General features: G+C 38.7%; 63 protein-coding genes and 2 pseudogenes (2 of these 65 running past the window's edge). 49 read left to right on the top strand and 16 right to left on the bottom strand.

The annotated features are described in order from the left end of the window. The 13 genes from CEF19_RS06550 to CEF19_RS06490 all read left to right on the top strand — a co-directional run. Positions 1–79, top strand: the 3' portion of a protein-coding gene (locus CEF19_RS06550; RefSeq protein ID WP_100405348.1) for a methionine ABC transporter ATP-binding protein. Its footprint begins 947 nt before the window's first position; only the last 79 of its 1,026 coding nucleotides appear in the window; the start codon falls outside the window, past its left edge; the stop codon is at positions 77–79. Then, positions 72–743 (top strand): methionine ABC transporter permease, encoded by a 672-nt coding sequence (locus CEF19_RS06545; RefSeq protein WP_100405347.1) that lies wholly within the window; start codon positions 72–74, stop codon positions 741–743. The genes CEF19_RS06550 and CEF19_RS06545 overlap by 8 nt, the downstream gene beginning before the upstream one ends. 11 nt (positions 744–754) lie before the next feature. Next, positions 755–1,621, top strand: coding sequence for a MetQ/NlpA family ABC transporter substrate-binding protein (locus CEF19_RS06540; protein WP_100405346.1), 867 nt, complete (start codon positions 755–757; stop codon positions 1,619–1,621). A 127-nt stretch (positions 1,622–1,748) separates the two neighbouring features. Further along, a complete protein-coding gene (locus CEF19_RS06535; RefSeq protein ID WP_100405345.1) occupies positions 1,749–2,126 on the top strand; it encodes a carboxymuconolactone decarboxylase family protein in 378 nt (125 codons plus the stop codon). A gap of 392 nt (positions 2,127–2,518) precedes the next feature. Then, positions 2,519–3,304: a Fe-S cluster assembly ATPase SufC gene (gene sufC, locus CEF19_RS06530; RefSeq protein ID WP_100405344.1), complete on the top strand. Its 786-nt coding sequence runs from the start codon at positions 2,519–2,521 to the stop codon at positions 3,302–3,304. Between the two features lie 52 nt (positions 3,305–3,356). Further along, positions 3,357–4,664, top strand: coding sequence for a Fe-S cluster assembly protein SufD (gene sufD, locus CEF19_RS06525; protein WP_100405343.1), 1,308 nt, complete (start codon positions 3,357–3,359; stop codon positions 4,662–4,664). After that, positions 4,664–5,884 (top strand): cysteine desulfurase, encoded by a 1,221-nt coding sequence (locus tag CEF19_RS06520; RefSeq protein ID WP_100405342.1) that lies wholly within the window; start codon positions 4,664–4,666, stop codon positions 5,882–5,884. Before sufD ends, CEF19_RS06520 begins: the two co-directional genes overlap by 1 nt. Beyond that, complete coding sequence (sufU, locus tag CEF19_RS06515) at positions 5,874–6,323, top strand: Fe-S cluster assembly sulfur transfer protein SufU (RefSeq protein ID WP_100405341.1); 450 nt, start codon at positions 5,874–5,876, stop codon at positions 6,321–6,323. The genes CEF19_RS06520 and sufU overlap by 11 nt, the downstream gene beginning before the upstream one ends. Positions 6,324–6,349: 26 nt before the next feature. Next, a complete protein-coding gene (gene sufB, locus CEF19_RS06510) occupies positions 6,350–7,747 on the top strand; it encodes a Fe-S cluster assembly protein SufB (protein ID WP_100405340.1) in 1,398 nt (465 codons plus the stop codon). 130 nt (positions 7,748–7,877) lie between these two features. Beyond that, entirely contained in the window at positions 7,878–8,717 is an 840-nt protein-coding gene (locus CEF19_RS06505; RefSeq protein ID WP_100405339.1) for a DUF72 domain-containing protein, read from the top strand. A gap of 257 nt (positions 8,718–8,974) precedes the next feature. Beyond that, entirely contained in the window at positions 8,975–10,342 is a 1,368-nt protein-coding gene (locus CEF19_RS06500; RefSeq protein ID WP_100405338.1) for a bifunctional metallophosphatase/5'-nucleotidase, read from the top strand. Between the two features lie 76 nt (positions 10,343–10,418). Next, positions 10,419–10,727 carry a YunC family protein gene (locus tag CEF19_RS06495; RefSeq protein ID WP_100405337.1) on the top strand — a complete coding sequence of 103 codons (309 nt, stop codon included), beginning with the start codon at positions 10,419–10,421 and terminating at the stop codon, positions 10,725–10,727. Positions 10,728–10,896: 169 nt separating this feature from the next. Continuing rightward, complete coding sequence (locus CEF19_RS06490) at positions 10,897–12,000, top strand: HD-GYP domain-containing protein (RefSeq protein WP_100405336.1); 1,104 nt, start codon at positions 10,897–10,899, stop codon at positions 11,998–12,000. Between the two features lie 98 nt (positions 12,001–12,098). On the opposite strand, the gene CEF19_RS06485 is transcribed toward CEF19_RS06490, so the two are convergent. From CEF19_RS06485 to CEF19_RS06470, 4 genes are all read right to left on the bottom strand, one after another. Beyond that, positions 12,099–12,920 carry a phosphoenolpyruvate hydrolase family protein gene (locus tag CEF19_RS06485; protein ID WP_100405335.1) on the bottom strand — a complete coding sequence of 274 codons (822 nt, stop codon included), beginning with the start codon at positions 12,918–12,920 and terminating at the stop codon, positions 12,099–12,101. Next, entirely contained in the window at positions 12,910–14,154 is a 1,245-nt protein-coding gene (locus tag CEF19_RS06480) for a Tm-1-like ATP-binding domain-containing protein (RefSeq protein ID WP_100405334.1), read from the bottom strand. The genes CEF19_RS06485 and CEF19_RS06480 overlap by 11 nt, the downstream gene beginning before the upstream one ends. Before the next feature lie 31 nt (positions 14,155–14,185). Further along, positions 14,186–14,542, bottom strand: coding sequence for a cupin domain-containing protein (locus tag CEF19_RS06475; RefSeq protein WP_100405333.1), 357 nt, complete (start codon positions 14,540–14,542; stop codon positions 14,186–14,188). Between the two features lie 184 nt (positions 14,543–14,726). Next, positions 14,727–15,278 carry a helix-turn-helix domain-containing protein gene (locus CEF19_RS06470; protein WP_100405332.1) on the bottom strand — a complete coding sequence of 184 codons (552 nt, stop codon included), beginning with the start codon at positions 15,276–15,278 and terminating at the stop codon, positions 14,727–14,729. Positions 15,279–15,762: 484 nt separating this feature from the next. Here CEF19_RS06470 and CEF19_RS06465 point away from each other — a divergent pair, with 484 nt between their 5' ends. The 9 genes from CEF19_RS06465 to CEF19_RS06425 all read left to right on the top strand — a co-directional run bounded on the left by CEF19_RS06465 (position 15,763) and on the right by CEF19_RS06425 (position 25,029). After that, positions 15,763–16,515: a sugar phosphate isomerase/epimerase family protein gene (locus tag CEF19_RS06465; RefSeq protein WP_100405331.1), complete on the top strand. Its 753-nt coding sequence runs from the start codon at positions 15,763–15,765 to the stop codon at positions 16,513–16,515. Positions 16,516–16,595: 80 nt separating this feature from the next. Then, positions 16,596–17,630, top strand: a complete 1,035-nt coding sequence (locus tag CEF19_RS06460) for a Gfo/Idh/MocA family protein (protein ID WP_100405330.1) — start codon at positions 16,596–16,598, stop codon at positions 17,628–17,630. A gap of 16 nt (positions 17,631–17,646) precedes the next feature. Beyond that, on the top strand, positions 17,647–19,011 hold the full coding sequence (locus tag CEF19_RS06455; protein WP_227521930.1) for an ABC transporter substrate-binding protein: 1,365 nt from the start codon (positions 17,647–17,649) through the stop codon (positions 19,009–19,011). Between the two features lie 91 nt (positions 19,012–19,102). Next, a complete protein-coding gene (locus tag CEF19_RS06450; RefSeq protein WP_100405329.1) occupies positions 19,103–20,044 on the top strand; it encodes a carbohydrate ABC transporter permease in 942 nt (313 codons plus the stop codon). 2 nt (positions 20,045–20,046) lie between these two features. Beyond that, positions 20,047–20,889 carry a carbohydrate ABC transporter permease gene (locus CEF19_RS06445; protein ID WP_100405328.1) on the top strand — a complete coding sequence of 281 codons (843 nt, stop codon included), beginning with the start codon at positions 20,047–20,049 and terminating at the stop codon, positions 20,887–20,889. A gap of 220 nt (positions 20,890–21,109) precedes the next feature. After that, positions 21,110–21,904, top strand: coding sequence for a thymidylate synthase (locus CEF19_RS06440; protein WP_100405327.1), 795 nt, complete (start codon positions 21,110–21,112; stop codon positions 21,902–21,904). Continuing rightward, complete coding sequence (locus tag CEF19_RS06435; protein WP_100405326.1) at positions 21,901–22,386, top strand: dihydrofolate reductase; 486 nt, start codon at positions 21,901–21,903, stop codon at positions 22,384–22,386. The genes CEF19_RS06440 and CEF19_RS06435 overlap by 4 nt, the downstream gene beginning before the upstream one ends. A gap of 128 nt (positions 22,387–22,514) precedes the next feature. Beyond that, on the top strand, positions 22,515–23,285 hold the full coding sequence (gene yunB / locus CEF19_RS06430) for a sporulation protein YunB (RefSeq protein ID WP_100405325.1): 771 nt from the start codon (positions 22,515–22,517) through the stop codon (positions 23,283–23,285). A gap of 139 nt (positions 23,286–23,424) precedes the next feature. Beyond that, entirely contained in the window at positions 23,425–25,029 is a 1,605-nt protein-coding gene (locus CEF19_RS06425; protein ID WP_100405324.1) for a Na+/H+ antiporter NhaC family protein, read from the top strand. A gap of 44 nt (positions 25,030–25,073) precedes the next feature. On the opposite strand, the gene CEF19_RS06420 is transcribed toward CEF19_RS06425, so the two are convergent. After that, positions 25,074–26,081: a M23 family metallopeptidase gene (locus CEF19_RS06420; protein ID WP_100405323.1), complete on the bottom strand. Its 1,008-nt coding sequence runs from the start codon at positions 26,079–26,081 to the stop codon at positions 25,074–25,076. A 188-nt stretch (positions 26,082–26,269) separates the two neighbouring features. Here CEF19_RS06420 and lipA point away from each other — a divergent pair, with 188 nt between their 5' ends. Further along, the gene (gene lipA / locus CEF19_RS06415; RefSeq protein WP_100405322.1) at positions 26,270–27,181 is read left to right on the top strand and encodes a lipoyl synthase; all 912 of its coding nucleotides are present in this window, start codon (positions 26,270–26,272) and stop codon (positions 27,179–27,181) included. Between the two features lie 44 nt (positions 27,182–27,225). Here the strand turns inward: lipA and CEF19_RS06410 are convergent, their stop codons facing one another. Further along, on the bottom strand, positions 27,226–27,855 hold the full coding sequence (locus CEF19_RS06410; protein WP_100405321.1) for a YhcN/YlaJ family sporulation lipoprotein: 630 nt from the start codon (positions 27,853–27,855) through the stop codon (positions 27,226–27,228). A gap of 139 nt (positions 27,856–27,994) precedes the next feature. Between CEF19_RS06410 and CEF19_RS06405 the strand changes: the two genes are divergently transcribed. Then, complete coding sequence (locus tag CEF19_RS06405) at positions 27,995–28,297, top strand: YutD family protein (RefSeq protein WP_100405320.1); 303 nt, start codon at positions 27,995–27,997, stop codon at positions 28,295–28,297. Positions 28,298–28,394: 97 nt separating this feature from the next. On the opposite strand, the gene CEF19_RS06400 is transcribed toward CEF19_RS06405, so the two are convergent. Further along, positions 28,395–28,661: a DUF3055 domain-containing protein gene (locus tag CEF19_RS06400; protein WP_100405319.1), complete on the bottom strand. Its 267-nt coding sequence runs from the start codon at positions 28,659–28,661 to the stop codon at positions 28,395–28,397. A 105-nt stretch (positions 28,662–28,766) separates the two neighbouring features. Here CEF19_RS06400 and CEF19_RS06395 point away from each other — a divergent pair, with 105 nt between their 5' ends. The 3 genes from CEF19_RS06395 (at position 28,767) to CEF19_RS06385 (ending at position 30,702) form a co-directional block, all read left to right on the top strand. After that, positions 28,767–29,219, top strand: a complete 453-nt coding sequence (locus CEF19_RS06395) for a DUF86 domain-containing protein (protein ID WP_100405318.1) — start codon at positions 28,767–28,769, stop codon at positions 29,217–29,219. 63 nt (positions 29,220–29,282) lie between these two features. After that, the gene (locus CEF19_RS06390; protein ID WP_227521929.1) at positions 29,283–29,912 is read left to right on the top strand and encodes a helix-turn-helix transcriptional regulator; all 630 of its coding nucleotides are present in this window, start codon (positions 29,283–29,285) and stop codon (positions 29,910–29,912) included. Positions 29,913–29,931: 19 nt separating this feature from the next. Then, complete coding sequence (locus CEF19_RS06385) at positions 29,932–30,702, top strand: TIGR01457 family HAD-type hydrolase (RefSeq protein WP_100405316.1); 771 nt, start codon at positions 29,932–29,934, stop codon at positions 30,700–30,702. Between the two features lie 223 nt (positions 30,703–30,925). Here CEF19_RS06385 and CEF19_RS06380 read toward each other — a convergent pair whose 3' ends face one another. Next, a complete protein-coding gene (locus CEF19_RS06380) occupies positions 30,926–31,423 on the bottom strand; it encodes a phosphatidylglycerophosphatase A family protein (RefSeq protein ID WP_100405315.1) in 498 nt (165 codons plus the stop codon). Positions 31,424–31,564: 141 nt separating this feature from the next. Between CEF19_RS06380 and yutH the strand changes: the two genes are divergently transcribed. The 5 genes from yutH (at position 31,565) to CEF19_RS06355 (ending at position 36,510) form a co-directional block, all read left to right on the top strand. Beyond that, entirely contained in the window at positions 31,565–32,593 is a 1,029-nt protein-coding gene (yutH, locus tag CEF19_RS06375; RefSeq protein ID WP_100405314.1) for a spore coat putative kinase YutH, read from the top strand. A 353-nt stretch (positions 32,594–32,946) separates the two neighbouring features. Further along, positions 32,947–34,242 (top strand): homoserine dehydrogenase, encoded by a 1,296-nt coding sequence (locus tag CEF19_RS06370; protein ID WP_100405313.1) that lies wholly within the window; start codon positions 32,947–32,949, stop codon positions 34,240–34,242. Positions 34,243–34,244: 2 nt separating this feature from the next. After that, on the top strand, positions 34,245–35,309 hold the full coding sequence (thrC, locus tag CEF19_RS06365) for a threonine synthase (protein ID WP_100405312.1): 1,065 nt from the start codon (positions 34,245–34,247) through the stop codon (positions 35,307–35,309). Next, positions 35,306–36,226, top strand: coding sequence for a homoserine kinase (thrB, locus tag CEF19_RS06360; protein ID WP_100405311.1), 921 nt, complete (start codon positions 35,306–35,308; stop codon positions 36,224–36,226). The genes thrC and thrB overlap by 4 nt, the downstream gene beginning before the upstream one ends. Before the next feature lie 53 nt (positions 36,227–36,279). Beyond that, the gene (locus tag CEF19_RS06355; RefSeq protein ID WP_100405310.1) at positions 36,280–36,510 is read left to right on the top strand and encodes a transcriptional regulator SplA domain-containing protein; all 231 of its coding nucleotides are present in this window, start codon (positions 36,280–36,282) and stop codon (positions 36,508–36,510) included. A 330-nt stretch (positions 36,511–36,840) separates the two neighbouring features. On the opposite strand, the pseudogene CEF19_RS06350 reads toward CEF19_RS06355, so the two are convergent. Further along, positions 36,841–37,074: pseudogene (locus CEF19_RS06350) on the bottom strand (NifU family protein); the annotation flags it as partial. A 202-nt stretch (positions 37,075–37,276) separates the two neighbouring features. Here CEF19_RS06350 and CEF19_RS06345 point away from each other — a divergent pair. Both CEF19_RS06345 and CEF19_RS06340 read left to right on the top strand, forming a co-directional pair. Continuing rightward, entirely contained in the window at positions 37,277–37,585 is a 309-nt protein-coding gene (locus tag CEF19_RS06345) for a YuzD family protein (RefSeq protein WP_100405308.1), read from the top strand. A gap of 31 nt (positions 37,586–37,616) precedes the next feature. Further along, positions 37,617–38,555: an AEC family transporter gene (locus CEF19_RS06340; RefSeq protein ID WP_100405307.1), complete on the top strand. Its 939-nt coding sequence runs from the start codon at positions 37,617–37,619 to the stop codon at positions 38,553–38,555. Between the two features lie 78 nt (positions 38,556–38,633). Here the strand turns inward: CEF19_RS06340 and CEF19_RS06335 are convergent, their stop codons facing one another. Next, entirely contained in the window at positions 38,634–39,701 is a 1,068-nt protein-coding gene (locus tag CEF19_RS06335) for an NAD(P)/FAD-dependent oxidoreductase (protein WP_319830092.1), read from the bottom strand. A 459-nt stretch (positions 39,702–40,160) separates the two neighbouring features. Continuing rightward, positions 40,161–40,271 (bottom strand): annotated as a pseudogene (locus CEF19_RS24090) (TetR/AcrR family transcriptional regulator); the annotation flags it as partial. A 203-nt stretch (positions 40,272–40,474) separates the two neighbouring features. Between CEF19_RS24090 and CEF19_RS06330 the strand changes: the two are divergent. From CEF19_RS06330 to dapF, 3 genes are all read left to right on the top strand, one after another. Further along, positions 40,475–40,711 carry a YuzB family protein gene (locus CEF19_RS06330; RefSeq protein WP_100405305.1) on the top strand — a complete coding sequence of 79 codons (237 nt, stop codon included), beginning with the start codon at positions 40,475–40,477 and terminating at the stop codon, positions 40,709–40,711. A 65-nt stretch (positions 40,712–40,776) separates the two neighbouring features. Next, positions 40,777–41,016 (top strand): hypothetical protein, encoded by a 240-nt coding sequence (locus tag CEF19_RS06325; protein ID WP_100405304.1) that lies wholly within the window; start codon positions 40,777–40,779, stop codon positions 41,014–41,016. Positions 41,017–41,022: 6 nt separating this feature from the next. Next, on the top strand, positions 41,023–41,880 hold the full coding sequence (gene dapF / locus CEF19_RS06320; protein ID WP_157801071.1) for a diaminopimelate epimerase: 858 nt from the start codon (positions 41,023–41,025) through the stop codon (positions 41,878–41,880). Between the two features lie 116 nt (positions 41,881–41,996). On the opposite strand, the gene mqnE is transcribed toward dapF, so the two are convergent. Further along, complete coding sequence (gene mqnE / locus CEF19_RS06315; RefSeq protein WP_100405302.1) at positions 41,997–43,091, bottom strand: aminofutalosine synthase MqnE; 1,095 nt, start codon at positions 43,089–43,091, stop codon at positions 41,997–41,999. A 325-nt stretch (positions 43,092–43,416) separates the two neighbouring features. Between mqnE and CEF19_RS06310 the strand changes: the two genes are divergently transcribed. Together CEF19_RS06310 and CEF19_RS06305 are read left to right on the top strand one after the other, a co-directional pair. After that, positions 43,417–43,617: an aspartyl-phosphate phosphatase Spo0E family protein gene (locus CEF19_RS06310; RefSeq protein WP_100405301.1), complete on the top strand. Its 201-nt coding sequence runs from the start codon at positions 43,417–43,419 to the stop codon at positions 43,615–43,617. A gap of 83 nt (positions 43,618–43,700) precedes the next feature. After that, positions 43,701–44,054: a HesB/IscA family protein gene (locus CEF19_RS06305; RefSeq protein ID WP_100405300.1), complete on the top strand. Its 354-nt coding sequence runs from the start codon at positions 43,701–43,703 to the stop codon at positions 44,052–44,054. 72 nt (positions 44,055–44,126) lie between these two features. Here CEF19_RS06305 and CEF19_RS06300 read toward each other — a convergent pair whose 3' ends face one another. After that, complete coding sequence (locus CEF19_RS06300; RefSeq protein ID WP_100405299.1) at positions 44,127–45,119, bottom strand: NAD(P)/FAD-dependent oxidoreductase; 993 nt, start codon at positions 45,117–45,119, stop codon at positions 44,127–44,129. Positions 45,120–45,486: 367 nt separating this feature from the next. On the opposite strand from CEF19_RS06300, the gene CEF19_RS06295 reads away from it, so the two are divergent. The 3 genes from CEF19_RS06295 to CEF19_RS06285 all read left to right on the top strand — a co-directional run bounded on the left by CEF19_RS06295 (position 45,487) and on the right by CEF19_RS06285 (position 48,179). Next, entirely contained in the window at positions 45,487–46,692 is a 1,206-nt protein-coding gene (locus CEF19_RS06295; protein WP_100405298.1) for an NAD(P)/FAD-dependent oxidoreductase, read from the top strand. A gap of 181 nt (positions 46,693–46,873) precedes the next feature. Then, positions 46,874–47,191 carry a YuiB family protein gene (locus tag CEF19_RS06290; RefSeq protein ID WP_100405297.1) on the top strand — a complete coding sequence of 106 codons (318 nt, stop codon included), beginning with the start codon at positions 46,874–46,876 and terminating at the stop codon, positions 47,189–47,191. A 283-nt stretch (positions 47,192–47,474) separates the two neighbouring features. Beyond that, positions 47,475–48,179, top strand: coding sequence for a 3D domain-containing protein (locus CEF19_RS06285; RefSeq protein WP_100405296.1), 705 nt, complete (start codon positions 47,475–47,477; stop codon positions 48,177–48,179). Positions 48,180–48,251: 72 nt separating this feature from the next. Here CEF19_RS06285 and CEF19_RS06280 read toward each other — a convergent pair whose 3' ends face one another. Then, entirely contained in the window at positions 48,252–48,728 is a 477-nt protein-coding gene (locus CEF19_RS06280) for a divergent PAP2 family protein (protein WP_100405295.1), read from the bottom strand. A gap of 123 nt (positions 48,729–48,851) precedes the next feature. Between CEF19_RS06280 and CEF19_RS06275 the strand changes: the two genes are divergently transcribed. The 7 genes from CEF19_RS06275 to CEF19_RS06245 all read left to right on the top strand — a co-directional run bounded on the left by CEF19_RS06275 (position 48,852) and on the right by CEF19_RS06245 (position 56,710). Next, positions 48,852–50,345, top strand: coding sequence for a leucyl aminopeptidase (locus CEF19_RS06275; protein ID WP_100405294.1), 1,494 nt, complete (start codon positions 48,852–48,854; stop codon positions 50,343–50,345). Between the two features lie 319 nt (positions 50,346–50,664). Next, positions 50,665–51,201, top strand: coding sequence for a TRAP transporter small permease (locus CEF19_RS06270; protein WP_100405293.1), 537 nt, complete (start codon positions 50,665–50,667; stop codon positions 51,199–51,201). 27 nt (positions 51,202–51,228) lie between these two features. Next, the gene (locus CEF19_RS06265) at positions 51,229–52,506 is read left to right on the top strand and encodes a TRAP transporter large permease (RefSeq protein WP_100405292.1); all 1,278 of its coding nucleotides are present in this window, start codon (positions 51,229–51,231) and stop codon (positions 52,504–52,506) included. Between the two features lie 35 nt (positions 52,507–52,541). Then, positions 52,542–53,651 carry a TRAP transporter substrate-binding protein DctP gene (gene dctP, locus CEF19_RS06260; protein ID WP_100405291.1) on the top strand — a complete coding sequence of 370 codons (1,110 nt, stop codon included), beginning with the start codon at positions 52,542–52,544 and terminating at the stop codon, positions 53,649–53,651. A 418-nt stretch (positions 53,652–54,069) separates the two neighbouring features. Next, positions 54,070–55,389, top strand: coding sequence for a Na+/H+ antiporter family protein (locus CEF19_RS06255; protein ID WP_100405290.1), 1,320 nt, complete (start codon positions 54,070–54,072; stop codon positions 55,387–55,389). 106 nt (positions 55,390–55,495) lie between these two features. After that, positions 55,496–56,110, top strand: coding sequence for a hypothetical protein (locus CEF19_RS06250; protein ID WP_100405289.1), 615 nt, complete (start codon positions 55,496–55,498; stop codon positions 56,108–56,110). A gap of 165 nt (positions 56,111–56,275) precedes the next feature. Beyond that, the gene (locus tag CEF19_RS06245) at positions 56,276–56,710 is read left to right on the top strand and encodes an RDD family protein (protein WP_100405288.1); all 435 of its coding nucleotides are present in this window, start codon (positions 56,276–56,278) and stop codon (positions 56,708–56,710) included. 130 nt (positions 56,711–56,840) lie between these two features. On the opposite strand, the gene CEF19_RS06240 is transcribed toward CEF19_RS06245, so the two are convergent. Together CEF19_RS06240 and CEF19_RS06235 are read right to left on the bottom strand one after the other, a co-directional pair. Further along, positions 56,841–57,113 carry an HU family DNA-binding protein gene (locus CEF19_RS06240; protein WP_100405287.1) on the bottom strand — a complete coding sequence of 91 codons (273 nt, stop codon included), beginning with the start codon at positions 57,111–57,113 and terminating at the stop codon, positions 56,841–56,843. Positions 57,114–57,185: 72 nt separating this feature from the next. Next, positions 57,186–57,445, bottom strand: the end of a protein-coding gene (locus CEF19_RS06235; protein ID WP_100405286.1) for a YihY/virulence factor BrkB family protein. 571 nt of this gene lie beyond the right edge of the window; only the last 260 of its 831 coding nucleotides appear in the window; its start codon lies off the right edge, out of view — the gene reads right to left on this strand; its stop codon occupies positions 57,186–57,188.

Raw genomic sequence — 57,445 nt, 5'->3', positions numbered from 1 at the left:
TGAGAAAAAGGAAATCGAAAAGGCAATTTTCTTTATCCGCACTAAACAGGTGGATGTGGAGGTGATTTCCATTGATTGAGAACATTTTTCCAAATGTACGTTGGGATATGGTATGGGAAGCGACCGTTGAAACGATTTACATGTCGGCCATTTCAGTATTCGCAACAGCTATATTAGGTGTTATGTTAGGTATGATTCTTTATGTTACAGCTAAGGGGAACTTACTCGAAAACCGAGTTGTCTACCTCGTAACCTCGGCCTACGTTAATATCTTTCGCTCCATACCGTTTATTATTCTTATTATATTACTTATCCCAATCACAACCATTTTGGTCGGTTCAATGCTTGGTGCTGAGGCTGCGTTACCTGCATTAATAATTGGAGCCTCTCCTTTTTATGCAAGAATGGTTGAGATTGCCTTACGGGAAATTGATAGAGGGGTCATTGAAGCATCACTTGCAATGGGAGCAACGAAGTGGCAGATTATGACAAAGGTTCTTCTGCCAGAGGCAAGGCCAGCCTTGATTTCAGGAATTACCGTGACGGCTATTGCGATTGTAAGTTACACGGCAATGGCAGGAGCAGTTGGAGCTGGAGGACTAGGAGATTTAGCGTTCATTGAGGGCTTTAGGAGAAATCGTGAGGATGTTACGTTTGTAGCTACAGTCACAATTCTCTTGATTGTTTTTGTCATTCAATGGATAGGGGACTTTTTTACACATAAAACTGATAAAAGAATATAGGGGGACTAAAGATGAAAGCATTTATTCGTTTGATGGGAACTGCAGTGTTATCGTTAGCACTTGTAGCATGTGGAGGCCAAGAAGAAGAAGCGGCAAATGATACAGAAGCTGATGGTGGTACCACCGATATAGAAATCGATGAAACGTCAACAATTGTGGTTGGTGCGACGAGTGTTCCACATGCTGAAATATTAGAACAAGCAGTAAATCCGTTAAAAGAGCAAGATATTGAACTTGTTATTGAAGAAATTCAAGAGTACGCTCTTTTAAATCGTGCTTTATCAGAAGGTAATTTGGACGCGAATTACTTCCAACATGAGCCTTACCTACTGCAGGAAACTGAAGAGTTCGGTTATGATTTGGTAAATGTCGGTGGGGTTCACATTGAGCCAATTGGTGTTTATTCACAAAAGCATGATAGTTTAGAGGAACTTCCGGACGGTGCAGAAATCCTAATGAGTAGCTCTATTACAGATCACGGTCGTATTTTGAAGATGCTTGAAGAGCAAGGACTTATTACGTTAAAAGAAGGAACAGGAGATAATGCGGCACTTGAGGATATTGAAGAAAATCGAAAAGACCTTCAGTTTAATGCTCGTATTGAACCATCACTTTTAGCTCAAGCCTATTTAAATGGCGAGGGAGATGCTGTGCTTATCAATTCAAACTATGCTATTGATAATGGTATTGACCCAATGAAGGATTCAATTGCTATGGAAGCGGGAGAAAATAATCCGTATGCGAACTTGCTTGTTGTTCGTAGTGGCGACGAGAACAATGACACGGTACAAGCATTGCTGGATGTGTTACGTTCAGAGGAAATTCAATCCTTTATTATTGAACAATATAACGGGGCAGTTATACCAGTAACAGAATAATGACTAAGAGGGTATCTTAAAGGAACAAAAACCTTAAGATACCCTTTATTTATTATCTAGAGGATTGAATGAAAAACCAACAGAAACAGATACTATACGTGTCAAAACTTGAAGGGGGACACACAAAATGAATGAACAAGAAATGAATCCAATTGAAATGGCATTACAGGAATACAAGCAAGGACTTGGAGACTTCACAAAGAAAATGCCGAAAATCGCAAAAAAATATAACGCATTCACAGAAGAATGCTTTGCTGAAGGAAAGCTATCACAAAAAGAAAAGCAAATGATCGCTTTAGGAGTTAGTGTCTTTTCTCAAGATGAGTATTGTATTATTTATCATACTAAGGGTTGTCTTGACCAAGGGTGTTCCGAAGAAGAAATTCTTGAAACCGTCGGTGTAACTGCAGCATTTGGAGGCGGAGCAGCAATGAGTCAGGCAGTGACGCTTGTACAAGAAGCTATTACAGAGCTTGGTTCAAGCAATCAGAACATACAGCAATAGGAGATTAATGGTATGATACAAGATATCGTCCGGATTTAAGAAGCGGAGTGATGCTTAAATGTGTCACTCTGCTTCTTCGATGTATAATCCTACGATCAAATGGGCGATCGTGGCGAGTATAGCAAGGCTTTTAAACGATTCAGTAATTAGCTTAACTCTTAGAGGTTGCCCAAAAGGGTATAAGCAGCCCTTTTTGAACACCCTCTAAAAGGGACGAAATAAGTCTTTTCGCTTACTTCCATAAAAAAGGCATGTTTTCTTTACGAGCTCCGTGCCTTGAACTTAAGTTGGATTTGTTATAAGATTGTAATGAGAATAGATTGAGAATAATTCAATTTAAAATAAGAATACTTGCCTATTTAAAAAAGCAGGATAATTTGGAGGTCATAATTATGTCAGCACCATTCTTAAAAATTGAGAATTTACATGTTTCTATCGAAGGAAAGGAGATTCTAAAAGATTTTAACCTAGAGGTTAGCGGTGGAGAAATTCACGCAATCATGGGACCGAACGGAACGGGGAAATCTACTCTATCTTCAGCTATTATGGGTCATCCAAAGTATGAAATTACAAGTGGTACCGTTACCCTTGACGGAAAAGATGTTCGTGAAATGGAAGTAGATGAAAGAGCTCAAGCAGGATTATTCCTGGCTATGCAATATCCTAGTGAGATCAGTGGAATTACAAACTCAGACTTCTTACGTGCAGCTATTAATGCAAAGCGGGAAGAGGGCGACGAAATCTCATTAATGAAGTTTATTCGTAAACTAGATGAGAAGATGGAACTTTTAGAAATGGACCAATCATTTGCTCATCGTTATTTGAACGAAGGATTCTCAGGTGGCGAAAAGAAACGGAATGAAATTCTTCAGCTACTTATGCTTGACCCTAAAATTGCCATCCTTGATGAGATTGATTCCGGTTTAGACATTGATGCTCTTAAAGTTGTTTCAGAGGGTATAAATGCAATGCGTTCACCAGAATTTGGCTGTTTAATTATTACCCATTATCAACGTCTCTTGAATTATATTAAGCCTGATAAGGTTCATGTTATGATGCAAGGTCGTATCGTTAAATCCGGTGGGGCTGAGTTAGCGGAGCGTCTTGAAGCAGAAGGTTATGACTGGATTAAAGAAGAGCTTGGGATTGAAGACGAGCGTGTAAACCTTGAAGCTTAAATAGTGTGAAAGTAAAAAGGACGTAAGAATTAACAATAAAGGGTGGGTATGTATGTCAGTGGACACGAAAGTAACGTTCGATTCAGAACAGATTCAATCATTTTCGAGTGGACGAAATGAGCCGCAATGGCTATTAGACATTCGACTAAAAGGCTTGGAGCTTGTTGATACGTTAGCACTTCCGAGACCAGAAAAAACAAAGATTGACAAGTGGAATTTCACTCAATTTACTAACTTTTCAGCAGAGGTTGCACCTGTTAATAGTATAGATTTACTTCCAGAAGGAATCCGGTCATTAGTTGGTGATGAAACTCCTGAGCAAAGCTTACTTGTTCAACAAGATACATCAGCAGTGTATGCGAAGCTTGGCGAAGAGTTAAAAGAGAAAGGTGTTATTTTTACTGATTTAGCTACCGCTGTTAAAGAGCATGCTGATTTAGTGAAAAAGTATCTTTTTGGTGAAGCGGTAAACGTTGAGGAAAACAAACTCACTGCGTTGCATGCTGCATTACTAAATGGTGGAGTGTTCATCTATGTTCCTCGTAATGTTGATGTTGCTGTACCGTTACAAGCGGTTTTCTCTATTGATACAGTCGAAACAGGCTTTTTCAATCATGTTATTGTCGTAGCAGAGGAAAATAGTTCAGTGACTTATGTAGAAAACTATGTATCTGCAAGTGGACAATCTGCTGTAGCGAACATTATTGCAGAAGTATACGCAGCTGCGGGTGCAAAGGTAGCATTTGGAGCGGTCGATAACTTAGCAAGTGATGTGATAACTTATGTGGTTCGACGTGCACATGTAGAACGAGATGCTCGTGTTGAATGGGCGCTTGGACAAATGAATGATGGAAATACGGTATCTGAGAATACTACACATCTAATTGGTGATGGTTCTTGGGCAGATACAAAAACGGTGACGATTGGTCGTGGGGTGCAAAAGCAAAACTTCACCACACAAATCTTCCATCATGGTAAGCACTCAGAAGGCTATATTTTAAAGCATGGGGTAATGCGTGATTCAGCAACGGCAATTTTTAACGGAATTACAAAAATTGAGCACGGGGCGACGAAATCAAATGGTGAGCAAACAGAGCGTATCCTTATGTTAAATGAAAAAGCACGTGGCGATGCCAATCCAATCCTACTTATTGATGAAGATGATGTTACTGCAGGGCATGCAGCATCTGTTGGACGTATTGACCCGCTACAAATGTTTTATTTAATGAGTAGAGGGATTTCTCGTAAAGAAGCAGAACGCCTTGTTATTCACGGTTTCTTAGCTCCTGTTGTTAACCAGCTTCCAATTGAATCAGTGAAAGAACAATTACGTGAAGCGATTGAAAGGAAAGTTAAATAATGAATGCCAAAGAGATTAAAGAGTTGTTTCCTATCTTAAATCAAGAAGTGAACGGGAATCCGCTCGTCTATTTGGACAGTGCAGCTACTTCACAGAAACCGGCTGCTGTCATTGAAAAGATTGATGATTACTATCGTCGTTACAACTCGAATGTTCATCGTGGGGTTCATACTTTAGGAACCATTGCAACAGATGGATATGAAGGTGCACGGGAGAAGGTTCGCTCTTTTATCGGGGCAGCATCTACGGAAGAAATAATTTTCACCCGTGGAACGACGACTGCTCTGAACTTAGTGGCGGCAAGCTATGGTGAAGCTAACTTATCGGAAGGCGATGAAATTGTGATTACCCCGATGGAACATCATAGCAACATCATACCTTGGCAGCAGATCGCTAAGAAAACCGGTGCTACTTTAAAATATATTCCTTTGCAGGCGGACGGCACGCTTGATTTAGCAGATGTGGAAGAAACAATTACAGAAAATACAAAAATGGTTTCGGTCATGCATGTGTCAAACGTGTTAGGTACAGTAAACCCTGTGAAGGAAATCGCAGCAATTGCCCATAAGCATGGAGCAGTGATGGTTGTCGATGGCGCTCAGAGTGCACCTCATATGAAAGTTGATGTTCAAGAGCTTGATTGCGATTTCTTTGCTTTCTCTGCTCATAAGATGGTAGGTCCGACTGGTATTGGTGCACTTTACGGAAAAAAACAATTGCTAAATCGTATGGAACCAATTGAATTTGGTGGCGAGATGATTGATTTCGTTGGACTACAGGATTCGACGTGGAAAGAGCTACCTTGGAAATTTGAAGGAGGTACTCCAATTATCGCCGGCGCAATTGGACTCGGTGCAGCAATTGATTTTCTTACTGATATCGGTCTTGACGAAATTGAAAAGCATGAGCATGAAGTTGTCGGCTACGCAATGGAACGACTTTCTGAAATTGAAGGTTTAACCATTTTTGGTCCAAAAAAACGAGCTGGTGTGATTACATTTAATTTAGATGATGTCCATCCACATGATGTTGCAACAGTTCTTGATGCTGAAGGCATCGCCGTTCGAGCAGGTCATCATTGCGCTCAACCATTAATGAAATGGTTAAATGTTACTGCAACGGCACGAGCTAGCTTCTACTTGTATAATACGAAGGAAGATGTAGACACATTAGTGGCTGGACTAGTAAAAACAAAGGAGTACTTTGGAGATGTCTTCTAATAACCTTGATACACTATATCGACAAGTGATCATGGATCATTATAAAAACCCACGAAATCGTGGAGAATTCGAAGGAGACACGTTGACTGTTAATATGAATAATCCAACGTGTGGGGATAGAATTCAAATTCAAATGAAGCTTGAGGATGGTAAAGTGGCTGCTGCAAAGTTTGTCGGAGAAGGTTGCTCAATTAGTTTAGCTTCTGCTTCAATGATGACACAGGCTGTAAAAGGGTTGACCCCCGATGAAGCCAACGCCATGTCAGAAATTTTCTCGAGTATGATGTTAGGAAAAGAGTATGACGAAGACCGATTTGATTTAGGAGATATTGAAGCTTTGCAAGGAGTTTCAAAATTTCCGGCACGGATTAAATGTGCAACGTTAGCGTGGAAGGCCATGGAAAAAGGGCTGCATGACCACGAAAATAAACCAGAGTAAGTATAATCTTAAGGAGGGTTTCGACAATGGCTAAAAAAATGCCAGATATCGGTGAGTATCAATATGGTTTTTCGGATCGGGATGTTTCGATTTTTCGTTCGAAGCGTGGTTTAACACCTGAGATCGTTGAAGAAATCTCGCGCATGAAGGAAGAGCCACAGTGGATGTTAGACTTCCGCTTAAAGTCTCTTGAGATATTTTATAAAATGCCTATGCCACAATGGGGTGGCGACATGTCTGAACTGAATTTTGATGAAATCACATATTATGTTAAACCATCAGAGAAATCAGAGAAGTCATGGGATGAAGTGCCAGAGGAAATCAAGAACACTTTTGATAAATTAGGTATTCCAGAAGCCGAACAAAAATACTTGGCTGGTGTTTCAGCACAGTATGAATCTGAGGTAGTTTACCACAGCATGAAGGAAGAGTTAACAGAGCAAGGTATTCTTTTTACAGATACGGATAATGCTCTTAAAGAGCATGAGGAAATTTTTAGAGAACATTTCGGTAAAACTATTCCACCAACTGATAATAAGTTTGCAGCTTTGAACTCAGCAGTATGGTCAGGTGGATCGTTCATTTATGTACCAAAAGGAGTCAAGTCGGAAACACCACTTCAAGCGTATTTCCGAATTAACTCAGAAAATATGGGACAGTTTGAAAGAACCCTTATTATTGCTGACGAAGAAAGTTCAGTGCATTATGTTGAAGGATGTACAGCGCCTGTTTACTCAACAAATTCACTTCATAGTGCGGTTGTTGAGATTATTGTTAAAAAGAACGCCTATTGCCGTTACACAACCATTCAAAACTGGGCACCAAATATTTTTAACCTTGTTACAAAACGTGCAGTTGCTGATGCTGGTGCAACAATGGAATGGGTTGATGGTAATATTGGTTCGAAGTTAACGATGAAGTATCCAGCTGTAATTATGAGAGGTGAAGGAGCAAAAGGGACGATCCTTTCAATTGCCATTGCTGGTAAAGGTCAACACCAAGACGCTGGTGCGAAAGTTACGCATTTAGCACCAAATTGTTCGTCTACTATTGTCTCTAAATCGATCTCTAAGCACGGTGGTAAAGTAACGTACCGTGGAATTTGTCACTTTGGTCGTCGCTCAGATGGATCTAAGTCAAAAATTGAGTGTGATACACTAATTATGGATAATGAATCAACGTCTGATACCATTCCATATAATGAGATTTTGAATAACAATATCACGCTTGAGCATGAAGCAACGGTGTCAAAGGTTTCAGAAGAGCAACTCTTCTATCTTATGAGCCGTGGGATTTCAGAACAAGAAGCAACAGAAATGATTGTTATGGGCTTCATTGAGCCATTTACAAAAGAACTTCCAATGGAATATGCAGTTGAGATGAATCGTCTTATCAAGTTTGAGATGGAAGGTTCAATCGGTTAATAGTACAATGAAAAGCGAATCCAAAAGGGTTCGCTTTTCATTCATCATTATACTCAGGTTTGACTCAGTCAATCGGACATACTGAATCAAACCTGAATATAGTACATATTTAAGTAAAAAGGTGACTACATTGATTTATATAGGATTAGCTGGCTGGGGAGACCATCCTTCTTTATATAAGGGAACAGGGACTAAAAAAGGGCTCGATGTTTATTCAAGCTATTTCCCAATTGTTGAACTTGATTCTTCTTTCTATGCAATTCAGCCGAAAAGAAATATGGAAAAATGGGTGAGAGAAACACCAGATTCTTTTCAATTTATAGTGAAAGCTTTCCAAGGGATGACAACGCATCAGCAGACTACTGGGTTTGAATCAAAAGAGGAGATGTTTGATGCTTTTCTTGATTCAATTCAGCCCATGGAAAAAGCTGATAAATTAGGAATGGTTCTTTGTCAGTTTCCACCTTGGTTTGATTGTAAAAAGGAAAATGTACAATATTTGCGTTATATGAGAGAAAGGTTAAGTGAAATCCCGTTGGCTTTAGAATTTCGTCATCAATCATGGTTCTTACCAGAAGTTTGCGAAAGGACCCTTTCATTTATGAATGATGAGGAGTGGATTCATAGCATCTGTGATGAGCCCCAAGCAGGAATGGGATCGGTACCAATTATATTGAAGGCAACAAATCCAAAAAAGACGTTAATTCGTTTTCATGGTCGCAATCTTTACGGTTGGAATGACCCGGGGGATGGTCGGTGGAGAGAAGTTCGCTATTTGTATCGTTATAACAGCGAGGAACTGAAGGAATGGCAAGTTAGATTATCAACCTTAAATAAAGAATCAGAAGACATCTACATTATTTTTAACAATAATTCAGGCGGAGACGCTGCTGAAAATGCCTTGGAGTTTATTTCAATGCTAGAAATTGACTACAAAGGACTAAACCCCCGCCAACTCGACTTATTTTAGTGAAGAGGTGGTCTTCCTCTTCACGCAGAGGATACGTATTATCATCCTCTCAAGGTTTGAGAAAATAAGAAGAGGTGGTCATCCTCTCAGGGTTTGGGGAATGGGAAGCTTCACGCAGAGAATGCACCTTTTAAGATTTCAGGGAAATAAAAAGGATTAAAGTTCCATTCATTTTATTTATATACTTTAATTATCATTGCTGTTCTGATCATTTAATCGATGAATGTTGGTTTAGAACGAAGGGGAATTGAATTGTCATGAAAACGGAGCGAATTAGGATATTTCATACAAATGATGTTCACAGTTGTTTTGATTATTGGCCAAAGATTGTAGGCTACGTAAACAAACATCGTGATGAACAAACACTCTTTTTTGATATTGGCGATCATGCAGATCGCTCGCATCCCATTACAGAGGCTACCGAAGGCAAGGGAAATGTGTCTCTTTTAAACGAAGCTGGGGTTGATTTTGCAACAATTGGAAATAATGAGGGGATTACATTTTCAAAGGAACAGCTTTGTTCTTTATATGAACAGGCTACATTTCAGGTACTAGTAGCTAACTTGTTTCATCAAGATGGAACAAGACCTAAGTGGGCTGCACCTTATCATGTTCATCAGATGGAAAGCGGCCTTAAAATTGCTATTATTGGTTTAACTGCCCCGTTCACAAGGTTTTATCAACAATTAGGATGGACGATTGAGCCCCCTATTGAGCTTTTAAGAGAAATAATGGAGGAAATTAACGGGAAATCTGATGTTGTTATATTGTTATCCCATCTAGGACTAGCCCGAGATGAAGAGATTGCCGAGACAATCGAAGGGATTGACCTAATATTAGGTGCTCATACACATGATGTTCTTCATCAAGGAAAGCACATTCGTGAGACAATGATTGCCCAAGCTGGAAAATTAGGTGCATACTTAGGTGAAATTACTTTTGACTATGATCATCAGCAAAAATCAATCATTTGGGAATCCGTACAGCTCATCGATTTCCAAACTGACACTTCCCCAGAAAATCCTAAAACAAGCGCATTAATAAAAACGCTTCAAGATGTAGCAGAAAAGACGTTGGCCGAGCCGGTGGCTGTTATACCAAAAACGTTTCCGGTATCATGGGAAGAGGAAACAGAAGCAGCTAGATTACTTTGTGATGCTGTAACTGAGTGGTGTGGGGAAGAGATTGGGATGATGAATTCAGGGGTATTGCTTGAATCAATCCGTGCGGGTATTTTGACAAGAGGTGATATTCATCGAATGTGCCCTCACCCGATTAATCCATGCGTAGTTAAATTAACTGGTAAAGACCTCTATCAAACGATTAAACGGTCACTTACGAATGAAATGAAAACCCTGCAACTACGAGGCTTCGGATTTCGAGGTAAAGTACTTGGACATATGTTGTATAGTGGGATTACTATTGCTGATCGAGATGACGCTCTTGATATTTTAATTCTCGGCGAGAAACTGGAAGAGGATCGTGAGTATAAAATTGCGACCCTTGATATGTACACATTTGGACACCTTTATCCCTGCGTCTCTGACTCGTCTTATAAGGCTTATTTCATGCCTGAGTTTTTACGGGATATCTTATCTTGGAAACTTAAGCAAAAGTGGTCATAATATCATTCACGACTTATGGAAATTGCTCATACGCTATATAGAGAAAGACTGAGCTAACATAAGGAGCGTGAAACGAATGATTGAAATGAACCCGATTAAAATTGAGGGTGAAACGTTTATCGCCGTAACGTTAAAGCTACCAAAAACAAATTTTATGGCTGTGATGAATGATATTGGCTATATTATGTGTGGGGCGCTGGATGTGGGATTATTAAATGCGAAGCTGAAAGAGCGTAAGATTGTAGCGGGTCGAGCAGTTGGAGTTCGTACCATTGATCAGTTATTAGATGCTCCTCTCGAGTCAGTTACCATTGAAGCAGAGGAACTTGGAATTTCACCTGGGATGAAGGGTAAAGATGCTTTACTTAAAATGAAGTATAAATAATAATAACTAAAAAATCTCAGCGTCGAACATTGGCTCTGAGGTTTTTTAGTTCTCTGATCAGTGAAATTTGTCGGATTTTAATAGTTTTTGTTGCAGATTCGAGGTTTTGTTGTAAACTAAGTATGATGAATACTAACTATGATTAATGCTAACTAAGAGGGAGAGCCAAATGAGATTAGTTGCTACTAAGTCAGTAGAACCAGGTGTGAAACTTGGTAAACCGATTTATAATGATAACGGACAAACTCTCTTATTTGAAGGAGCGGTTTTGTCAGAAAGAGTACTTGCTCGTTTAATAAACCTCGACATTGCGTTCATTTATATCCATGATGAACGTACAGAAGATATTATCGCTGAGGATGTTATCTCGGTCCAAACAAAACAAACAGCCCTTAAATCTATAAAAATGGAATTTGAATCAATTGCAAAAGATGCTAAATTAAAAAAGTCAGTAAATGGAGATTATTTAAGTCGAAGTTTTTCACTCGTTATTGAATCGATTCTAAAGGATATTAAAAGTAATCCAGACACCTTAGCCTTGCTATCAGATGTTTATGTCTACGATAGTTATATTTTTACGCACTCTTTAAATGTCACGGTCTATGCGTTAGCTTTGGCAGTTGAGCTTAATTTTACTGATAAACAGCTCTTGGAAATTGGAGTAGGTGCTTTATTACATGATATTGGAAAAATGGTTATTCCAATGGAGATTTTGGCTAAGCCAGGTCGCTTAACAGAAGAAGAGTTTAAAGAAGTGAAAAAGCATCCGAAGGCGGGCTTTGACCTTTTAAGGAATTTACCGAATATTTCTCTTCTGTCTGCGCATTGCGCCCTTCAACATCATGAGCGCTTAAATGGTGGTGGGTATCCTCAAGGTTTAGAGGCTGAGGAGATACATCCTTATGGTAAAATACTTGGGATTGCGGATGTTTTTGATGCGGTCACCTCCCATCGTGTTTATCGTCGTCCGATGCTTCCGCATGAAGGCTTAGAGCTACTGTACGCTGGAGTAGGGACACAATTTGACAAAACGCTAGTTGAAGCATTTAGTAGAGCGATTGCCGTGTATCCAGTTGGATTAACGCTTACGCTTAATGATGGAAGGGTAGCTATTGTCATTAAGCAAAATAAACAGTTAAGTTCCAGACCAGTCGTCCGGGTCATTTCTGACGGAAAGACTAATCTAGAAACACCGTATGACTTAGATCTTATGAAGGAAATTAATGTTACCATAATAGAGACAGAATCAACATTAGCAAGAGCAGAAGTTTAGTTGAAATAAATCAAAAGAAAGGTTAGCCAGAATTCATCCGGATAACCTAAATAGTAGATATTAATTTGTTGCTCCCTAAATTTTAGACCAGAAAGTGTTTAGATGGATTTGAATGCTTTAACTTGATTAGCAATTGCATTTTCTGTAGGGAGGCGCTCGATACTAGAGGCACCGAAAAATCCAGCCACACCTGTTGTGTTTTTCAATACATAGGCTGCATCTTCTGGTTCAGAAATCGGTCCACCATGACAAAGAACAATGATATCTGGCTTAACCGATTTTCCAGCATCGTGTATTCTTTGGACAAGAGAAGTTGCTTCATCTAAGGTGAGTGCAGTACTTGCACCAATGCTACCTTTTGTTGTTAAACCTACATGAGCAACTAATATATCTGCTCCTGCTTTTGCCATCTCAATAGCATCTTCTTCATTGAACACATAAGGGGTTGTTAATAAATCTAATTTATTGGCTTTCCGAATCATTTCGACCTCTTTGTTATAACCCATGCCGGTCTCTTCTAAGTTCTGACGGAAGACCCCATCGCAAAGGCCTACCGTAGGGAAGTTTTGGACTCCGGAGAAGCCTAAACGTTTTAAGTCTGCTAAAAATATATCCATTAACCGGAAAGGATCGGTTCCACAAACTCCAGCAAGAACAGGAGTATGGTTGACTATTGGTAGCACTTCGTTTCCCATCTCTACTACGATTTGATTTGCATCGCCATATGGCATAAGACCTGCTAATGAACCTCGACCTGCCATTCTATATCTTCCAGAGTTATAAATAATGATTAAATCAATACCACCAGCTTCTGCACTTTTTGCGGAGATTCCGGTACCAGCGCCTCCGCCTATTATGGGTGTTGATTCCTTGATTTGCTTGTGAAGTGTTTCTAAAATTTCTTTCCGACTAATGGACATGTTTATCCTCCTTTAGATTGCCTTCTAACAGCCTTAAAAAGGTTTGTGTCATGATAGTAGCAACAGATGGGTGATTAATGTCTTCATCAAGTTCAATTAGAGGGATATCCTTCCTTAAAGTTAGTTTAATTCCTTTTAATAATGCTTCTCTATGTTCTGGGCCATTAAATTCATTACCAGGAGTATCGAGGAGAGAAACACCTCCTTTTGGGAACATAACTGTAACTGGAGAATTTGAGAGACTTAGCTTTTCTCCTAGCCGCTTCCCTAAAGTTTCATTTTCTTCTATAGTAGTTCTCATTAATGTAGTTGTTGGGTTATGTTGATAAAATTGTCGATCGGAGTATGTTTCTGGCACTGTCTCTGGAGAACCGAAGTTAACCATATCTAAGGCACCCACTGAAACTACTTGTGGAATACCAGCTTCCCCAGCCGCTAATAGACGATCAGGCCCTGCACTAAAAACTCCACCGACTAATTCATCTGCTAGTTCAGTAGTTGTTACATCAATTACTCCCTTAATAAAACCTGATTTAATAAGTTCTTCCATGGCTAAACCGCCAGCCCCTGTTGCATGAAAGACAAGCACATCATATCCCAAATCCCTTAACTGTTCTCGAATTAGGTTACAACAGGGGGTAGTGACCCCGAACATTGTAATGCCAATCATTGTTTTAGAGGTATTATAGTTGTAAGAATTAGAGATGTTTTTAACCATTCCAACTAAGGCATAAGCAGCATTACTTAAAATTCTACTAGACAATTGATTAATTCCGGCTATGTCAATAACGGAATACATCATAGTAATATCCTTTACTCCGACATATGGTCGTGTATTTCCTGAAGCGACAGTAGATACAAGAACTTTCGGTATTCCTATCGTGAGCGATTGCATAGCGTTCGCAGCAACTGTAGTACCTGCTGTACCTCCCATACCGAAGACACCATCAATTTGAATTTCTTTGGATAATTTTTCGATAATGAGTTTTGCACCCATTGTCATAATAGAAATGGCTTTTCCTCGGTCATTATTTAACTTTAGTGTTTGAAGGTCACTGCCTGCAGCGAGAGCAACGTCATTAGAACTAATATCTGGGTCGAAAAATGGAGCGTCAAGTACACTCGTATCTATAACGAGGGTTTGAATATTATTTTTATTGAAAATATTCTTTACGAACAAATACTCCTCACCTTTCGTATCTAGAGCACCTATTAAAACGACTTTGCCACCCATCGTCTAACTCCTCTCAAATGATAAAGATATTTTATTCCCCAATTGTCTGTCTATCGGGTGATGAATACATAATAAGCATTCTACACGGTTCCCAACTAGTGACTTTAGCGTCATGTAGAACATTTCTAGGAATTCTAAGCATCATTCCGGGTTTTAGGTGAAATGATTCATCTCCTAAGGAATGTTCACATTCACCTGATAATACAAAAATTAGTTCTTCACAATTAGGATGATAATGTCGGGGGTTTGATTTTCCAGCTTCAATATAAACCATACCGAAAGTCATTTCACTATCAGCATCTATGTGATTACCGCAGAGCCACTGAATTTTACCCCAATCCATATCTGAAACGTATTTTTCATTGTTTAAATCAGTAATAGTAGCCATAAAATCCTCCTTAGGGTTTAGTTTGGTTTGGTTCTGTTTTTATTTTAATTCAACTATGTTGAATAAAACAAGTGTTTTTTTATTTTAGATAAACTTATTTAATAAAATTCAAATTAAATTTCAAAAAACAAAACCTATTCGACCCTACGGAATGAAGGATGAATAGGTTTTGTTAAGTCTATGGTTAACTACTAAATATAGCTAAATATCTAACTTCTTCTGATAAAGGAGTTAAGGTATGTTCTTCTAATGATGTGAAGTAAATTGAGTCTCCTGGTCCTAATGTATATTCGGTATTTCCTACTTTGTATTTCATCTGACCTTCCAAGACAAATAGGAATTCTTCTCCCTTATGAGAAAGGACATGTTTTTTAACTTCTCCTTTTTTTGCTATGAAATAGTAGGGTTGCATAATTTTATCTTGTCGCCCCGCTGCAAAAGCATAAAAAGAGTAGCCTTTTTCAGTTTTAATCCAGCGCTGACTATCTTTATAGGTAGATTCTAGCGTACAAATTGTTCCGCTCTCTTCATTATCGTCAAGTAGATTAGATACGGAAACTCCTAGTGCCTCAGCTATTTTCATTAATGTAGCAATTGGAGGAGTTGTCACACCGTTTTCGATTTTTGATAGAAGACTTTTTGTGAACCCACAATAGGAAGACACTTCTTCTAGTGTTCTATTTTGTTGTTTTCGGATAAAGCGTATTTTAGTACCTAATTTTTTTCCTATTTGCATATATATGTTCCTTTCTATTATCTTTATTTATTATTATACATGGAAGAAACAAAAAGAAAAGATATTGTGTATCTATATTCAAATAAGTTGAATTAATAGCGAGTTTTACGTTATTTCATATTGATTTTAGTATATATTATCCATTTGCTTTAATGTAAAAATATTACCTTTTATTAGGAGTATTGTTTTTGATTCGATTTTACTACCTTGTGTCTATTTAGAATGCGAGGTTTTTTAAAGGATTTAACAACAGAATAACGAAAATTCACTTTATTAGTAAGATAGAAAGGGAGAGAGAAGTGTTAATATATCAGTTTATGAACAAGTAACTCGAATTATAGCTAAATAAAGTTTAATTTAATTAAAAAAATATATTGATAATTCAACATTGTTGAATTAGAATAAAATTACAGAAAGCGGGAGGTGAGTATTCGATATATTTTGTTAATACTAACTAAGTGTATGAAAAGGGGTCGATCTTTTAATGAAATTTGCCTTCTCAAGACCAACTGCTACAAAGGAGCAACGAGAAACGTTATTCCTGAATTATCGTTCGGTAGGATATGATGGCCTTCAATTAAAATACGGACAATATGCACCTTACCTTAACAATCCAGGCTCTTTTATAGAGGAATGGGGTAACCAAGAAGGGGTAGCATCAGCATTGATTGCTGGCGGTAAATTAGACGAGCATAATCATCAAGAAATGAAATCCATCCTAGCATTCGCACAAACAGTAGGGGTAGAAAGGATTGTTTTCTGTCATGGTATTCCCCGTAATGAAATAGTCGAGGACGATTTAAAAAAATTTGCTTCCCAGCTTTCTGAATTAGGGAAGGAAGCCTACGAACAATTTGGAGTTCAACTCTCTCTTCATCATCATCATAATCAACCGGTCATGTATAGGAGTGACTTTGATGTGTTTTTTGATAATGTGAGAGGCGATTCAGTTAATTTAACTGTGGATACCGCCCACCTTTATGCATCAGGAATTCGAGATATAGCTGAAGTGATTTACTCGTTTAAAGACAGGATTGATAACTTCCATATGAAAGATTTTGCTGACGGAGATTGGAAAGTTCTTGGTGAAGGAATCATTGATTTTAAACCGATTTTCAAAGCAATTCAGACAATTGAGTATGATGGTTGGATTTCTGCAGACGAAGAAAGTGGAAGTGGTATTTTACAAGGTATGCGAGATTGCTATCGTTATATGAAGGAAGGCCTCATAAATTAGACTAGTATAATTATTGAAAAAACTCATTTCAGAAAATTAGATAAAGTGAAAATATTATTCCTGAAGATGGAGGTTTTATAATGGAAACAAAACGTTATCGTGTAGGATTTGTAGGTGCTGGGCATGTAACCAAAATGCATCTAGACGGTTTAATGAAAAATAAAGAACGAGCTGAAGTTGTTGCAATTTGTGATCCTAATGAAGATATTTTAAAAGAAAGAGCAAATATGTACCATATTGAGCAAAGATATACCGAGTTAACTGAATTTATCGATAATAGTAACATTGATGTTGCGGTTGTTTGTACGCCATCAATTATTCGAAAGGATGTTATCTTTCCATTAATCGAGGCCGGCATACCGATATTTTGTGAAAAACCTTTCACAGAAACATTAAAAGAAGCACAAGAAATTACCGACAAAGCAAAAAAACATGGAGTTCAAATAAGTATAAATCAAAACTTTAGAAAACATTATCCATTTGACTTTGTCCGAAATTTAATTGCTGACGAAGAAATCGGTAGCGTTTCATCCGTCAAGTTTCAAGACTATTATTTTCGACAAGATCAAGGATGGAGAACGCAGTGTGAAAGAAATTCCCTGTCAGTTATGGGTGTCCATTGGCTAGACGGGTTTAGATGGATTTTAAACAGTGAGGCTAAAAGCTTAGTTTGTCAGACGTATTCTTCTCCGGCGATTAATTGCAAAGGTGATACTGATTCCTCAGTCCAAATTTTGTTTCAAAATGGTGTAACTGTGTCTTATTCACAAAGTTTATCTTCTCCTTTCCGAAGAACAGAACTGATTGTTGTAGGGGAAACAGGGACTCTCGTTGCGGACTATACGAATATCTCGTTATATCAACAGGATTCTAAAGAACCTGTAAAAGTATGGGAAAACCCCACGGGCGGGCAAGACTTAAAACCTGATTCGGCGTTTGGAGGGCTTAATGAATTGCTAATGGCTATCGAAAACTATGAAAACGCTTCAAATAGCTCTGAGGATAATTTAAGAACGATTTCACTACTAGAGGCTTCTTATCGATCTGCGGCAGAACAAAGAATTGTTACTTTTAATTCAGATGGGATTTTAGAAGAAAAGTTTGTGAAAAATTAAGCATAGGAGGGGAAATATGAAAAATAATCTTCCGAAATTAATAATGGGTCTTTTAATGATTGGATTATTACTCTTAGTTGGCTGTAGTGACAAGAGTAGTAATTCTTCAGAACAACAATCTGAAGGTAGCGGAGATAGCACGAAGCAGCAAGAAGTCACATCTAATGAACCAACAACACTTTCTTTATGGACATTTGCTGCGTATCATCAAGACCACTTTGCTCATATGCTCGATAGATGGAATGAAGAGCATCCAGATGAGCCAATTAATTTAGAAATGACGAACTACCCTTTTGAGGAGATGCATAACAAACTTCTGATTGCACTTCAATCGGGTGTAGGTGCTCCTGATCTAGCGAATATTGAGATTAAAAAATGGTCGAGTTTTCTTCAAGGGTCTGAAGAAGATATTGAGTTAGTTCCATTAAATGACATTGTTGAACCGATTCTTGATAAAGCAGTTACGGCACGTTTTACGAACTATAGCAAAGACGGAACTTATTATGGCTTACCAACACAGGTTGCTGCAACTGTCACTTATTACAATAAACAAATAATGGATGAAGCAGGAATTGATCCTTTAACAATTGAAACGTGGGATGAATTTGTTGAGGCGGGGAAAGTAGTAAAAGAGAAAACAGGTAAGCCTATGACGACAATCGAAGCACCTGGAGCATGGTCTTTCTGGCCACTAATTTCTCAACGGGGCTCTGACTTAATCGGCGATGATGGCAGTGTCATCATCGATAACGAGATTAATACTGAAGTATTGCAGTTTGTTTCAGATATGGTTCATGTTCATGAAATTGCTATACCAGCGCCAGGGGGTGACCATTCAGCAGAAGAGTACTTTGGCTTCTTTGCGGACAATGGTGCAGCTTCAGTTGTTATGCCAGCTTGGTATATGAGTCGTTTTAGGGATTATATGCCCAATATGGCCGGAAATATTGTCATAACGCCAATGCCTGCTTGGGAAAAGGGTGGATCAAGATCTGCTGGTATGGGGGGAACGGGAACAGCGATTACAAAACAATCGAAAAATGTAGATTTAGCGAAACGCTTTATGGAATTTGCAAAATTGTCTGAGGAGGGCAATATCGCCTTATGGACGAAACTCGGTTCTGAGCCGCCAAGATGGGATGTTTGGGATGCTCCTGAAATGAGTGAAGATAATGAATTTACTAGATTATTTGGAAATGAGATTTTTGAAATGTTGTCGACGATTCGGGAAGATATTAATCCAGTAAATATCACAGATGATACTACTAGAGCAGTGGATCAGGTTCAAAACCAATTGATGTATCAAGTGATAAGAGAAGGCGCAGATGTAAAAGAGACGATTAAGGCTGTAGCGGATGATGTACGAAGAACACAAAAATAAAAAATTGAATGTACTAATTTATAGTGAACCCAAGAGAATTCACGAGGATAAGAATCTCGTGAGTTCTCCAAATTATATAAGGGGTGAACACATGAATCTTGAAAAACAGCAAGTGTCAAATGTTTTGCCCACGATACAAAAAAGAAAAAAAATAACGAAGTTTTTTTATTCACCAAAGTTTGCTCCCTATTTTTTTGTTTTTCCCTTTGTTGCTGCTTTTCTAATATTCTTTTTGTATCCAATTATTAGTACAATAATTATGAGTTTTCAGGAGATTAATATTTCAAACAGCAGATTTATCGCCTTTAAAAATTACGAGGGATTAAACACTCCACAGTTTTATAAAGCACTTTCTAATAGTGCCCAGTTTACTTTTTGGACAATCGTTATTTTGATTCCATTTCCTCTAATCACGGCTGTTTTTTTACATTCAAAATTAACGCATCTTAGAAACTTTTTTAAATCTGCTTTATTTATTCCTGCACTAACTTCTGTTGTTGTAGGTGGTGTAATTTTTCGTATTTTATTTGCCGAGTCAGAGACAGGCTTCTTAAATTCAATTATCATGACACTCGGTTTTTCTCCGCAGGAATGGAGAATGCAATCGAACACGGCGATGTTTTTAATGGTTGCCTTAGCTAGCTGGCGTTGGATGGGTGTTAATATCCTTTATTTTTTAGCGGGGTTACAAAGCATACCGAAAGACCTTTATGAATCAGCAGAAATCGATGGGGCAAGTACGTTAAAGAAGTTTTTCCATATCACTCTACCATTTTTGAAACCAGTAAGTATTTATGTCCTAACAGTCACGATTTACAGCGGTTTTTCGATGTTCACGGAAAGTTATGTGTTTTGGAGAACAGGTTCACCAAATGACATTGGTTTAACCATTGTTGGTTACTTGTTTCAAGAAGGTTTTTCTTATGGAAATTTAGGGTTTGGTTCTGCAATTGGAATGGCGTTGCTCTTTATCGTATTAGTTGTAAACATCATTCAGCTAAAATTCTTCGGATTGTTTAGAAAGGAGGGCTAAGCATGAAAAAGAAAAACAGGATGGCATCCATGTTTCTTGTAAGTTACTTTATCATTGTATGTCTCATTGTGCTCTTCCCATTTTATGCTCTGTTACTTGCTGCCTTTAAACCAACAGCGGATCTGATGCGTTATGGAGTCGATTTAAATCTTAACTGGGAATCGATGAGTCTTAATAATTTTAGAACGTTGTTTGCTTCATCAACAGGAGATTTGTATTTTCACTGGTATAAAAACAGTATCATTGTAACGGTTCTTTATACGTTCTTTTCATTATTGTTTTCCTCCCTCGTAGGGTATGGCTTTGGAGTATATGACTTTAAAGGTAAAAATATATTATTTGTTTTAGTACTAGTTGTTATGATGATACCTACTGAGATTCTTATTTTACCCCTTTATAGAATGATTATAAATTTAGGGATAATTGATACGTATACAGGAGTTATCGCTCCGTTTGCCATTGCACCAATAGCGATATTCTTTTTTAGGCAGTTTGCCTCAGGGTTACCGCGTGAGCTGATGGATGCAGGTAGAATAGATGGTTGTTCTGAATATGGCTTGTACTTTAGAATTATGATGCCATTAATGCTTCCAGCATTTGGAGCAATGGCAATATTACAAGGTATGCGAAGCTGGAATGACTTATTATGGCCATTAATTGTGTTAAGAACTGAAACAAATTTCACATTACCAATTGGCTTAACCGCATTAATTAGTCCTTATGAAGACAACCTTGATATCTTAATAGCAGGTTCGATTATGACGATTATACCGATGATGCTCCTATTTCTTTTCTTCCAAAGATATTTTGTAGCAGGGTTAACAGCTGGGGGGGTTAAAGGATAATGAAAAGTTCTAAGACTGTTCTTCAATAATGTTGAACAGTCTTTTTGTATGGAATAAATTCATTTACCTCGTTGAGAATCTTAAATTTGGGAATTGAAAAATATGCATTTCTAGATTTGTTTAATTATCTATGAAATAATAGAATAAAAAGCATTATAATTTTGTTGCTTTCAGATAATAACATTGGTGAATTTCCCAATGAAAAAGGAGTAATCAATGAATGAAACAATACTTAGATTTATGTAAGCATGTATTAAATGGCGGCACGGAGAAAGCAGATCGAACGGGGACGGGGACAATTAGTACATTCGGTTATCAAATGAGATTTAACCTGCAAGAGGGGTTTCCGGTAGTTACGACGAAAAAACTTCATCTTCGTTCGATTATTCATGAATTACTATGGTTTTTAAAAGGAGAGACCAATGTCCGGTATCTTCAAGAACATAATGTTCGCATTTGGAACGAATGGGCAGATGAAGATGGTGAACTTGGGCCTATTTATGGAAAACAGTGGCGCTCATGGGAGGGGGCCAATGGGAAAACCGTTGACCAAATATCAGAGGTTATTCAACAAATTAAGGACAACCCTGACTCACGCCGATTAATCGTAAGTGCTTGGAATGCAGCGGAAATTGATGAGATGGCTTTAGCTCCATGTCACTGTTTTTTTCAGTTTTATGTAAATGATGGGAAACTTTCTTGTCAGTTATATCAACGTAGTGCAGATATTTTTCTCGGGGTACCATTTAATATTGCTTCCTATGCTTTGTTAACCATGATGGTTGCACAGGTGACTGATTTGGAACTTGGCGAATTTGTCCATACATTGGGGGATGCTCATATTTATTCAAATCATATTGACCAAGTGAATTTACAGCTGACTCGGGAGCCACGTTCTCTGCCTACAATGAATATCAACAAGGACGTGAAATCAATTTTCGATTTTACGATTGAAGATTTCACCTTAGAGAATTACGACCCTCATCCCCATATAAAAGGTGAGGTGGCAGTATGATTTCATTTATTGTCGCCATGGATAAGCAGCGAGCGATTGGAAAAGATAACGATTTACCATGGCATCTTCCTGCTGATTTGGCTCATTTTAAACGAATCACTACTAACCACACGATTGTGATGGGACGTAAAACATATGAATCAATAGGGCGACCATTACCAAAGCGTAGAAATATCATATTAACGAGAAACGAATCGTTTCACGCTCCTGGATGCGAAGTTGTTCATACTGTAGATGAAGTAAAAGCAATGATTTCTGCTGAGGAGGAATGCTTTGTCATCGGTGGGGCAGAGGTATTTAAATTAATGTGGAATGATGTTAGGCGTTTATATGTCACGAACATTCACGAAACGTTTGGGGGAGACACCTTTTTCCCGGAAATTTCTGAAGAGGAGTGGACGCTCGTTTCTAAGGAAGCTGGTATTATTGATGAACGAAATCGCTACCCGCATGACTTTTGTATGTATGAGAGAAAAAATTAGGGTTGTTTAGAGGAGATCTTTAGTAATTAAATTGCTTCAAGAAAAGGCTGCTGACAGCTTTTCTTGAAAATTAAGGTCAAACTGTCTACCCCCTTTGCATAGACTGAAAGCGAAGGGGGTTTTTCATCATGAGCTTCCGGAAAAAAATACGACCCCGTAAAGGTCCGCTACCGTTCCGGTATGTGTTGCTTTTATCTTTTATTATTTTTGTCATTTTAACAATACAAGGGTTATGGATTATTGAAAAGGGAATACGCCCAACCTTAGTTGAAATTGCTACAACAGAAACTAGAGTCATTGCAACAAAGGCAATTAACGACGCAGTTAATAAAAAAATAACGGGTGATCTTAGTCAAGAAGATTTATTTATTTTAACAGAGGATGCAGATGGGAATGTAAAAACTGTCCAGTTTAATACGCAAATTTATAATCGTGTGTTGTCGGAAGCAACAAACCGTGTACAACGCCATCTGAAAGCGATTGAACAAGGAGAGGTATTTGATATTTCCATTACAGACGAAGATTTAGGGATAGATGGTGAACCGAGTGCGGATGGAGGAATTATTTATACTGTTCCTCTTGGGCAAGCAACGAATAATGCCCTTCTTGCTCAATTAGGTCCTCAAATCCCCGTTCGCTTTTCAGCGATTGGTGATGTGAAGACAGATTATAATTATGAAGTAAAAAACACAGGGATTAACAACACGAATATCAGTGTTAATTTTGACGTTATTGTTGATGTTAAAATTGTCATTCCATTTGCAACAAATACAGAAGCGGTAAAGACTACAATTCCTATCGGCTTTTTAAATATTCAAGGTCCTGTTCCGGATGTTTATGCAGAGGGGGGAATGATTATCCCCTCAGATACTCCAACATCTTCGAGTGGTTCTAATTAACATTGTCATTAAGTGTCGAACATGATATAGTAGTCTAGCCAAATAACGATAAAAGGCAGTAATGTAGCCCATTATTGTCTTTTTCTATGTATGTTAGGATGGTAAGATTAGCTCTTTTTAGAAAGGAAATATATGACGTATGGAGACATCAATTCTTTCTTTAGTACCGCCGATTTTAGCGCTCGTTATGGTTATAGTGACGAGACGAGTCATTCCCTCACTTGGGGTTGGAATACTTATTGGGGCGCTACTTCTAGATAGCTTTCAGCCGATCAAGGCATTTGCAAATATTTATGGGATTGTGATGGCGATTTTCTTTGATTATGGTGAAGTTGGTTCTGTTACGTTTACCGAGGTTACGAGAGCGATTATTGCATCAGGTTTTGCGATCAATACGTGGGAATTATTTATTATTTTGTTTCTATTATTGCTTGGGATGATAGCGGCGTTAATAACGTTCTCTGGCGGAAGTCGAGCCTTTGGTGAATGGGCAATTAAGCGGGTGAAAACGAGACGTGGCGCGCAAATGTTAACGATCGTACTCGGTATTGTTGTGTTTATCGATGACTATTTCAATAGCTTGACGGTTGGTAACGTAAGTCGTCCTTTAACGGATCGACATCGTGTTTCGAGAGCTAAATTAGCTTATCTTGTTGATTCAACTGCTGCTCCTATTTGTGTGATAGCGCCAGTTTCAAGCTGGGGTGCTTATATTATCGCAATTATTGCGGGGATTTTAACCACACATGGAGTGACAGAGTATGAGGCATTGACAGCTTTTATGTTGATGATTCCAATGAATATTTATGCGGTAGTGGCCTTAATTCTTGTTTTAGCGGTGGCTTACTTCAATATAAATATTGGTTCAATGAAAACTCATGAGATGCGTGCCCTAGAAAGTGGTGACTTAGTTGACCTTGCAAGCGGTCCTCCTCCGGGAGAACATAGCGAGTTGCTGACGAGTAATAAAGGAACTGTTGGTGATTTAATATGGCCAATAGTGGCATTGGTAATATCAACCATATATTTTATGATACTTACAGGGTTACAAGCAGTGGATGGACAAGCATCCCTACTTGCGATATTTGAGAATACAGATGTTGCTACGTCACTTGTCTATGGAGGAGTTGTGGGTTTAATCGTTACTCTTCTTTTAAATGGACTAAAGGGAAACCTAAAAGGGATATTTAAGTCAATGGGTGAAGGCATGAAGTCCATGCTTCCAGCGATTTATATTTTACTGGCAGCCTGGACGATTATTTCGATTATTAGTCAGCTTGGTACAGGTGAGTATCTTGCTTCATTAATTACAGAATGGAACATCCCCTTGATGTACTTACCCGCCGCTTTATTTTTAATTGCTGGCTTCGCAGCCTTTTCGACGGGGACGTCTTGGGGTACTTTTGGTCTTTTGCTTCCCATTGCAGGAGAAATGGCAGCTGTATTAGATATAACATTGCTGCTGCCGATGCTTGCTGCGGTCCTTGCAGGTTCGATATTTGGTGATCATTGTTCACCTATTTCAGATACCACGATTCTCTCTTCAACGGGTGCAGGTAGTCATCATATTGACCATGTTGTCACACAGCTGCCATACGCGATAATCGGAGCCGTTATTACTTTTGTGTCATATCTTATATTAGGAATGACAGCAAGTGTGGTCGTTGCATTATTTACGGCTTTCGTTTTACTTTTAGTAGTCATTTTATTCTTGAAAAAGAGTAGTAATGCTTTGATTAAATGAGTAAAGGCATACCAGAGGGATATCACCTGGTATGCCTTTTTAACTTATTTTCTTTTTTTTCGGTCTTGGAAGGCTTTTCTCTCCCATTGTTTTAACGAAGGATATGGATCAAACGACCATTCTGTATGTCCGTTGTCTCTGTACATCCCGTAGTGAAGATGAGGTGGGAATTTTCCTTGTGTTCCAGGTTTGCCGTAGCCAGAGCTTCCACAATAGCCTATAACATCCCCAGGAGCAACGATAAGCCCTTCTTCAATTCCTTTTTCAAACCCACTTAGGTGAGCGTAGTAATGGTAAACATTATTTAAGTCCCGAATCCCGATTCTCCAACCGCCATACATGTTCCAACCTTTTATTTCAACGACTCCGTAGGCTGTCGCACGAATCGGAACATTGTAGCCCGCGAAGATATCGGTTCCTTCATGAATACGACGACCACCCCAACCACGTCTGTCTCCCCATGTGTTTCTATAGCTATAATTGTAATTGAGAGGCATCGGAAATGCGTGATCGTTTAAATCCAAGCGCTCAAACTTTTCATATACTTTTGCATGGCCATGTATAATATTAACGGATTTTTCACGCTGATAATATTCCCACAAGGCAATTCGAAAATCCTGCTCGTCATATCCATACTTTTCTAAATGCCTTGCAAAAGTATAGAGAACGTCCTCATCATCATTACTATTAGCAATTCCATCTCCATTTCCATCGAGCCCAACACCATCAAACATACTTATCGACAAAGGGTTCATATCATCAAAATCTGGATTTAAGGGACCTGCCCACTGACTAGGCGAGTAGAAAATTGAAATCATTCCTTCTTCTGTTGGCCGGTCTCGAATGGCTTTGCGTAGCCCGCGCTCATATGTATCAGCTGCGGCCAAATAATACCAAGGAACGTTCGTTAAGGTTTCCGTCTTTTTATATAGAGCCAGCCTTTTTTCATAAATTTCCTCCGCGCTCATGTCATCTTTTTCCGATCCAAATGACTGTATAGGAGTCGTTAAAAAAGAAAAGAGGAGGACAATAATTAGAAATGTTTGCTTCATGCTCTCAATCAACTCCTTAAAATGTACTTCTATCTATAGTCTGTAATAAAAACGTAAAATAATCGGTGTGAATCATTGGAAATTTTGAGCGGTAGCTTGGTGATTTTATAGAAAACATGATAAAGTAAGGGATAAGAGTAAAGTAATGAACCTTTCCTTTGATTGGGAAAGTGGATGGAGTGATATATGTGGCTAAAAAGGAAGAACATCTCCGCAAGCCGGATTGGTTAAAAATTAAACTCAATACGAATGAGTCTTATACTGGCTTAAAGAAAATGATGCGTGAGAAAAAATTACATACGGTCTGTGAAGAAGCGCGTTGTCCAAATATTCATGAATGCTGGGCAGTTCGAAAAACGGCTACGTTTATGATTCTAGGAGACATTTGTACGAGAGCGTGTCGATTCTGTGCGGTTAAAACCGGTTTGCCAACAGAGCTCGACTTAGAAGAACCAGAACGCGTAGCGGAGTCAGTGGAAACGATGGGTCTAAAGCATGTTGTAATTACAGCGGTAGCCCGAGATGATCTGAAGGATGGTGGAGCTGCAGTCTTTGCTGAGACGGTACGTGCAATAAGACGTCGTAATCCTTTCTGTACAATTGAAGTATTGCCATCTGATATGCTTGGGAGCTTAGATAGCCTGCATACGCTTATGGATGCAAGACCGAACATTATGAACCATAATATTGAGACTGTCCGTCGGTTAACCCCAAGAGTTCGTGCACGTGCGACATATGAACGTACATTGGAATTTTTAGCGAGAGCAAAGGAAAGACATCCTGATATTCCAACGAAATCCAGCTTAATGATCGGCTTAGGTGAGACGAAAGAGGAAATCATTGAAACGATGGATGAACTTCGCGCAAGTGATGTGAATATTATGACGATTGGTCAATATTTACAACCAACAAAGAAGCATCTTAAAGTCCAAAAGTATTACCATCCAGATGAATTTGCAGAACTGAAAGAAATCGCTTTGGGTAAAGGGTTCAGTCACTGTGAAGCGGGGCCACTTGTTCGGTCTTCATACCATGCAGATGAACAAGTAAATGAAGCGCAAGTTCGCGAAGAAGCAAAAAAAGTAGCTGAGTTAAAATAAGAGGAAAAGGAGTTGCGTAATGCACTCCTTTTCTTAGATCAGGACTAATGCTGACGAAGTTGACGTTGCTTTTCATTCATTATTTCCTGATTATCATCTGCTTCATCGTCATACCAGCCTTGTGGAGATTGTGTCATTTCTTGGATCATTTGTTCAATTGTTCGTTCATAGGCTGGACTTGTTGGTGTCACATCCTCAAAGCGTTCAAGTTCATCGAATAAACGGTATTCATCTGTAATGAAGACGTGGTAGTAACCTGGTGTAATGGAGACGGCTGTTCGTTTTACTTGGTCAGCGACAAGTGCTCGGTTATCATCATCGCTTTGATAAGCAACAAGTACATATTCGTCTGTTATCAATGTAGCGGCTTCTTCAACAGTTGGATTCGTTAAGACAAGACGAGTAATCCCATCCGCTAATTGAGAACGGTCAATGACTGGGTATTCTTTATTGTTAGTCGCTTGAACTTGTTGTTTTTGAAAACGACTGAAGCCATAATGATTATATTCAGCAAGTTCATCTTCTTGTGCGATTTGGTAATAACTACGTGTTGCCATTTGTTCTTGATGGTTTGCGGTTTTTTGAAGATTGGTTGGTTGCTCTCCGGCATTTAACTGGCAACCGGTCACAAACAACGTACTTGCAAGACCAGCGATGATCCATGTTTTGTGCATATGGTATTCCCCCTCAGTATCAGATTGACCGAATGAAGGGTTTTTTAGTGCTAGTAAATGCTGGCTAAGGAGTAAGCTTTATAGCAGTAAAGTATATAGATTGTGGTACAATATAGAGCATAAAAGAGAGGTGAGCCTTTTGGTTGTCATACAGGATCTTAAATTTGAGGTCGTAGAGGATGTAAAAGAAGGCTGGAATGAGGAAGCCTTTAAGGAACGCTATAGCGATGTACTAAATAAATATGATTATATTGTTGGTGACTGGGGCTATAGTCAGCTAAGGTTGCGCGGCTTTTTTGAGGATAGGCATAAAAAGTCAACATACGATACGAAAATCAGTACATTACCGGATTATTTATATGAATATTGTAATTTTGGCTGTGCCTACTTTGTTGTAAGACGAGTGAAAGAAAAAAAGGAAAAGCCTAGCTTAAGTGAATAAGTCTAGGCTAATCATGATTCTTTATAATCAATGTTACATTAGGGGATAATAAAACCAACTCTAGGCACCTTGGTTGTCAATGAGATGGTTTTTACTATTAGAAGATTTCTGATAAAAATGAGCGAAGGTCTTCGGCATCTTCCGCGCTTATCTTGTATGCATGTTCAAGATATCCAGGTTCTTCTAAGTCATCTTCACCAATTATCGCAAATCGATTAGATTGAACGTCAAGAACAAGTTGTTTGCCGTAGTATCGCGAAGACGAGATAATGGCTAAATCAAATCGCTGCTGCTCTCCCATAAAACTAACAAAGCGAGTTCTTGTTTCCTCGGTATCATCATAAAGGTAAAAACGTTCAGACATTCGTTCTGTCCCCTTTCCTATTGAATAATATCACTCATCATACCACGCAATAGGAATCAAGGCGAATTGTCTTTAGCATCCTATTACAAGAGAGAGGTGAATATTTTGTATTTTGTTAATCGTGAAAAAATCGAACAGACCCTCCGTTATTATGAAGAGCTTTTAAAAGAAGTGCAACACTTAAACAGTGTAGAAACTCGAATCGAACAATTGGCGTTAGAAAGAATACTCTATGTTATTATCGAATCAGTTATTGATGTAGGAAATAGCATGATTGACGGGTTTATAATGCGTGATCCAGGTGGATATGAAGACATTGTCGATATTCTAGAGGATGAGTCCGTCATCATAAATACGGATGCAGAATCAATTAAAGAGGTGATTCGTTGTCGGAAGACGCTAGTTCAAGACTATAATAGGGTAAATCATGATTCTTTACTGAACGTCATACATACATACTTTCAATCATTAGAGAGTTTTCCAAAGGCGATTCGCCGTTACCTAGTGTGTGAGCTCGGCCCAGTTTCAGCGTTTCTGCCAGAAAAAACAGCAGACTAAGGGGGAATTTTTTACTTTGCCCAAGTCCATCGCTTACAATAAGACGAAAGGAAGGTGATGAGCATGGCAACAAGAGACATAATTTTAACGATGCTAAAGCAGTCTGGTGAAAAAACTGTTTCTGAAATTGCAAAAAACCTTGGCGTCACAGAAATGGCAGTGCGACGTCACCTTCAAGCGCTTGAAAAGGATGGATTAATTGAGGCACGAGTTGAAAAACAAACGATGGGGCGCCCTCTTCATCGATTCTTTCTTACGGATGCAGGGCAAGAGAGTTTCCCGAGAAATTATGGGAGCTTATCGGTTGATTTCTTGCAGGACCTTGAACAAATAAGTGGACAGGAAGTCATTAATCAGCTTTTTAAGAAAAGAAAAGAAAAGCTCCAAGATAAATATTTGCCAGCGATGAAAGGCACATTTGAAGAAAGAGTCCAGGCGTTAGCACGGATTCAAAATGAAAACGGCTATATGGTTGAACTTGAGCAACGAGAGGATGGGACATATAAATTTATCGAATACAATTGTCCAATCGCTAAAGTAGCAAAACAATACCCGGTAGCCTGCTCTTGTGAACATGAGCTATTTCAAGAACTACTTGATACAAGTGATATCCAACAAATATCTTGTGTTGCGAAAGAAAACTCAACGTGCTGTGTGTATACGTTAAAGAAAAAAAGGAATAGTGCGACATGAATGAGGAGGACTAACAATTTTGAAAACATATAGAGGATTTTTAATAGATCTCGATGGAACTGTTTATCGTGGGACAGAAAAAATTGACGAGGCTGTGCAATTCGTGAAAGAACTTGAACGTTTGAAACTCCCTTACTTGTTTGTGACCAATAATTCAACAAAAAGGCCTGAGGATGTGGCTAAGGTGTTACAAGGGATGGATGTTCCAGCAACAGCGGATCATATTTTTACGACGAGTATGGCTACGGCAACCTTTATAGCAGAACGTCAAGAGAAAGCTCGAGTATATATGGTTGGTGAGCAGGGCTTACGTTATGCATTAGAGGAGCAAGGTCATCAAATTGTTGAAAAAGATGCTGACTTTGTGGTTGTCGGCTTAGATCGAGCTATTACGTATGAGAAATTAGCAGGGGCGGCATTGAATGTTCGATCTGGAGCAACGTTTATTGCTACAAATGGTGACGTAGCTTTGCCAACTGAGAGAGGTTTATTGCCTGGTGCAGGGTCGATTGTTTCGGTTATATCAGTCTCCACAGGAACGCAACCAATCTTTATTGGTAAACCCGAATCAATTATCGTCGAGCAGGCACTCGAGGTTATTGGAACAACAAAGGAAGAAACCATCATGATAGGGGATAACTATGATACAGATATTTTAGCTGGCTTACGAGCTGGAATGGATACGCTAATGGTTCATACTGGTGTCACGACAAAGGAACAGCTTAAGAGTATTGAAGCTAAACCAACCATTGCTTTAAATTCCTTAGCGGAATGGACGTTTGAATCATAAAGAAAGTGCTAGGGGGTTGTATCGGAAGGGCGGTTTTAACCTTGTGGGCACAACCCCCTTTGCAAAGTTCGGAGTCGCGACATTTTTTTAAAGCCTTACGATGGGTGGGTTTCCCCTCGCAAGGCGAGTAGCCAACGAAGTACTTGCCATCTTTTTATAAAGTTTTCTATTATTAGCAAGAACACTTTGCTTTTGTTTAATCGAAGAAAAATCTAAAAGGAATTTACTCAACGTTTGCGGCACGATGAGCAAGACGACTGGATGCAGCTGCGGCAATAGCACCGACGATATCATCTAGAAATGTATGGCATTTTCCACTTGATTTATCATTTAACTTTTCGAGAATGCCAGGCTTTTGTTTATCGATGTAGCCATAATTCGTAAATCCGATTGATCCATAGACGTTAACAATGGAAAGCGCAATAATTTCATCAACACCATAAAGCCCCTCATCGCGATCGATAATTCCTTGCAATGGCTGTTCGAGTAAGCCCTTCTCTGCTAAAATATCTAACTGAATCCCCGTTAATATTGCATTTTGAACTTCTCTCTTACGGATAACTCTATCTACATTATCGTAACAGTCGTCTAGATCTAACTCTGGATGATATTTCACTTGTAAAAAGTAGACAAGATCTGCAATATCATGAAGGGAAACTCCTCTTTCTGTTAATAATTGGCGAGCTTTTTCCTCTACTGCATCCATTTTTTTTTCTGACATTCGACCACCTCCAACGTTTAACTTGTCCTATATCCATGTCAATAACCAAAGTGGATATTACTAGTCTACGACATTCACACACATTTTATGCGAATAGCTCATAGACTAGAAAAAGATTAGGCGAATTGAGGAGGCGATCCTGTGTTTGAACGAAATGTATATGATTCTTATCAGTTGTATTGTGACTCAAGATTTTCAATTGGTGACTACGAGGCATTTGAAGCGAACGGTCAATCATACATCATTCTTCCGAAAGAGGAGTGTGCCTCTAACGAGCTGGAGATGATTGCGTATATCGATTATATGCGTTCGATTGGGGATACATCTATTCTTGAGCTTCAGCAAACGGTTCAGAAGGGATATGTTGGACTTGTAGATGGACAGGATGTTTATGTATGTAAACTGACAGCTGAGTCAAGTCGACAAGGATTCCGGCTCCAGTCAGACTTTCAAAGAGGTGAGCATCTAGCAGCCATTCATTACTATGGAAAACAAATGCCAACTAAACAAAAAAACTTTGACTATTTCGGACAATGGCATCGACTGTGGGAAAAAAGGTTAGAGCAGCTTGAAGGGTGGTATCAGCAAGTGTTATATGAGGGGCCTCAATCTATTGTTGACGAAGCTTTCCTTTTCTCCTATCCATACTTTATGGGTTTAACCGAGAATGCGATTCAATATGCGGTGGATGCAAATTTAGATGACAAGAGTAAGGAACAAGAGCAAGGGACGATTTCCCACCGACGGTTTACAGAGAAAACGTGGCTTATACTTTCCGAGTACGGAGATTTTGTGAAGCGACCAACTGACTTTGTCTATGATCATCGCTGTCGAGACATCGCAGAGTGGATTAGGAGTAAGCGAGATCAACTACTAGATGAAGGGTGGTCAGGGATCACTGATTTTCTAGAAGGGTATGAGCAATACGAACCCCTTTCATCATTTGCTTGGAGAATGACTTATGCAAGACTCTTGTTTCCGCTTCATTATTTTGAAACAATTGAGAGTTATTATCGTAGCCAGCTTCCTGATGAAAAAAATGTCTATGGGCAAGCATTTTTTCAACTTCTTGAAAAGGAACAGCTAAATCAACAATTTCTAGAACAATTTTTAAATCAGATACAGCTTCAGCGGACGGTTGGAATGACACAGAAAGTTGATTGGTTATAAGTTGTTCAAGAATGCGTTGTTTCCTTTATGAAACGTTCACAAAAAGAAGTTTGCAACGTTAATAAACCAAACTGTATAATAAAAGGGCGAACTGTGGTTTTTGAGCCCTTCTTATAGTTAAGCAAAAGTCACCTTAACTCAATATTTAGGTGACTTTTTTATTATGATTGGAAAGACTCTCATTTCATATAGGTCAATGCTTAGGCAGTTGCCGTTTTTTCGAAAAACATTTTTAAATTTGGTGAAATAGCCCTTGTGTTGAGTGGTAATCAGATCTATAATGTCCATTATAGGAATACAAGTGTTCTTTTTAGAGAAACAAAAACGCAGGTTGAGAGATTGGAGTGTAGAGCATGGCAAAATCAGTCCGTGTTGGTTTATTAGGACTTGGAACAGTGGGAACAGGTGTAGTTTCTATCATTCAACGTCATCAGAAAGAGTTACAACATCAAGTAGGTTGTCCGGTAGAAGTCGTAAAAGTGGCTGTTCGTGATAAAACGAAGGCACGAAATATAAAATTAGCTGATGAATTGATTACAGAAGATATAGAAGAAGTACTTTCAGATCCGGAAGTAGATGTTATTATAGAAGTAATGGGTGGTATTGACGCAACAAAAAATTATATTACCCGTGCGTTGCAACAGAAAAAGCATGTGGTGACAGCCAACAAGGATTTACTTGCTTTACATGGAGCGGAGCTATTGAAAGTTGCAGCAGAAAATGGTTGTGACCTATTCTATGAAGCAAGTGTTGCTGGTGGAATTCCGATTTTAAGAAGTCTATCTGATGGCCTTTCAGCCGATCGCATTACGAAGATGATGGGGATTGTGAATGGCACAACAAATTATATCTTGACTAAGATGAGTCAAGAAGGTAGTTCGTATGATGATGTGCTGAAACAAGCGCAGGAATTAGGGTTTGCAGAAAGTGACCCAACGTCCGATGTAGAAGGTTTGGATGCTGCTCGAAAAATGGCCATTCTTGCATCATTAGGTTTTTCGACAAATGTAAGCTTTGGGGACGTCTCAGTACGCGGAATTTCTGAGGTGACTGAAGCTGATTTATATTACTGCGAACAGCTTGGTTATACGATGAAACTTATTGGGCTTGCAAAACGTGATGATGGACGAATTGAAGTAAGTGTTCAGCCGACACTTTTACCAAATGCTCACCCACTTGCCTCTGTTCATAATGAATACAACGCGGTGTATGTTCATGGTGAAGCAGTTGGTGAAACGATGTTTTATGGTCCTGGAGCGGGTTCCCTTCCTACGGCTACAGCGGTTGTTTCTGACCTGGTAACGGTTATGCGTAATATGCGTCTTGGTGTCAATGGACAGAGTGTCTTAGTTCCACTTCATGAGAAAGTTTTAAAAGAAGCAACGGAAATTGAATCGCAATATTTCTTACGTTTAAATGTGATTGACAAAGCTGGAACCTTTTCAACAATTACTTCTTTATTTGCTGAATATGAAGTGAGTTTTGAAAAGTTATTACAGCTCCCAATCGATGGTGAGGAACTTGCTGAAGTTATTATTATTACGCACAAAACGAGCAAAGAAAATTACGAGAATTTATATCAACGGTTAACGAATGTAGAAGTTGTCGATTCAGTTCAAAGTAGTTATCGCGTTGAGGGAGGAAAATAAGAATGAGTAGTTGGAAAGGTTTATTGCACGAATATAAAGAGTTTTTACCGGTGAATGAGAATACACCGTTACTATCATTAAATGAGGGAAATACACCTTTAGTACCACTAGAGCATCTTTCAAAAGAGTGGGGTGTTGACATCCATGTGAAATACGAAGGAGCAAACCCTACAGGATCATTTAAGGATCGCGGGATGGTTATGGCGGTTGCGAAGGCGAAGGAAGAAGGTAGTAAGGCAATCATTTGTGCTTCAACTGGTAATACATCAGCCGCTGCTGCAGCGTTTGGGGCGAGAGCTGGTTTACGTTGTGTCGTGGTTATTCCAGAAGGCAAGATTGCTCTAGGTAAGCTTGCACAGGCTGTTATGTACGGTGCTGAGGTTCTTGAGATTCAAGGGAACTTTGACAATGCGTTGGATATTGTTCGTTCAATTAGTGAAAAGGAAGATATTACACTTGTTAACTCAGTAAATCCTTATCGCATTGAAGGTCAAAAGACAGCTGCATTCGAAGTGTGTGATGCACTAGGTCAGGCACCAGACGTACTTTGTATTCCAGTTGGAAACGCTGGAAACATTACGGCCTACTGGAAAGGTTTCAAAGAATACAATGAGAAAAAAGGGACAGGTTTACCGGAAATGCGAGGTTTTGAAGCAGAGGGTGCTGCAGCGATTGTTCGTGGTGAAGTGATTTCTGATCCTGAAACAGTAGCAACAGCTATTCGTATCGGAAACCCAGCGAGCTGGAGCCAAGCAGTAGCGGCTTCTGAAGAATCAAATGGTAAGATTGACTTTGTTACGGACGAAGAGATTTTAGAAGCATACCAACTATTAGCTAAGCGTGAAGGTGTATTTGCTGAACCCGCTTCATGCGCCTCAATTGCTGGATTAAAAAAGCAAATTGAGTCAGGAGAAATTAAAAAAGGTTCAAAAATCGTTTGTGTTTTAACTGGAAATGGTTTAAAAGACCCTAACACGGCAATTGATACGATTTCAGTTAAACCAACATTATTACCAAACGATGAAGAGGCATTTCTTTCTTATCTTAAAGGCGGTGTGAAACCATGAGTGTCGAGCCATTTGTCGTGACGGTTCCTGGAAGTACTGCAAACCTAGGTCCTGGATTTGATTCAGTAGGTCTAGGTGTAAACCGGTACTTAACTCTTGTCGTCAAACCAACTGATGAATGGTATTTTCACTCCGACTCCACAGATTTAATCGATGTACCCTCAGGGGAAGATAACTTGATCTGTGAAGTTGCGCTTCATGTTGCTTCAGATTTAGGAAGAACTCTTCCCCCTTGTAACGTCAAGATGACGAGTGATATTCCTCTTGCACGAGGACTTGGTAGCAGTGCGGCCGCAATAGTTGCCGGTATAGAACTTGCTAACCAACTTCTTGGTGATTTATTAAATCCGGAAGAAAAAGTACGCTATGCAAGCCTGTGGGAAGGTCACCCAGACAATGTGGCAGCGTCTGTATATGGTGGACTGGTTATTGGGACACATACCGAAGAAGCAACGGATGTTTTATTTGGAGGTATTCCTGAGGTGGATCTGGTCTTTTTAATCCCGACAGAAGAGTTAAAGACGAAAAAGGCAAGAGGGGTTCTACCCGAAATGCTTACACATCGTCAAGCGGTTCGAGGTAGTGGGGTTGCAAATGTACTGGTTGCGTCCCTCTTACAAGGGAATTTTGCATTAGCAGGGAAGATGATGAGTAAGGATATTTTTCATCATCCATACCGGAACAAGCTTGTTCCCCACTTAGATGAAGTCATTCATGTTGTATTAAACGAGACAGAAGCTTATGGCGCTGCACTTAGCGGGGCAGGTCCGACAATGCTATGCTTGGCACCGATTAATAAAGGGCAAGATATAAAAGACTTGCTCCAACGTCGTTTTCCTAACTTTGAGGTAGATGTCTTGTTGCCAGCAAATCAAGGAGTGAGAGTAGAAGCTCTTTCATCTGTAACGGAAGCATAAAAAAATCGTTTTAAGGGTAAACCAAAGACATCAAATGTTGGAGGCGAACCCTATTGCTTGATATTGAAGAGCTTTACGAAGGACAACAAGTGTATGTGATTTACCGAAATCCACATACGCAAACCGTTTCGACGATACAAGAAGCATTAATCGCTCGACATCCAATGGATCCAGACCAACTATCTCTGCTGATTCACGATTTTTACCACCCCATTGAAGTAGATGATGCGATTTTTACAACTCAAGAAGAAGCAGAAGGATTATTCCAGCAGTATATGTTATAAAGAAAGGCTGCGTAGCAGTCTTTCTTTAAGCATGTGTAAAGTCATTGCTCTCTTTGAATCATGTTTAAAATTATAACTTCTTTTAAAGAAAAAGACTAATATCGAGGAATGGTTCCGATCGTCGCGCGTTCGCTAAGAGAAACCCTCTTATACCGAGTTTAAAACAAAGCGACGTCTTCACTCATTGCTGAGTAGTCCACTGAAAAAGGTAAAAACCGACCTTTTCAGAGGCCTCTGATAATCAGCCTTTTTTTAATTGCAGTAGTAGTTGTTTTTAAGAACGGCCTAAAAAAAAGAAAAGCCCGACATTGTCGGGCTTTTCATTATAAATTAAAATACTTGTTCGATTTCCTTTACTCCAGGAACCTCTTCTAAAAGAGCACGCTCAATTCCTGCTTTTAACGTAATTGTCGAACTTGGGCAAGAACCACATGCACCTAGAAGTCGAACTTTTACGATACCATCTTCTACGTCTACAAGCTCAACGTCCCCACCATCACGAAGTAAGAAAGGACGAAGCTTATCTAATACTTCTTGTACTTGTTCAAGCATTTCAGTACTTGTTTCCATGGTTAACAACTCCTTTCTCCTTTATTATAATAGCCACAGAAAAAAAAATCCACGGATCTGCAAAGTTTTCTCCTACACAAATGGCAGTTTCTTTCATATTAAGCTGAAAGATGGTGAAGGTCACGATTATTGTGGTTGCACTTTTTTTTATTTCGAATTAAGGTTAGGGAAGAATGTGAATGAAGAGGGTGTTCATTTGTCAAATCGTGTTGAGATAGTCGTATATGGGGCTGAGAATAAGTGTGCTAGCTGTGTTCATTTACCAAGTGCAATAGAAACAAAAGAGTGGTTGGAAGCAGCACTACAAAGAAAGTATCCAGAAAAGAAGATTTTCATTCGTTATGTTGATATTGAGAAAGAGATTGATGAAAAAGATAAATTTTTTGCAGAAGCGATACTAAATGATGAATACTTTTATCCGCTTGTTGTGTTAAATGATGAAGTTGTTACTGAGGGAAATCCGAGGCTGAAGGAAATTTATGCAAAAGTTGAACAAATCTCTTAGAAAGCTTTTGGAAAGGAATTGAGGTAGTAACGTGTCAATAGCAACAATCTTTACCTCTGTCAGTATGATGGCGCTAATCATCTTTTTTGGATTTTTAATTGGGCGAAAAATTGATGTAAGCCTTGAAGCAAAACAGCTGTTAATGATTATCATCATTAATGTTTCTGTTCCTGCAATTATTTTAAATGGGATTATGGGCACATCGATAACGGACCAATTATTATCTGATATGTTAAGTATCTTTCTTCTATCAGTTGTATTTAATATTTGTGGAATGGGAATCGGCTGGGCGGCTGCTTTCCTATTTGGGTTCAAAACATTAAATGCAAGAAAAATTGCAATTTTAGCTGCTTTAGGAAATACAGGTTTTATTGGAATACCGCTTTGTGCACAGATTTTTGGGCCTACAGGAGGATTGTTAGCTGCATTATTTGATGCAGGCTTGGATATCGTCATTTTTTCTATTGTTGTGATAATGCTACAGGAAGGCGAAAAATTTACAGTTAAGCACTTCAAATCGATGATTAATATTCCAATTATTGCGATTATTATTGGAATCTTAATTGCCATAATTGGTTTTGACCCACCGCTGATTGTAAAAGAATTAACAGCAAGACTCGCAGCATTGGCTTCGCCGCTAGCAATGATTTATGTGGGTCTTCTGCTACCTGATTTTATCGCTAAAAAAAAGAAGGTATCTCTTAAGTTTATTAGTGTTCCCTTAATTCTTAAGTTAATCTTGCTTCCGATTATCGTTATTGTTGTTATTCAAGCTTTTCCAGTAAACGAGGCTGTTACACAAGTAACGTTAATTCAAGTGTCGATGCCAACGTTTATGTTAGCGACGGTTTTATTTGCTCGCTATACGGATGATGAAGAGTCAGCTGTATTTACGACGATTTACTCAACATTATTATCATTATTAACGATTCCATTAGTTGCATATATTGCGATAATCGTCTTAGGATAAAAAATGTGGCTTCACCTGCTTTGAGCTTTCCCAGAGTCAGCGGAATTTAGATGCTGACTCAGGAAATAGCCTAGCTGCTTAACCTGAATGATGTTTATACATCCAAAGGACGCCGCTCTTTAACACGCGCGGGACACGTCCAAGTAAGGTACGTTCTCCCATTAAACCGAAACCATGTTTTTTTCCAAGGGATCCAAGTACACCCTTTAATTTAATCCGTGGGAGCTCTTCGGGTAAAGATTCTTCGTTCCATTGTTTCTTTAAAATATTGACAATTTGTTCTGCTTGACCTTCTGCAAGTTGAGCACTAGGTGCGTGAGGTAAGCTAGCACAGTCACCTACTACAAAGACATTTTCATCGGAAGGGAGAAAGTGCTGTGGTGTTAAAATGACTCGCTCTTGCGTATCTTTTTCTACATCAAGGTTTCTCACAACTTCAACAGGTTGAATTCCTGCTGTCCAAATAACGACATCACTTTCCATTCTTTCATCGTGGTTATAAATAGCACCTGGTTCGACTTTGGTGATGTTTGACTTATTCTGAACATCAACACCATGGTCGATAAACCAATTTTGAACATAGGTGCTTAGTCGACGCGGGAACATTGAAAGAATGATTTCTCCACGGTCAAACAGACGAATCGTTAAGTCTGGTCGACTTTCGCGAAGCTCACTGGCAAGTTCAACACCGCTTAAGCCACCTCCCACAATCGAAACCACACCCTCCGGTCGTACATTATTTAAAGCTTCATAAGTTCTACGGGTGGCAGTCATCGTTTGAATGCTATACGTATGTTCAGGTGCTCCAGGGACGTTATGATATTTGTCCTCACAGCCGAGACCAACGACTAACGAGTCGTAAGGAACTCGTTCTCCTCCTTCTAACTCCACCGACTTTTCACCTAAATGGATATCTGTAATTGTTCCATACTTAATGGTAAGTCTAGGATCCTCGGGGAACGCAACCCGTAAATGACTATCTGGTGCGGTACCTGCTGCAAGTGCATAATATTCGGTTTTTAAACAGTGATAAGGCAAACGATCAATTAATGTGATTTCGATGTTGTTTGGTAATTCATTAGGAAGGAGGCGTTGCATGATGCGCATGCAACCATACCCTCCACCTAGAAGAACAAGTTTTTTCATATGTGGATGTCTCCTTTTTTCTAGGATGGCGTCAAAGCTGGCTTCGACTAAAGCTATTACTTTTGTAAGTAGCTGTGTCTTCGTTGGCTCACTGGCAAAGGTTTGTAGCCCATAGGACACATGGCTATTTAAAATATGACTCCAAATAAATAGGGAAGCAGATTTTTGAATTTCTCCACGTTCTTGAGCTTGATGTATAAACTTCTCCCAATGAGTTAAAAGTAATTGTTCCTCTTCAATAACATGCTTCCATATTTGAATGGTTAGTTTTGGGTGAATATCATAATCACTTAAAATGAAATGGAGATACGCACGAATTCTGACGACTAACGAACGTTGGTTAAGATGATTTTGCTCTAAATATGGAATAACCTCTTGAAGTCGTTCTTTTGCAAGGGAATGCATAATTGATTCTTTCGTTGGAAAGTAATTGAAAAATGTTCCTTTTGCAACATTTGCTGCTTTTGTGATTTCTGAGACGGTTGTGTGATTAAACCCTTTGTCCCGAAAAAGTTCTAATGCTGCTCGTTCAATACGTTCCTTAGTTTGTTGTTTTTTTGGTGCTTTCATCGCTGCCGTCGCTCCCTTATAAAAATGACCCCGGTCAGTTTTGATTATAACGAGAAGAAAAGGAATAAACAACAATTATGTGAAGGTTTTTTGACTTTTTTTCAATCACTACCCTAATATGTTGCTACTAGAAATAGGGATGATCATTGACTTCTATTATTTGTAGGAGTAGCATAGAACATGTAGAAATTTGAGGTGAAATGATGCGTCCTATTATAGAATTTTGCTTAAGTAATTTAGCCAGTGGTACTCAAAAGGTGATGGAAGAACTTGAAAAAGATCCGAACCTAGATATTATAGAATATGGGTGTTTGGGAAGTTGTGGAACCTGTGCTCGTACACCATTTGCACTTGTCAATGGGGAATACGTGTCTGGTGATACCAATGAAGACCTTCTTGAAAACATTCATGAATTTTTAGAAGAAAATATGCTGATATAGTAAGCCTTCTAGATATTGACTAGAGGCTTTTTTTCGAATAAAAAGCTAAAGAAAGGGAGAAGAAGATGGGAATTATTCCATTTGAAAATACATGGCCTTACGAAAGACAATATAATGATATTTACTTTCATAGCTGTCCATATTGTGAGAGTGACTACGTCCTGACACATATGAAACTCCGTGATTTAAAAAGGGCAAAGGAAGGGATAAAAACTTTACTGATTATGCCTTGTTGTAATAGTAAAATGACAATCATGGAAGCCGATGATGATTACTTTTGGTCAACAGAACGGTTGAGAAAGTGAGGAACAATCATGAAATTGAAATTTACAAAAATGCATGGTCTTGGAAATAGTTATATTTATGTTGATTTATTTAAAGAAAAACTTGAAGAAAGTAAACTACCCTCTCTTGCTATTGAGGTAGCAGACAAAAATAAAGGAATAGGTTCGGATGGGATGATTCTTATTTGTCCTTCTGACATTGCTCCTGTTAAGATGCGTGTCTTTAATAACGATGGGTCAGAAGCAAAAAATTGTGGGAACGGCTTACGCTGCGTGGCAAAGTTTGCTTATGAGCATCAATATGTAACGGACACGACGTTTCAAATCGAAACATTAGGAGGATTGGTCGAAGCTTCTGTTTTCACAACTGGTTCGAGGGTAACAAGTGTTACAGTGAATATGGGGAAGCCTAGATTGGAAAGAAAAGCTATTCCGATGCTAGGCGAAGCGATTGATAAAGTAGTCTCGGAAGCGTTTGAGGTAGAAAGTGAAACACTAGAAATAACAGCCGTTTCTATGGGGAATCCCCATGCGGTTATGTTTGTTGATGATATTACCGAAGCGCCAGTTGCAAGGATTGGGCCGATTTTAGAAAAACATCAACGTTTTCCAGAATGGATTAATGTTGAATTTGTTGAGATGAGCAGCGCAAATGAACTTCATTTTCGTGTTTGGGAAAGAGGGTCTGGTATTACTCAGGCCTGTGGAACAGGCGCTTGTGCTGCTGTTGTAGCTGCGGTCTTAAACGGCTATTCAAAAAAAGATGAAAAAGTAGTTGTCCACTTATTAGGTGGGGACTTAACAATTGAATGGAGGCAGGACGGGGATGTTTTAATGACTGGTGCTGCTGAAATTATCTGTGAAGGTGTGTTTGAACGAAACTAATTAATGAAGAGGGTGTAGCCGTTGCTACACCCTCTTTTTCTTTTGAAATTTCTTGAAGTTGTTATTCAGATGGAGAATTTGAGCTTTTCGAAGAAGATAATCTCTCCACACATTTCTTAATAGGTCTTTATAACGTTATAAAAAGTGTCACGCTCAACCGGAACTTTATTTGCGCTTTTAATCAAATGAACGAGTTCGTCACGAGTAATTCCTTGTGACGTTAGAGCTCCTACAGAATGGGAAATCCGTTCTTCGATTAATGTCCCATGAATATCGCTTGACCCGAACGAAAGTGCCATTTGTGTCAATTGAACACCGATATTAATCCAATATGCTTTAATATGGTCGAAGTTATCTAGCATTAAACGACTGATAGCCATAGTTCTCATATCATCATAAGCTGTCGTGCGTCGTTTTATACTAGCGTTGACACTTCTAGGTTGCATAGCAAGTGGTATAAACACCATAAAACCGTTCGTTCGGTCTTGAAGCTGACGCAAACGATCCATATGAATCAGACGTTCCTCTAACATTTCAATGGAGCCATAGAGCATTGTTGCGTGTGTCTTTAATCCTAATCCGTGAGCTAGTTCATGAGCCTCTAGCCATTGGTCCGTTGAGGCTTTATCTGGACTCATCTTTGCACGGTAACGTTCTGTCAGAATTTCAGCGCCCCCACCAGGCAAGGTGTCAAGTCCAGCTTTAATTAACTCTTGCAGAACCTCTTTCATGCTTAAGCCAGAAATTCTTGAAAAGAATTCAATTTCTGCCCCTGTATAGGCTTTGATTGTTACATGGGGGTAATGTTCTTTTAACGTTCGAATCGTGTTTAAGTAATAATCGAAGGGAACCTCAGGATTATGACCTCCAACGATATGGAATTCACGAATATTATCGTTCCAACGGTCTTTTACATACTGAAGCAAAGCCTCACTATCCATTGTATAAGCGCCTTCTTCTCCTGGCTTACGCTTGAAACCGCAAAAGCCACAATTCGCTTCACAAACGTTTGTAGGGTTAATATACATATTTTCAATAAAGTAGACATTGTCCCCATTTTTCTTCATATTTACTTGGTTTGCCAATTGAGCTATTCCGAGTAAGTCTGGAGATTGATACAAGTAAAGACCATCTTCAATGGTTAAACGTTCACCAGTTTGAACCTTTTTAGCAATTTCTTGGAGCTTTGTATCTGTTAAGATTATACTCATATTATTTGTCCCCCGATCGGAAGTATATAAAGGTATGCAAAATCCGAATATAAAGATAAAAAAGTACAGAATTATTATGTTTTATGAAAGTTTAAGAAGGAATGACGCATACCGATGTCGTAATCATATCTATTATACTATCAGACTTTCTTTAATAAAAGAAAGAGCACTTTTTGGGAAATTATAATAATCCGAAAATGCTATCTAGGCAGTAAAAACAATTGCTATTTTTACTTGTTTTGATTAAAATGTAATAAAAATACAGTTTTGTTAGTGTAGTGACCGAGGGATAAATTGAAATATATTTTGAGGGGGACGAGAGGCAATGAATAATATGTTAACGTATGAAGCCTGTATGGAGAAAATTGAACATCTTCGAAAAAAGATGACTATCGCTGCTTTAAAATACGGCATGTCTCACCCTCTTGTTTTAAAGTATAGTCAAGAATTAGATCGTGCTCATAATCTTGTTCTTACGTTGGAGGTAACGGAGAAGGAATCCTGGATGCAACAAGTTATGTACTGAAATAGTGCAAAAAAGCAATCACCTTGAGGTTCAAGGATTCAACCTGTATAATGATAGTTAGAATAGAATTAGGGGTGATTATAATGCTTACGATAACAGATGCTGCGGTTAATCATATTAGAGAGATGATGAAAGCAGAGGGTGAGGATAACTTATTGCTTCGTGTTGGTGTAAAAGGCGGCGGTTGTAGTGGACTTTCCTACGGCATGGGCTTTGATACCCAGAAGCATGAGGAAGATAATCAACTGGATGTTAACGGATTACCTGTATTAATTGATAAGGAAAGTGAACCAGTTTTAGATGGGGTCGTCATTGATTATAAACAAAATATGATGGGCGGGGGATTCACTATTGAAAACCCAAATGCAATTGCGTCATGTGGTTGCGGTTCTTCATTCCGGACAGCAACAAATGCTGGAACGCCAGAAGATTGCTAAAAATAAAAAAGACAGCCGTAGAGCTGTCTTTTTTATTTGAGGAAAAGACTACTATAAAAGCTTTTTTCGCTCCTAAAACAAGCTAGTACTATGACCGGGATGCAAGCGCGCTTTGGGGTCGATATAGGCTTTAGCATTATTAACTGCAGTTGGTGCCTCGCCAAATCCTGTAGCAATTAACTTCACTTTTCCTTCGTAAGAGCAAACATCGCCAGCGGCATAAATGCCTTTAACGTTTGTTTCCATTTTAGTATTAACAATAATCGAGTTCTTTTCAATTTCAAGGCCCCATTCTTTGATTGGACCTAGTGATGAAACAAAGCCAAAATTTACGATTACTGCATCAATATCAAGTGTTTTTGTTGTATCACTTTTTATTTCCGAAATGGTAACTTGATTGATATTCTCTTCGTCCCCATGTAATTCTGTGATTTCAAATGGCGTTAACACATTCACACTCGATTGTTGTAAGAGATTAACACTATGCTCATGTGCTCTGAATTTATCACGACGGTGAATAAGAGTCACTTCTTTGGCGATAGGCTCAATCATAAGAGACCAGTCAAGAGCTGAATCGCCACCACCACAGATTAAGACTTTTTTATCTTTAAAAATACTTAAATCTTGTACAAAGTAATGTAGATTTTTTCCTTCATACGTTTTGGATCCGTCAACTTCAAGTCGACGGGGTTGAAATGCGCCTGCGCCTGCTGTAATAATAATGGCTTTAGTATAATGTGACTCTTTGTCCGTTTCAATGATAAAGCTTTCGTCTTCTTGCTTGGTAAGTTCTTTTACAGATTGTTCAAGTACAATAGTTGGGTTAAATTGATTAGCTTGTTCAGTAAGTGAATCCACCAATTCTTGAGCTTTTACCTTTGGAAATCCAGCAACATCATATATGTACTTTTCGGGGTAAAGTGCTGAAAGTTGACCACCAAGCTGAGGCATACTTTCGATGATTTTAACTTTTGCTTGTCTCATCCCAGCATAAAATGCAGCGAATAGGCCAGTTGGACCTCCCCCAATAATCGTTAAGTCATACATTGTCTGTTCTTCACTCATGTAAACGCCTCCCAGAAATTAGTCAATACTGTTCCTTCATTATACTCATAAATTTAGCTGAAATGAAAGTTGGCACATGACTGACAGTCTTTTTTGGATATTTTTAAAAAATGTGTTTATATTAAGAAATATAAAGAATTTATGTTTCGATATGCAATTCCATTCACACTTTTGCCATATTTTTTTAAAAAGATTGTTGAAAATTTGAGAGAAAAGCCATATTATAAGAATTGTGTGTCGTGGAAATATTATATATTTTATGTCAGGACTATTTATGCCATTATTCGTGAAAAAGATCACAAGGATATCTGACAAGGTTCTTGTTGATATGTAAGATTTATAATCTAATGAAAATGGAAGTGATGAAATGAAGAAGCCGAATATTGTCATTTTGGGTGCAGGTTACGGCGGAATGATTGCAGCCACTAGACTAACGAAAGAACTTGGTCATAACGAAGTTAATATTACGTTAGTTAACAAACATGACTACCACTATCAAACTACATGGTTGCACGAGCCAGCAGCTGGGACGTTATCTGCAGAAAAAACACGGATGGATATTAAAAGTGTGTTAGATTTTAACAGAATTAAATTTATTAAAGACATCGTTGTTGAAATTAAGCGGGAAGAAAAGAAAGTTGTGCTTGAAAATAATGAACTTGAGTATGATTATTTAATCGTAGGTCTTGGTTCTGAACCGGAAACGTTTGGTGTACCTGGAGTACACGAGTTTGCCTTCAGTAAATGGACTGTTAACGGGGCTCGTCAAGTAAAAGATCATATTGAGTATATGTTTGCGAAGTATAATAATACAGAGGAAGCAAGTCGTGACGAACTTCTTACATTTATCGTAGCAGGTGCCGGATTTACAGGGATTGAGTTTATCGGTGAATTATCTGAACGTGTGCCAGAGTTATGTAATCGTTATGATATTCCGCGAGAAAAAGTTAAGATGTACGTGATTGAAGCAGCTCCAACAGCATTACCAGGATTTGACCCTGAGCTTGTTGAATATGCGATGAATCTACTTGAGAGTCGTGGCGTTGAATTTAAAATCAACTGTCCTATTAAAGAAGTGACAGAAACAGGTGTCCTTCTTGCGAGCGGAGACGAAATTAAGTCAGAAACAGTAGTATGGGCAACCGGTGTGCGGGGAAGTTCGATCATTGAAAAGTCTGGGTTTGAAGCCATGAGAGGACGTATCAAAGTAGACCCAGATTTAAGAGCACCTGGTCATGAAGATATTTTCATCATTGGTGACTGTGCGTTACTAATTAATGAAGAAATCAACCGTCCATACCCACCAACTGCACAAATTGCTATGCAAATGGCAGACACCTGTGCTCATAATATTAAGCTATTAATTAAAGGTGGCGGATCCCTTAAAACGTTTAAGCCTGATATCAAGGGAACGGTTGCTTCATTAGGAGGCAAGCAAGCAATTGGTGTTGTTGGTTCAAGAAAACTTTTCGGTACTTCTGCGAACTTTATGAAGAAAATGATTGATAATCGCTATTTATTTTTATTAGGTGGACCAGCACTAGTGTTGAAAAAAGGAAAGAACCCATTTTAAGGTTTATTTATAGACAATGACGTTATTCAAGGTTACGTTATTTCTCAAGGGTGTCCGAAAAGGTCAAAAAATAACCTTTTTGGACACCCTTTTCACGTATTTGCCACAAAGGGTTTACTCCTCTAGTTGACTGGCTTGCTTCTCTTTCAGTAAACTAACTATCATATGGGGGTGCAAGCAAGTGAGTATACCACAATTATTAATTTCAATTATCCTGTTCCTTATCTTATTTTTTGGAATTGGATTTTTGCTGAACATGGTGCTTCGTTCGACCTGGATTATGGCTGTTTTTTATCCGATTATTATCATTGTGATTGTAGACAATGTTCGTATGATTGATTATGTGATAAATCCAGCAATGTCTTTTTCTCAATTAGGATCTGATTTATTTGCTTTAAAGCTTGTTGATATGGTTATTTTATTTAGTGGTTTTGTAGGAGCAATCATATCAGGAATTGTCATTAAAATGCTTCGGGTTAGAGGATATCAAATGTTCTAATAGTGATGCTTCTCTTTATTTAATAGAGTTTCGTATAAACTGAGGCGGTCTTTTCCTTTTTGAACAGACGCTAATAAGGCTTAGGAAGCAATTACTCTTAGTGTCGATAACTAAGTGGGCATGTGAAATATTTGGGGTATCTCTAAAGGTTAAAATGCCTTTCGAGGTATCCTTTTTTATTTAGATTGCAAGTAGGAAAATAAAATTCAGAATATTCCCTTCTTTGTTTTGAATAAGTTTCCCTCACATTGGAGATGATTACAAAGTGAGGGGAGTGAAGGATTTGGAAATTCTAAAAACCTTGAGTCGAAGAATAATTATGAGTTGTTTAGTAGGAGTTGCTTTTTTTACAACATTTCAGACTATTTCTGGGGTAAGTGCTTCGGGTATCCAAGATTGGATGTACCAAAAAATGAGTGAAAGCACCAAGGATACAGAAATAAATATAGCAAAACATATGACGTATAAAAAAACGTCATTTTCAAGAAGAAGTTTACCGAGCTATCAAACAAACGAGTTATCAATGTCCTATGAAGTGGTTGAATCAAACCCCCTTCCTCTAGAAGAAGCAGTAGATTGGACAAAATATCCATCAAATAAAGTTGTAGCGACTGGATATACAGCTGGGTTTGAATCGACAGGAAAGAGACCAGACCACCCAAGTTATGGGATTACTTACTCCGGAGTACAGGTGCGTCGCGATTTGTATTCAACTATTGCTGCAGACCCCACCGTGTATCCAATTGGTTCAGTACTGTTTATTCCGGGTTATGGTTACGGTGTTGTCGCTGATACAGGGTCTGCTATTAAGGGAAATCGAATTGATTTATACTATGAATCTGTGCGGGATGTCTATGATAAATGGGGAAAACAAGAACTTGAAGTATTTCTAGTGAGAAAAGGCGAAGGACGTATATCGGAAGAAGAATTCATGGCATTAAATGAGGCTGAGGCTGTTCAGGTCTTTCGAGAACAATTGATTGATTAAAAGGAGACTAGTGAAAAAGGTTGGTTTTTACCTTTTTCACTAGTCTCTTACCTATTAAAAGTACGGTCTTGCTTAATGAATGATTATATGCAATACCAATGTGAGGATGATACCAAGTAATGCTCCGAAAAAAACTTCTATTGGCTGATGGCCAAGAAGTGTTTTTAATTCTTTTAGCTTTTCATCTTCTTCCTTTTTAGGCCAGTTCTTCATCTCTTTTACAATTTTGTTGAAATCAGACGCTAGCTGGTTTATCATCGTTGCATGATATCCTGCATGACGTCGTACGCCAGTTGCGTCAAACATAACAATGATTCCAAAAACAGCAGAGACTGCAAATAGGGTTGAATCTAACCCGTGTTCAAACGCAACTGAGGTAGCCAGAGAAGTAACAGCAGCAGAGTGAGAACTTGGCATACCACCAGTACTCGTAAATAACGTCCAGTCCAATTTACGAGTAGCAATAAATGCTAAAGGAATCTTAATGAATTGAGCAAATACAATGGCAAAGAGTGAAGCCCAGAGAGGGAAGTTTTGAAAAAGTTCCATATCTATAATTACGTCCTTTCTAAAATAACCCAACTATATAGTCCATTATATTTTCACTTATTATACCATAGATAAGAAAGTCTTTCTAAAAGAAGTAACTGAAAACAAGAGAGGAGGAGTTTCATGTTTGAGATTAAAACCAGATTTAATCAGCATACTCATCATGAGGTACTCGTTGTAGGAATAAGTGAAAAAGGAGTAGATTCAGAAACTTTTTTAAAAATTGACGAAATTTTTAATGGTGAGTTATCAGAACTACGCAAGAAAAACAGAAAGTTAACAAAACGTGGAGAGTTAACAAAGATATACACCTTGGGTCGGTTATCCACAAAGGTTCTCTACTTTGTTGGATTAGGAGAAAAACAACTCTCTGTAGAGGAGTCGAACGAGTTACGTGAATTGTTTGCCATAGTAGGGAAACAAGTGAAACAGGACCGGGTTAGTAGAATGGCTATTGTTTTTGAGAGTTTTTGTCGGGAAAAGGATTTTGAAGCGACTCTGGCTTTTATTTTGGGTGAGTCAATAGCTTTAAGTAGCTACAAAGTGTTTGACTACAAAGAAAAGTCTAATGAGGTAGAAATGTTCTTATCAGACATTACGATGTATACGTCAACTGACTGTAAAAATGATGCAGAAAAAGGATTTGTTTCGGGTATAAGTACTAATTATGCAAGAGATTTAGTGAACCGGCCGGGGAATCTATTAACCCCATCAGATTTAGCTGATGAAGCTAGTATACTTGCAAGAAATCATGAATTTGAAATTGATATTATTGAAAAAGCTGAAATGGAGCAAATAGGGATGGGAGCGCTCCTTGCTGTCGCAGCTGGGAGTGACCAAGCGCCTAAAATGATCGTATTAAAATATCAGGGAAAGGAAGAATGGACCAATGTATTAGGATTGGTAGGAAAGGGTCTGACGTTTGATTCTGGTGGTATTTCAATTAAATCCCGAGAGAATTTACACCAAATGAAGATGGACATGGGGGGCGCAGCAGCGGTACTAGGTGCGATGAACGTGATCGGCACATTAAAACCAACTGTAAATGTGCTTGCTGTTATTCCGGCATCGGAAAATTTACTGAATGGATCTGCATTAAAGCCAGGTGATGTCATTCGTTCGATGAACGGAAAGACGATTGAAGTACGTAATACTGATGCAGAAGGACGCTTGATTTTGGCGGATGGTATGACTTATGCAAAGCAATTAGGAGCAAATTACTTGATTGATGTTGCCACATTAACGGGTGCTGTTTCTGTAGCTCTGGGTGATTGTACTACTGGGGCGGTAACAAATAATCAGGAATTGATGAGCAAAGTTATGAAAGCATCTTTGGAAACGGGTGAGTGGGTTTGGGAGTTTCCAACCTATAAACCTTACCATGAGATGTTAAGGACAAGTGACGTAGCTGACTTAAATAATGCGCCAGGTCGATTAGCAGGCAGCATAACAGCAGGGTTATTTATCGGTGAATTTGCGGAAGGAACCCCGTGGGTCCATCTTGATATCGCGGGAACGGCATGGCAAACAAAAGAAAACAACCTTGGTCCTATTGGTGGAACTGGCGTAATGGTTCGAACGATAGCGAACCTAGCAATCAAATTTGAAGGAATCTAGTTAATAAGAGTCATTTCTATTATAGAAGTGACTCTATATTCAGCTGGAAATAAAAGCAGATACATATGTAAGACATTTGTCACAGGCTAAACCTTTGTTTTTTCGACTCGTTCGTAGGATTATGGAATATCTGAGCGGAGTCAGGAGGATAAGGACAGATTTGCCATTTGAAATAAACTGAGCCTGTTTTTTCAGAGTTGAACAAGAAATAAGCTTTCAAATGGCGTTTGTGATAGGGGTTAATTTCCAGTAAGCTTTTATGTAGTCATCTTTTTTTGCCTTTTCTTTTTCAAAAATGAATAGTGAAGGGAGTATAGCAATGAAAGTTTTGAGAGTACTAGATCGTGGATTAATGAAACTAGAAGAACATATATTAAGCTATTCGATTATTCTCATTGCTATTATGATTGTTGGTAATGTATTGAGTCGTGCAATATTTGGAAAAAGTTGGACCTCTCTGTTCGGACAGTCATTCTCTCCACAAGAAATGAGTACGTTTGCTGTGACTGTTGCGACGTTTATGGGAATCAGCTACGCTGCGAGAAAGGGAAGACATATTAGCATGTCCGCATTTTTCGATTTAGCTCCGTACAAGATTCGAAAGGCTTTAGCAATAGTTATTCCATTTTTAACAGCTATTGTTCTCTTCATACTGATGTATTTTGCCTATGAATATTTCATCTCGTTATATGAATCTAAGAGAAAAACTACAGCTATGGAGATGTATGCTTATTACTTGGCGTTCTTCGTTCCGATTGGCTTTGGACTTGGAGGTCTTCAGTTTTTACGTAATATGTGGGTGAATATTAGAGAAAAAGAAGTGTACTTAGCTCAAGATAAAAAGGACTACTCATAATAATTTAAAAGACTGCGAGGAATGAAAATGATAGCTACGATGTTAACAATCATGATTGTGCTTCTTGCTCTAGGCTTTCCAATGATGATTCCTATGCTCGCAGCTTCGGTAGTCGTCATAACAGTCTTTATGACAAACATAAATCCGATGGTCCTTGTCCAACAAATGATGGGTGGAATATCATCTTATGTCCTACTCGCTGTTCCGCTGTTTATTTTTGCAGCTGATATTATGTCGACAGGAAAAACGTCACAGCGATTATTGGACTTTGTTGGCTCTTTTATTGGACATATGAGAGGCGGTTACGCCATCACCACAGCTGCTGCATGTACGCTTTTTGGGTCAATATCTGGATCAACACAAGCTACTGTGGTGGCTGTTGGAAAGCCGATGCGAAAAAAACTTTTATCGGTTGGTTACAAGGATTCAAGCGCAATTGCTTTAATTATTAATGCAAGTGATATTGCTTTACTGATTCCTCCAAGCATTGGGATGATTATCTACGGGTTAGCAGCTCAAAATGTCTCAGTAGGAGATTTATTTATAGCTGGTATTGGCCCAGGGGTGTTAATCTTTTTAATGTTTGCTACTTATAGTTTTATTCATGCGAAAATTTATAATATTCCGTTGGCTAAAAAACATAGCTGGAAAGAACGGTGGCGTGCAACAGTAAAAGCCCTTCTTCCACTAGGCTTTCCTGTTATCATTATTGGTGGTATTTACACGGGATATTTTAGTCCAACTGAAGCAGCGGGAATCTCCGTTTTGTATGCTTTGATTCTTGAAGTATTAATATTCCGTTCCATTAAATTAAAAGAAGTACCAACTATTGCTCTTTCAACAGGTTTAGTGACATCAGCTGTTTTTATTCTCGTTGCAGCGGGGCAAGCGTTTTCCTATTTGATTGCTCGTGCACGAATACCGCAAATGTTATCTGAGGCCGTGTTAGGCGCGGATCCAACCGCGTTACAAGTGTTATTTATAGTTGCTATCTTTTTCTTTATAGGGTGTATGTTCGTTGATCCTATTGTCGTAATCTTAATCTTAACACCGATCTTTTATCCGATTGCGATGCAAGCGGGCGTTGACCCGATTCATTTGGGCGTTGTTATAACGTTCCAAGCTGCGCTCGGTTCCGCTACCCCGCCATTTGGTGTAGATATCTTTACAGCGAGCGCAGTGTTCGGTAAATCGTATTTAGATGTAATTAGAGGAACACCACCCTATATCATTATGTTGGTCTTTGTAGGGGTGTTAGTTATATTATTTGAGGATATTTCGCTCTTCCTATTAAGGTGGATGTGATTATTCTTAAAATAGAAAATTATAGGGGGTATTTGATGTTATTTAAGAAAAGAAGTTGGAAAGCTCTAACTCTAGCAAGTGCACTTACAGTAGCTTTAGCTGCATGTGGTGGTGGTGAAGAAGCAGAAACAGATGAGGTATCAGAACCAAATGAAAATGGTGGTACTAGCGAACCTGCTGCTGAGGAAGAAACGTATAGCTGGGACATTGTCACTGAGGAATATCCAGGAGATGTTCAATACGAATATGCTGTGGAATTTGCTGAGCTTCTTAAAGAAAAGTCAGACGGTCGTATTGATATGACAGTTTTTGAATATGGTACATTAGGTGGTTCTGTAGACCAAATTGAGCAATTACAGCAAGGGATGATTGAATTTGCGGTTGTTTCTCCAGGATTTACTGGCGGAATGGTAACAGCAGGTCAAGTCTTTGCTTTACAATTTTTATTACCAGATGATTTAGCTGTAACACAAGAAATTTTAAATACGAGTGAAGCTCTTAATACACATTTATCAGAATTGTATGAAGCTGAAAGTATTTTGCCACTTGCTTACTGGACTGAAGGAGCGATGCAGTGGACAGGTGATAGAGAGTTACGTACACCTGCAGATTTTGAAGGGTTCAAAATTAGAACACAAGAGTCTCCTCTTATTATGAGATCTTATGAAGCATATGGTGCTGACCCTACACCAATGGATTGGGGTGAGCTTTATACTTCACTTGACCGTGGTACTGTAGAAGGTCAAGAAAACCCTATCTTCTTCATTGAAGGTGCATCTTTCCACGAAGTTCAAGATCATTTAACTGTTTCAAATCATAACAACTATGTAGCGATGACAACAGTAAATCCAACATTCTATCATGAGTTACCAGAAGACATTCGCGCGATTGTTGATGAAACAGTAGCAGAAATGCAAGAGCGTGTGTTTGAATTACAGACTGAGTTGAACGATGGGGCTCTTGAGAGGATTGCAGAAGATACAGAGAATCCTACAGCAGTAATTGAATTGACTGAAGAAGAGCGTGAAGCATTCCGTGAAAAAGCATTGGAAGTACGTGAATACTTTAGAAATGATGTTGTAGATGAAAAAGGTCGAGAAATTTTAGAACTTCTTGAAGAGGAAATTGCTGCTCTACAAGAATAAGATATTCTAAGAATAAGCCTCCAATTGAAGGTATTGGAAAAGGTGTTTTTACATTTTTCAGTACCCTGATTAAATAGAAAAGCCCTGCTATGAGAAAATCACTCATAGCGGGGCTTTTCTAATGAAGCAACGGCTGCGATCATTGCAAAGAGGGTACTGAAAACCTCTTCAGTGCCCTTTTTTTGTTTAGAGATAAAAAAACCAAGCCAACACGTTGTGTAGCCTCATATAAAGTCAATCTCTGCACGCTGTAGTCGCAACTTTGTTTTAACGATTCTAACTGAGTCTTTCAAAGTTTTTGAAGCTTTTATGCATTAAAGCGTATGTTTGACAGAGGAAGATAAGAATGATATTTTAATATAGTTTGGTTTTAGTGAATTAGTGATTTAATAAGTTAAAGGATTAAGGAGTGATAGACATGAATGCAGTATTAATTGCTGTTATCGTCATGCTCGTATTAAGTCTTATTAGGGTGCATGTCGTTCTGGCATTAATTATTGGTGCAATGATTGGAGGGGTGGTAGGGGGACTTGGTTTTGAACAGACCATCTCTGTGTTTAGTGAAGGACTTGGTGGAAGCGCGACGGTCGCGTTAAGCTATGCATTGTTAGGATCATTTGCTGTGGCGATTGCTCGCACTGGACTTCCGGATGTAATGGTGAAATATGCTGTTCAATTAGTTGGTAGGAATCGTGATTCAAAAAAGCAAAAACTATCAAAAGCACTTATTTTCTTTGTGATTTTACTAGTTTCATGTTTTTCACAAAATGTTGTCCCTGTGCATATTGCCTTTATTCCAATTTTAATCCCACCGATTTTGAAAGTGTTAAATGAGTTAGGGGTTGATAGAAGGGCCATTGCTTCTATTATCACCTTTGGATTAACTGCACCTTATATCTTTTTGCCTTATGGATTTGGCGCAATATTTCACGGAATTGTTGTCGATAATATGACCGTGAACGGTTTAGAGGTTGAGCGTTCTTCTATCCCACTTGCAATGGGGATCCCAACTGCAGGGTTAGTTACCGGTTTATTGGTTGCTGTTTTTGTCACCTATCGTAAAAGAAGGATTTATGAGAATAAACCACTTATCGGTGAAACAATAGAGAGTCAAGCATATACTAAAGCATCACTTATTGCAGCTTTGACTGCAATTGTTGTGACATTAATTACTCAGAGAGTAACAGATTCAATGATTATAGCCGGTATGGCGGGGATTTTTGTCTTACTGCTTAGCGGAACTTTAAAATGGAAAGAAGCAGATACCGTTGTGACTGATGGGATGAAAATGATGGCTTTTATCGGTTTTGTGATGTTAACTGCATCGGGGTTTGCAGCGGTTATTCGTGAAACAGGTCATGTTGATTTATTGGTCGAAAGCGTCTCGGGTATTGTTGGTGACAATCGAGCGGTGGCTGCTCTGTTTATGCTTGTTGTTGGCCTTGTCATTACGATGGGGATTGGCTCCTCGTTTTCTACGATTCCGATTATCGCCACTTTATTTGTTCCGTTAGGTCTTGCTGTTGGTTTCAGTCCTTTAGCGATTATTGCGCTTATTGGTACAGCTGGTGCACTTGGGGATGCGGGTGCTCCTGCATCAGATAGTACACTTGGTCCGACAGCTGGATTGAATGCTGATAGTCAACATCATCATATTTGGGATACATGTGTTCCGACGTTTCTCCACTTCAACATTCCCCTGATCGTATTTGGATGGATTGCAGCAATGGTTCTTTGACATAGATGTAGGGTAAGTTTGATTTTCATTATAAATTTCCATTGAATTGAAACTTTACCGGATGTTCTCCCGTCTAATTAATTAGACTAAAAGTGCGGAGGGAATCATGTGGAACTGGAAATTTAGCGTCGTACTCATAACACTTTTACTAATGGGGTGTCAGAAAGCGCAAGTTGATGAAGGGAAAGTCCTTAATCATTATGATCATTTTCTAGAGGATGTTGGGGAATTGTTTCGTTACCATGCAGAGGAAAATGAGATGTTTTATAATGAGCGATATCAAACTAAAGAGGAAGTCGATCAATTGCTTAAGCCGTATATGACAGAAAAGGGTATCTCCCAAATTAAAAATGATTTTTTTGTTGAGGTAGAAAGTCGGCTTGTTTATAAGGAGGATTTCCAGTTATACCTTCGTGAAAGAGGTGATTATCGCTCCTTTTATTCAGGAAACCGTCAATATTATGATGTCATTCGTGAATCTGTAATAAACCCTGGGTTACGACTTATTAATCCGGATATTGTCAAAATGCAAGAAGAAAATGGCCGAATTTTGATGGAAGGCATTGAGATACCTATTTATTTCTATCATGAACAAGATGTGTATGCACAACAACAGTTTGGACAGCTAGGTTACCCTTCCAATGATCTGCTTTCTATCTCTGTTTCATTCGTCAGCAAAGGAAACACTTTACTAATTGATCAAATACAAATAGGTTCATAAAGAGTGTTAGGATGGCAGAAACTGCCTTTTAAACACTCTTTTTTTCATTCGAAGTGATGATTTTTTGTTTCAATACATATAACCGTTAGTGGGGCACGTGCATTGATAAGTAAAAACGCTTATAATGGAAAGATGTTTATAAGTTATTAAAAAGGAGTGAGTAATATGGTACAGCGACCTGCAGGCTTTTGGATTCGCCTTGGCGCACTTATTTTAGATGGTTTAATTGTTGGGCTATCCGTCCTGATAGTCTCTTTATTAATTGGTATAGATTCTGACGGTCAAAGTGTGTTTAGTGGAATTGTCGACATTCTCTATTCGTTATTACTGCCAGTTTTTTGGTACGGGTATACAGTTGGAAAACGAATTTGTGGTATTCGTATCGTAAAGTTGGATGGAAGTAATGTCGGGTTTGGTACAATGCTTTTACGCTATATTGTTGCCGGGTTTGTCTATGTCATCACATTGGGGATTGCATATATTGTAAGTATCTTCATGGTGGCATTTCGTCAGGATAAACGAGGCGTCCATGATATGATTGCAAAAACTTATGTAACGTACGAAAAGCCAGTAGAAACAAATCCTTATCAAGAAGCATAAGAAATGAAAGGGGTATCCCAGTGTGTTTACTTTTGGGATGCGCCTTAGGCTTTAGTGAATGCAACGACCCTGCTCATTGCATAAAGGACCCTGAAAAAAGTGAAATTCACACCTTTTTCAGGGTCCTTTTTTATTTTACAGCTTCTTTCAACTGTTTTCCTGCTTTAAAAGCGGGTGTTTTTGTTGCGGCGATATCAATTTCTTCTCCGGTTTGAGGGTTACGACCTTTTCTGGCAGCACGCTCACGAACCTCAAAGTTTCCAAAACCAATTAATTGTACAGTTTCTCCTGTGGCCATTGACTCCGTGATAAGATCGAACACAGCATTAACGGCACTCCCTGCATCCTTTTTTGATAATTGAGAACGTTCGGCAACGCCATTGATAAGTTCTGTTTTATTCATCTAAATTCATCTCCTCATAGATTTCATACGTTCGCTGATACCATCTTTGTCCAAAATGCGATATATTATACATCATCTTAGGTTTTTCTGATTCAAATGTTTATGTTGTTGGTAGAGGGTTGCATTAATTTCTCCACCAATAACGAGAATCAAACCAGTTAGAAAAAACCAAAGCATTAATATAATCACCCCCCCAAGGCTTCCATAGGTGGCAGAAAAGTTTCCGAAATTACTAACATAAAATGAAAATGCTAAAGAAATCACTTGCCAACCGACAGTCGCTGTCACTGCACCAATTAGTACTTGTTTAATTTTGAGTTTCTCATTAGGTG

Source organism: Bacillus solitudinis, from assembly GCF_002797395.1.
GTDB classification, from domain to species: domain Bacteria; phylum Bacillota; class Bacilli; order Bacillales; family Bacillaceae_D; genus Halalkalibacter_A; species Halalkalibacter_A solitudinis.
This window is presented reverse-complemented; position numbering and strand designations above follow the sequence as displayed.

Bases quoted from the DNA above. Each gene is read 5' to 3' on its own strand.
- CEF19_RS06540 (WP_100405346.1), top strand. From the start codon at position 755: ATGAAAGCATTTATTCGTTTGATGGGAACTGCAGTGTTATCGTTAGCA.
- CEF19_RS06535 (WP_100405345.1), top strand. From the start codon at position 1,749: ATGAATGAACAAGAAATGAATCCAATTGAAATGGCATTACAGGAATAC.
- sufC (WP_100405344.1), top strand. From the start codon at position 2,519: ATGTCAGCACCATTCTTAAAAATTGAGAATTTACATGTTTCTATCGAA.
- sufD (WP_100405343.1), top strand. From the start codon at position 3,357: ATGTCAGTGGACACGAAAGTAACGTTCGATTCAGAACAGATTCAATCA.
- CEF19_RS06520 (WP_100405342.1), top strand. From the start codon at position 4,664: ATGAATGCCAAAGAGATTAAAGAGTTGTTTCCTATCTTAAATCAAGAA.
- sufU (WP_100405341.1), top strand. From the start codon at position 5,874: ATGTCTTCTAATAACCTTGATACACTATATCGACAAGTGATCATGGAT.
- sufB (WP_100405340.1), top strand. From the start codon at position 6,350: ATGGCTAAAAAAATGCCAGATATCGGTGAGTATCAATATGGTTTTTCG.
- CEF19_RS06500 (WP_100405338.1), top strand. From the start codon at position 8,975: ATGAAAACGGAGCGAATTAGGATATTTCATACAAATGATGTTCACAGT.
- CEF19_RS06495 (WP_100405337.1), top strand. From the start codon at position 10,419: ATGATTGAAATGAACCCGATTAAAATTGAGGGTGAAACGTTTATCGCC.
- CEF19_RS06490 (WP_100405336.1), top strand. From the start codon at position 10,897: ATGAGATTAGTTGCTACTAAGTCAGTAGAACCAGGTGTGAAACTTGGT.
- CEF19_RS06485 (WP_100405335.1), bottom strand. From the start codon at position 12,920: ATGTCCATTAGTCGGAAAGAAATTTTAGAAACACTTCACAAGCAAATC.
- CEF19_RS06480 (WP_100405334.1), bottom strand. From the start codon at position 14,154: ATGGGTGGCAAAGTCGTTTTAATAGGTGCTCTAGATACGAAAGGTGAG.
- CEF19_RS06475 (WP_100405333.1), bottom strand. From the start codon at position 14,542: ATGGCTACTATTACTGATTTAAACAATGAAAAATACGTTTCAGATATG.
- CEF19_RS06470 (WP_100405332.1), bottom strand. From the start codon at position 15,278: ATGCAAATAGGAAAAAAATTAGGTACTAAAATACGCTTTATCCGAAAA.
- CEF19_RS06465 (WP_100405331.1), top strand. From the start codon at position 15,763: ATGAAATTTGCCTTCTCAAGACCAACTGCTACAAAGGAGCAACGAGAA.
- CEF19_RS06460 (WP_100405330.1), top strand. From the start codon at position 16,596: ATGGAAACAAAACGTTATCGTGTAGGATTTGTAGGTGCTGGGCATGTA.
- CEF19_RS06455 (WP_227521930.1), top strand. From the start codon at position 17,647: ATGAAAAATAATCTTCCGAAATTAATAATGGGTCTTTTAATGATTGGA.
- CEF19_RS06450 (WP_100405329.1), top strand. From the start codon at position 19,103: ATGAATCTTGAAAAACAGCAAGTGTCAAATGTTTTGCCCACGATACAA.
- CEF19_RS06445 (WP_100405328.1), top strand. From the start codon at position 20,047: ATGAAAAAGAAAAACAGGATGGCATCCATGTTTCTTGTAAGTTACTTT.
- CEF19_RS06440 (WP_100405327.1), top strand. From the start codon at position 21,110: ATGAAACAATACTTAGATTTATGTAAGCATGTATTAAATGGCGGCACG.
- CEF19_RS06435 (WP_100405326.1), top strand. From the start codon at position 21,901: ATGATTTCATTTATTGTCGCCATGGATAAGCAGCGAGCGATTGGAAAA.
- yunB (WP_100405325.1), top strand. From the start codon at position 22,515: ATGAGCTTCCGGAAAAAAATACGACCCCGTAAAGGTCCGCTACCGTTC.
- CEF19_RS06425 (WP_100405324.1), top strand. From the start codon at position 23,425: ATGGAGACATCAATTCTTTCTTTAGTACCGCCGATTTTAGCGCTCGTT.
- CEF19_RS06420 (WP_100405323.1), bottom strand. From the start codon at position 26,081: ATGAAGCAAACATTTCTAATTATTGTCCTCCTCTTTTCTTTTTTAACG.
- CEF19_RS06410 (WP_100405321.1), bottom strand. From the start codon at position 27,855: ATGCACAAAACATGGATCATCGCTGGTCTTGCAAGTACGTTGTTTGTG.
- CEF19_RS06400 (WP_100405319.1), bottom strand. From the start codon at position 28,661: ATGTCTGAACGTTTTTACCTTTATGATGATACCGAGGAAACAAGAACT.
- CEF19_RS06390 (WP_227521929.1), top strand. From the start codon at position 29,283: ATGGCAACAAGAGACATAATTTTAACGATGCTAAAGCAGTCTGGTGAA.
- CEF19_RS06380 (WP_100405315.1), bottom strand. From the start codon at position 31,423: ATGTCAGAAAAAAAAATGGATGCAGTAGAGGAAAAAGCTCGCCAATTA.
- CEF19_RS06370 (WP_100405313.1), top strand. From the start codon at position 32,947: ATGGCAAAATCAGTCCGTGTTGGTTTATTAGGACTTGGAACAGTGGGA.
- thrC (WP_100405312.1), top strand. From the start codon at position 34,245: ATGAGTAGTTGGAAAGGTTTATTGCACGAATATAAAGAGTTTTTACCG.
- thrB (WP_100405311.1), top strand. From the start codon at position 35,306: ATGAGTGTCGAGCCATTTGTCGTGACGGTTCCTGGAAGTACTGCAAAC.
- CEF19_RS06335 (WP_319830092.1), bottom strand. From the start codon at position 39,701: ATGAAAAAACTTGTTCTTCTAGGTGGAGGGTATGGTTGCATGCGCATC.
- CEF19_RS06330 (WP_100405305.1), top strand. From the start codon at position 40,475: ATGCGTCCTATTATAGAATTTTGCTTAAGTAATTTAGCCAGTGGTACT.
- CEF19_RS06325 (WP_100405304.1), top strand. From the start codon at position 40,777: ATGGGAATTATTCCATTTGAAAATACATGGCCTTACGAAAGACAATAT.
- mqnE (WP_100405302.1), bottom strand. From the start codon at position 43,091: ATGAGTATAATCTTAACAGATACAAAGCTCCAAGAAATTGCTAAAAAG.
- CEF19_RS06310 (WP_100405301.1), top strand. From the start codon at position 43,417: ATGAATAATATGTTAACGTATGAAGCCTGTATGGAGAAAATTGAACAT.
- CEF19_RS06305 (WP_100405300.1), top strand. From the start codon at position 43,701: ATGCTTACGATAACAGATGCTGCGGTTAATCATATTAGAGAGATGATG.
- CEF19_RS06300 (WP_100405299.1), bottom strand. From the start codon at position 45,119: ATGAGTGAAGAACAGACAATGTATGACTTAACGATTATTGGGGGAGGT.
- CEF19_RS06295 (WP_100405298.1), top strand. From the start codon at position 45,487: ATGAAGAAGCCGAATATTGTCATTTTGGGTGCAGGTTACGGCGGAATG.
- CEF19_RS06280 (WP_100405295.1), bottom strand. From the start codon at position 48,728: ATGGAACTTTTTCAAAACTTCCCTCTCTGGGCTTCACTCTTTGCCATT.
- CEF19_RS06275 (WP_100405294.1), top strand. From the start codon at position 48,852: ATGTTTGAGATTAAAACCAGATTTAATCAGCATACTCATCATGAGGTA.
- CEF19_RS06270 (WP_100405293.1), top strand. From the start codon at position 50,665: ATGAAAGTTTTGAGAGTACTAGATCGTGGATTAATGAAACTAGAAGAA.
- CEF19_RS06265 (WP_100405292.1), top strand. From the start codon at position 51,229: ATGATAGCTACGATGTTAACAATCATGATTGTGCTTCTTGCTCTAGGC.
- dctP (WP_100405291.1), top strand. From the start codon at position 52,542: ATGTTATTTAAGAAAAGAAGTTGGAAAGCTCTAACTCTAGCAAGTGCA.
- CEF19_RS06255 (WP_100405290.1), top strand. From the start codon at position 54,070: ATGAATGCAGTATTAATTGCTGTTATCGTCATGCTCGTATTAAGTCTT.
- CEF19_RS06250 (WP_100405289.1), top strand. From the start codon at position 55,496: ATGTGGAACTGGAAATTTAGCGTCGTACTCATAACACTTTTACTAATG.
- CEF19_RS06245 (WP_100405288.1), top strand. From the start codon at position 56,276: ATGGTACAGCGACCTGCAGGCTTTTGGATTCGCCTTGGCGCACTTATT.
- CEF19_RS06240 (WP_100405287.1), bottom strand. From the start codon at position 57,113: ATGAATAAAACAGAACTTATCAATGGCGTTGCCGAACGTTCTCAATTA.